Origin of the sequence: Aliiroseovarius sp. S2029 (assembly GCF_023195575.1) — a bacterium.
Classification (GTDB): Bacteria; Pseudomonadota; Alphaproteobacteria; order Rhodobacterales; family Rhodobacteraceae; genus Aliiroseovarius; species Aliiroseovarius zhejiangensis.
In genome coordinates, this window is the sequence record NZ_JALPQE010000001.1 from 110621 (window position 1) to 166965 (window position 56345).

Below are 56345 nucleotides of genomic sequence, written 5' to 3' on the forward strand. Positions count from 1 at the left end.
GACCGCAGGAACTTGTGATCCCCCGCCGGTTCCACCAGTTTGACGCGTTTTGCGAGTTCTTCAAACAAAACCCGCACCTCCAGCCGCGCCAAATGCATGCCTAGACACACATGCGGCCCACCCTGCCCGAAGGACATGTGCCGGTTTGGGCTGCGATGCAGGTTCACGCGATTGGGGTCGTCGAACACTTTTTCATCGCGGTTGGCCGAGATCCACCAATAAAGCACTTTATCACCTTCACGGATGGTCTTGCCGTGAATGTCGTGGTCGCAGGTCGCGGTGCGCCGGAAATAAAGCGCAGGCGTGGCCCAACGGATGATCTCGTCCGGCGCGGTGGTCCAGACATCACCACCCTCCTGCATCTGGCCCAGAAGCTCGGGCTGATGGCACATGGCCTGAATGCCCGCGGCAATCGAATAACGGGTTGTGTCGTTGCCTGCCGCCACGAGCAGACAGAAGAAGTTGCGAAACTCCTGTTCCGGCATGACGTTGCCATCCTTGTCCTGTTGCAGGATCATGTGCAGAACGCCATCAGTGTCGCCCTTGCGGTTCTTCTCCGCCATCAGCCGCTTTGCATAGTCAAAAAGCTCGGCCCCGGCAGGCGAGTTGAACGGCATCATCCGGTATTCGTCCGTCTCCATCTTGTCCAGAACGTGATCGGTGAAGTCCGGGTCGGTGTTGGCGATCAGTGCATCGCCCTTTTCGACAAGCCAAGGCAGGTCTTCGTCCGGCGTGCCAAGAATGCGCCCCAGCATCATCATCGGCAATTGCCGTGCAATTTCCTTGGTGGCGTCAAAGCTGCCCTTGTCCAGCGCCGCATCCAGAATGGGGTGGCACAATTCGCGGATCTGTTGCTCGAACCCGGCCACCACGGGGCGCGAAAACGCCTTGCCCACTTTCACCCGCGTTTTCATATGTTCGGGCGGGTCGGTTTCCTGAAAGGTGCGCCGCGCCAGATACTCCTCATAAGTCTGATCCTCCATCCGAATACCACGCGCCGAGGACATGACCTGATAGTTTCGGTTCAGCTCGGTCATATCGGCATGGCGCACGATGCTCCAGAACCCTTCCCCCCCGTCCCAATCTGTCCAACTGACGGGATCTTCACGTCGCAGCCGGGCGAACGTGTTGTGCGGCGCACCGTTCACGAAGGTGTCGTGACTGGACAGATCGGCAAATCCGTCGTCACTCGGGGTCCAGACCGTCATGCGCGCCTCCCTGGCTGCTGCGCGATTGTATGTTGCGCGTCTGAAAATATTTTATATAACGTGTTAAATATGTAAAGCGGAGAAATCATGCACATCGCGATCTTGATGACCAACACCGATGAAAGCGCATTTTCCCAGCAACATCCAAAGGATGGAGAGAAGTGGAAAGCGTTGCTTGCGCCGAAACGCCCCGGTTGGGCCTTCACCGTCTATTCGGTGAAAGATGGCAAGTTCCCAAAAAGCGAGTCGAATTATGACGGGTGGATCGTCACCGGTAGCCCGGCATCCGTGCATGATGACGCGCCGTGGATCGCGCGCTTGCTGGATCTGATCACCCGTATCGAAGCATCAGGAAAACCGCTGTTCGGCGCCTGCTTTGGTCATCAGGCCATCGCACTGGCCTTGGGGGGAGAGGTCGGCCAAAACCCGGATGGCTGGATCTTGGGATCGGTCGAAGTCGAAGCAACCGCCCGCCCGCCCTGGATGGAAGCACGCCGTTTCTGGCAATATGGCGCGCATATCGAACAGGTGACCACATTGCCCGGTGGTGCCGAAATCGTTTTGCGTCACGACGGCTGCCCGGTGGGTGGTTTCGTGATCGGAGATCACGTCTTCACCACGCAGAACCACCCGGAGATGACCCATGATTTCATCGCAGCCCTGATCGAGGAACTGGCGTCCGAAAAACCGGCCAATGTGATCGAAAAGGCCCGCGCCTCGTTGCCTCTGTCGGCCGACAATGGCTTGTTCTCGGATTGCATCATCCGGTTCTTTGAACACGAACGCGCTGCCTGACCCGCATCAACCCAGCTTTGCCAGCAGGTCCATGACCGTCACGCGGTCAAATTGGACATGACGGACCATCAGAGCCTCGGCCTCGTCAGCTTTGTGCGACAAGATCAACGCGGCAATCTGCCGGTGTTCCTCGGCACTTTGGGCGATGGCACCGGGATAGGCATAGCGCGCCCGATAGTAAGCCAGCAACTTGCGCGCGTTCATCTTGATCATGTCCAGAAGGAACGGGTTGCCTGACGCCTCGCCAACCTGTTTGTGAAACTCAAGGTTCAGCGCGTAATAGCCATCCGGGTTGCCATCCCCCTTGTCGCGCGCATGGGTGTCGCAGGCGTCAACAATCTGCATCAGTTGCGCGCCCGCTGGCGCAGAGATACGCCGCGCCGCAAGCCCCGCCGCCTGCCCTTCCAGCCGCGCGTGAACCTCGAGAATGGCCAGAAACTCCTCAAGCGTTGGCTTGAACAGGACAGCCCCCTTGCGCGGCTGGCGCAGGATCAGACCCATCGCGTCAAGCCGCAACAACGCTTCGCGCAGGGGCGTGCGCGACACTTCGTATTTCGCGATCAGCGCGTTTTCATCAATCGGATCACCGGGGCTTAATTCTCCCCGGTCAATCCCCGACAGGATCGCGTTCAAGACAGTTTCCGTTTGTCCGGCCATGGGGCGAGTTAAGCAAAATCGGCGGTGAAATCCACCCCCCGCATGGCAGAGACCGCAGATCGTCCACACGGGCTGCCCCTTGCGTTTCCCCTGCGCCCTGCCCGCAATCTGGACGTAAAACAAGATTGCGCTGGACCTATTTTTCGCGGCCAGAAATGTCATCCTTCTTTTTGATCAAAGATACTGAGTCCCCCGCCCTTGCGCGGCCGGACCACAACCCCCCGGAGGATAAAATGGACGGCGCCCTGAAGGAAAATGACATTTCGCATGTTGTCGAAGCAGACAAGGCCCATGTCTGGCATCACCTGACCCAGCACAAGCCGTTTGAAACGGTTGATCCCCGGATCATCGTTGAAGGAAAGGGGATGCGCGTCTGGGACCAGAACGGCAAGGAGTACATTGACGCCGTGTCGGGCGGCGTCTGGACGGTGAATGTCGGCTATGGCCGGGAAAGCATCGCGGATGTCGTGCGTGACCAACTGGTAACGCTGAACTATTTCGCAGGCTCGGCCGGATCCATTCCGGGGGCCATGTTCTCGGAAAAGCTGATCTCGAAAATGCCGGGCATGACCCGCGTCTATATTACGAATTCAGGCTCCGAGGCGAATGAAAAGGCGTTCAAGATGGTGCGCCAGATCGCGCATAAACGCTATGGCGGCAAGAAAACCAAGATCCTGTATCGCGACCGCGACTATCACGGCTCGACCCTTGCCGCGATGTCAGCCGGTGGGCAGGATGAACGCAACATGCAATATGGCCCGTTTGCCCCTGATTTCGTGCGCGTCCCCCACTGCATGGAGTATCGCAAGGATGAAATCGGGCTGGGTCATCTGTCTGGCGCTGAGCTGGGTCGCGCTGCCGCCGATCTGATCGAAGACGTGATCCTGCGCGAAGGCCCGGAGACGGTCGGTGCCCTGTGCCTTGAACCGATCACGGCCGGTGGCGGCGTGATCGAGCCGCCCGAAGGATATTGGGACCGCGTGCGCGAGGTATGCGACAAATACGACATCCTGCTGCATATCGACGAGGTCGTATGCGGACTTGGACGCACAGGCACCTGGTTCGGCTATCAGCACTATGGCATCCAGCCTGATTTCGTCACCATGGCGAAGGGTGTTGCCTCGGGCTATGCGGCGATTGCCTGCTGCGTCACCACCGAGAAGGTGTTCGAGATGTTCAAAGACAACTCGGACGATGTTCTGAACCATTTCCGCGACATCTCGACCTTCGGAGGCTGCACCGCCGGCCCGGCGGCCGCGCTGGAAAACATGCGGATCATCGAGGACGAGGGGCTGCTGGAAAACACCACCAAGATGGGCGAACGGATGCTTGGCAACCTGAAGGCTTTGATGGACAAGCACGCGGTGATTGGCGATGTGCGCGGCAAGGGCCTGTTTCTAGGCGCCGAGCTGGTGAAGGATCGCGAGACGAAAGAGCCGGTATCGGAAAAGGACATCGCCGCCGTCGTGGCCGACTGTGGCGCGCAGGGTGTGATCATCGGGGCCAGCAACCGCTCGATCCCCGGGCGCAACAACGTGCTTTGCTTCAGCCCGGCGCTGATCGTGACTGCCGATGACGTGGATCGGATCACCGATGCCGTCGACAACGCCTTGGCCAAGGTTTTCGGCTAGGACGTACCCACTCACGGAAGAAAGGCGGGCCTTTTCATTGGCCCGCTTTTTTGCATTCTGGGCGTGACTGTCGTCACCCATTGCAGGAAGGACAATTCCATGTGGCCCGCCCCCATCACCCTGACCGGAAATCACGTCGTGCTTGCACCTCTGACGCCGGATCATGCCCCAGCCCTGCGGGACGCCAGCGCAGAAGGGGCGCTTCACAAGCTGTGGTACACCTCGGTTCCCCGCCCCGAGGAAATGGAAGCCGAAATCGAGCGCCGGCTTGGATTGCAAAAAGCAGGATCCATGTTGCCGTTCTGCGTGATGACGCCGGACGAAACTCCGGTCGGCATGACCACCTATATGAATATCGACGCGGCAAACCGACGGGTCGAGATCGGATCGACTTGGTATCGCCCATCCGTGCAACGCGGGCCGCTGAACACCGAAGCCAAGCGACTGTTGTTGGCACATGCTTTCGATACACTTGACTGTATCGCGGTTGAATTTCGCACCCACTTTATGAACCAGCAAAGCCGACGCGCGATCGAACGATTGGGCGCCAAGCTGGATGGCGTCCTGCGCAGTCATCAAATCGGACCCGGTGACGCGATCCGCGACACGGCGGTTTATTCGATCATTGCATCCGAATGGCCTGCCGTGCGCGCGAACCTGACCTGGAAGCTGGAACAGCCTCGCTGCTGATGGCGGTTTGCCGCCGGGCCTGACCGCAGGTTCGGCGGCGATACTAGACTTTTCGGCAAAATGTTCTATATTTGTTCTCATGTGATGGTTGTGAAACAGATCAGGAACAGGAGGATCGAACATGCACGCTGCCCGCACTTTGCCGCCGACTCCGAAACAGGTCGACTATGCCCGCCATATCGCTGCCCGGTTGGGGGCAGACATCCCGGCCGACAAGATCAGTGACCGTGCCGCCCTGTCCGCGTGGATCGGGGAACATCAGGCACGCCTGAACGCGACCACACCGCGCGTCACCGACGGGCGCGCGACTTCGCGTCAGGTGGCCTTTGCCGAACGCATTGCACGACTGAAACGCCGTGCGATCCCGGATGAATGCTTCCGCGATGCCGGTCTGATGTCGGCCTGGATATCGTCCAATCGCTGAACTGGCATTATGTCCAGATTGCCATGGAACTAGGTCCACGCTAGGGTCGCCTGCATGGCTGCCCCCGTTGAAACCTTTTTTCTGGATCAAGACGCCCAAGGCACGCTTCAGGCGCAGATCCAGCAGATGATCGCCGAGGCGATCCTGTCCGGGCGGCTGCCGCGTGGCGAAAAGCTGCCATCGACCCGGCGCCTGTCGGCGCATCTGGGGGTCAGCCGGATCACGGTCACGCTTGCTTATACCGAGTTGCAGGCAAACGACTATCTGACGTCGAAGGGGCGCAGCGGCTTCTATGTCTCTGAAAACGCGCCGGAACCTCCTTCGTTCAAACTGCGTGCGCGAGGCGAGGACAAGGTGGATTGGGTGCGCGCCATCGGCACCAGCTTTACCGGGGGCAGCACGCCCGCAAAGCCGCTGGACTGGCGGCGGATGAAATACCCGTTCATCTATGGGCAGGCCGATCCGACGCTGTTTGACCACAACTCATGGCGGCTTTGTGCGCTTCGGGCTTTGGGGCAAAAAGACCACCCGGCGATGATGCGCGATTATTATGACCAGGATGATCCGCAACTGACCGAATTCATTGCACGCCACATCCTGCCCCGGCGTGGTATTCTGGCCCGACCAGAAGAGATTCTGATCACGCTGGGCGCCCAGAACGCGCTGTGGCTGACGGCGCAGGTCCTGCTGACCCAGCGGCGCACGGCGGCGATCGAAGATCCTTGCTATTATTCCTTGCGCGATATCCTGACGCAAAGCCGCTGTCATCTTGTGAGAATTCCGGTGGATCGGGGCGGGTTGGCCCCCGATGCGCTGCCCGATGGCACGGATGTCATCTATACTACGCCCAGCCATCAAAGCCCGACAACGGCCACGATGCCGCTGGACCGGCGCAAGGCGTTGCTGAAACGCGCCCGCGAGCTGGAAGCGGTGGTCGTCGAAGACGACTATGATTTCGAGATGTCGTTCCTGAACCCACCCTCACCCGCCTTGAAATCGCTGGATCGCGAAGGGCGTGTGATCTATGTCGGCAGCTTCTCGAAATCGCTGTTTCCCGGCCTGCGCCTTGGCTATCTGGTCGGGTCGGAACCCTTTATCCGCGAGGCACGCGCGCTGCGGTCTTTGGTGCTGCGTCACCCGCCCGGATTGATCCAACGCACCGTGGCCTACTTTCTGTCTCTGGGGCATTACGACGCCCTGATCCGCCGGATTGGGGCGGCCTATCACGACCGGCGCGACGTGATGAACACCGCGATCGAGGATGCCGGCCTGACCATCGCAGGGCGCGGCGTCTTTGGCGGCTCGGCCTTCTGGATGCGCGCACCCGAGGGCATCGACACACGCCTGCTGGCGGATCGTTTGATGGCACATGAAGTCGTGATCGAACCCGGCGCTCCTTTCTTTGCAAGCAGCACGCCGCCGCGCAACTTCTTTCGCATCGCCTACAGCTCGATCCCAGCATCCCGCATTCCCAAGGGGATATCCCTGATCGCGCGTGAAATCGCGGAAATGCAACAGACTGGCGCCAAATAGCCCAGTCAACTGGCCCTATAGCAAGCCCCCCGTGCTGCCTAAGAATATTGGCAACACCACGCCTGCCCGGCACCGCGGATCACCGGAACAGGCGTTGTTTTCAAGGGAGAGTTCCAGATGAAGATGACCACCGAAGAAGCCTTTGTGAAAACGCTTCAACTGCACGGAATCGAACACGCGTTCGGCATCATTGGCTCGGCCTTCATGCCGATTTCCGACAACTTCCCCGCCGCGGGCATCACTTTCTGGGACTGCGCCCATGAAGGGTCGGGCGGGATGATGGCCGATGGATACACCCGCGCCACTGGCAAGATGTCGATGATGATCGCGCAGAACGGCCCCGGCATCGCGAACTTCGTGACTGCCGTGAAAACCGCCTATTGGAACCACTCGCCCCTTCTGCTGGTGACGCCGCAAGCAGCCAACAAGACCATTGGCCAGGGCGGGTTTCAGGAGATCGAGCAAATGAACATGTTTGCCGATTGCGTGGCCTATCAGGAAGAGGTCCGCGACCCGTCGCGCATCGCGGAAGTGCTGAATCGGGTGATCCTGAACGCCAAGCGGGCCTGCGCGCCGGCCCAGATCAACATTCCGCGCGATTACTGGACGCAGGTGATCGACATCGAATTGCCCGAAATCGTGACCTTCGAGCGCCCGGCAGGCGGCGAGCAGGCATTGTCCCAGGCCGCCGATCTTCTGTCCCATGCGAAATTTCCGGTGATCCTGAACGGGGCAGGTGTCGTGCTGGGCGGGGCAATCGAAGAATCAATGGAACTGGCCGAGCGGCTCGATGCGCCTGTCTGCGTGGGGTATCAGCACAACGACGCCTTCCCGGGCAGCCACCCTCTGTTCGCGGGACCTTTGGGCTATAACGGCAGCAAGGCCGCGATGGAGCTGATCCAGAAAGCCGATGTGGTGCTGGCGCTTGGCACGCGTCTCAACCCGTTCTCGACCCTGCCAGGTTATGGGCTGGATTACTGGCCGAAAGACGCCAGGATCATTCAGGTGGATATCAATCCCGACCGGATCGGCCTCACCAAGAAGATCAGCGTGGGGATCGTAGGCGATGCCAAGAAAGTGGCAACGACGCTTCTGCACAAACTGTCGGCAGATGCAGGCGATGCAAGCCGCGAAGAACGCAAGTCGACCATTGCCCAGACCAAATCCGCCTGGGCACAGCAATTGTCGTCGATGGATCACGAAGACGATGACCCCGGGACCACCTGGAACGAACGCGCGCGCGATGCAAAACCCGACTGGATGAGCCCGCGCATGGCGTGGCGCGCCATTCAGGCCGCCCTTCCGAAAGAGGCGATCATCTCGTCCGACATCGGCAACAACTGCGCCATCGGCAACGCTTATCCGACGTTCGAGGCGGGCCGGAAGTACCTGGCGCCCGGCCTGTTTGGCGCGTGCGGTTATGGCCTGCCTGCAGTCGTGGGCGCCAAGATCGGCTGCCCGGACATACCAGTGGTGGGGTTCTCGGGCGATGGGGCCTTCGGCATCGCCGTCACCGAACTGACCGCGATCGGGCGCGAAGAATGGCCTGCCATCACGCAAATCGTGTTCCGCAACTATCAATGGGGCGCCGAGAAGCGCAACTCGACCCTGTGGTATGACGACAATTTCGTCGGGACCGAGCTGGACACCCAGGTCAGCTATGCGGGCATTGCCAAGGCGTGTGGCCTGCAAGGCGTCGTGGCGCGGACCATGGACGAACTGACCGCCGCCCTGGACCAAGCGATCAAGGATCAGAAAGAGGGCAAGACCACCATCATCGAGGCGATGATCAACCAGGAACTTGGTGAACCGTTCCGCCGCGATGCGATGAAAAAGCCGGTGGTTGTCGCCGGGATCAGCAAGGCTGACATGCGCCCGCAAAAGGTTTGACGTTCCGGCCGGGCGTCATGGTGAGGCCCGGTAATCCCATACGAAAGGCTCACTCTGATGAAGCCGCTGGAAACGCTTCTGCGCAACGCCGCAAGATCCAATCACAGGATCATGCTGTCCGAAGGCAGCGCGCTGCGGGTGGTGCAGGCTGCGCATGACGCGGCCTCGCAAGGCATTGCACAGGTCGGGCTTGTGGGAAACCTGTCAGAGATCAACGCCACCTTCGACACGCTTGGCTTGAAATGCATCGACGGGATCACACTTCACGAGCCTGCAACCTCGCCACATCTGAAGGAACTTGCGGCACTCTATTACGAGCTTCGCAAGCATAAGGGCATCACACAAAGCCAGGCTGACGTTGCGGCGCTGAACCCCCATGTGTTCTCAGCGTTGATGGTAAAGGCGGCGCACGCGGACGGCACTGTCGGCGGTGCCACCGCCACCACCGCCGAGATCGTGCGCACCGCCCTTCAGGTCATCGGCCCGAAACCTGACACAAAACTGGTGTCGAGCTTTTTCCTGATGCTGTTTTGCGAGGTGCACCACGCCCGCAAGGGCGCGATGATCTTTGCCGACAGCGGGCTGGTGGTGGATCCGACGGCAGAGGAAATGGCGCAGATCGCGTTGTCTTCGGCGGACTCGTTCATCACCCTCACAGGCGAGGTGCCGCGCGTGGCGATGCTTTCCTTCTCGACCCGCGGCAGTTCGGAGCACCACTCGGTGTCCAAGGTCGTGACCGCGACACAAATTGCGAAACAGCGTGCTCCCGATCTGTTGATTGATGGTGAGTTGCAGTTCGACGCCGCCTTCGTGCCGGATGTGGCCGCCCGAAAGGCCGAGGGCAGCCCGTTGGAGGGTGTTGCCAACGTGTTCATTTTCCCCAACCTGGAAAGCGGCAACATCGCCTACAAGATCGCCCAGCGCGTGGGCGGGGCCACGGCCATCGGTCCCGTGCTTCAGGGGTTGTCCAAGCCTGCCAACGATCTGTCACGCGGCTGTACGGCCGAAGATATTCTGCACATGATCGCCGTGACGGCCGCGCAAGCCAGCGCCAACGCCTAGCTGGCCCGCGACATCCGATCTGCCGCGATCGCCAGCACCGTGCTGGCCACGATGTCATCGACTGTCGCGCCGCGCGACAGATCGCAAACCGGGCGCTTGAACCCTTGCAGGATCGGCCCGTAGGCGCGTGCGCCGGCCAGTTCGACCATCAGCTTATAGGCGATATTGCCGGCATCCAGGTTTGGAAATACCAACACATTGGCATCCCCCTGCCCTGCACTGCCTTTCTGCGCGGCAATGGCGCGGTTCAGGGCGGCGTCCCCCTGCACGGGACCGGGAAATCCCGAAAGCTCTGCGGCGCTGGCAACCTTGTCGACGGACGGGCCGCTGCCGGATTGCCCAGTTGAATAAGACAGCAGCGCCACCCGTCCCGCACCCAAAAGCCGCGTCGCTGACAGGTGCGAGCTTCTTGCAATATCAGTCAGTTGCGCGGCGTCTGGCTCCACAGTCACGGCGCAATCGGCAAAAATCATCTCGCGCCCATCCGGTAAGACCATCAGGAAAAAGCTCGATGGCGTTGTGGTGCCCTCCTCCAGCCCGATCACCATCGACGCCGCCTCGATCACACGGCGCGAGGGTGCGAGGGCACCTGCGACCAGGATGTCTGCCTCGCCGGTGGCCACCATGGCCGCCGCCTGCATCAAGGGTCGCTGCAGCATCCGGGCGGCAATGCGGTCGCGCATTGGGCGTGCTGTCATCAGCGCCTTCACATGATGCGCCTTCGGCTGGGAAAGCTGCACCGGCACAGCCAGTCCTTCGCGCTGCAACCTGTCCGCCGCAGCCGCGATGCGCGCATCATCACCTTCAGGTATTATGACCTTTGCCTGCGCGGTCCGGGCGATCTGAATGGCGCGATCAAGGGCGGGCATGTCGGGTCCTTCTGGCACGGTCAGGCTTCTCGGACAGTGCTGTACCCTGTCAGCACCAGATAGATCAACGCCGCCGCCACGATGATCGACGGACCGGCGGGCGTGTCATATTGCAACGATCCCCACAATCCGGCCAGGCTGGCACCCCACCCGATCAGAACCGCCGTCACTGCCATGGCGACCGGGCTGGATGACACGAGCCGGGCCGCAGCCGCCGGAATGATCAGCAAGGCCGAGATCAGAAGCGCCCCGACCACCTTCAAAGACACTGCGACCACGATGGCAAGCGACAGGGTCAGCACGATCCCCTCGCGCGTCGGATTGATGCCCGAGGCCGCCGCCAGATCCGGGCTGAGTGTCGACAGAAGCAGACGTGACCAGCGCCAGGCAATCAGCCCGGCAATCGCCAGCGCACCGCCCCAGACCAGCACCAGATCGCCCCGCGTCACCGCCAGAATATCGCCAAACAGGAAAGCGGACAGGTCCACCCGCACACCAGGCGCGAAGGAAATGGCCACCAGCCCCGCCGACAGGGCCGAATAGGACAGAACCCCCAGCCCGGTATCGGGCGACTGACCGCGAGCTGACATCCAGCTGATCGCCAGCGCCATGGCAAGAGCAATCACCAACGTGCCCAGCCAGATGGGCAGTGCCATCAAAAGCGCCAGCGCGACACCCAGGATCGCCGCATGTGCCGTTGCGTCCCCGAAATAGGCCATCCGCCGCCAAACCACGAATGCCCCCAGCGGCCCGGTGGCGATCGACACGCCGATCCCGGCCAGAGCCGCGCGCAACAGGAAATCATCCAGCATGCGCGATATCCTTTTTGGCAACATGTTCATGGTCGCAGTCGTGATGCGCGTGATCATGTTCGTGTTGATACAGCGCCAGCGCACCCTGTGTGCCTTGCCCAAACAGCGCCCGGTACTCCGGCGCGTCCCGCACCACATGCGGGGTGCCTTCGCAACAGACATGACCATTCAGGCAAATCACCCGGTCCGAGGCGCTCATCACCACATGCAGGTCATGGGACACCATCAGGACGGCAACCCCCATTTCGCGGCGCACGGTTTCGATCAAGCGGTAAAACGCGGCCTCGCCGTTCTGATCCAGCCCTTGCGTCGGCTCGTCCAGCACCAGCAGGTCGGGCCTGGCCAGCAACGCGCGCGCCAGCAACACGCGCTGGAACTGACCGCCCGACAACTCGGCGACCTGTTGACGGGCGACGTCGGGCACCCCAACGCGCCGTAAAACCTCGGCCTGTTCAGCGGGGCTGTGACGAGTAGGCAGGTTCAGAAAACAGGACACCGGCATTGGCAGGCTGCGATCCAGTGCCAGTTTCTGCGGCACATAGCCGACCACAAGCCCCGGCTTTCTGCTGATCTGCCCCGACACACGCAACATCCCCAGCAAGGCGCGCAGCAAGGTGGATTTGCCCGACCCGTTGGGGCCGACAATCGTAACGATCTCGCCAGGGTCGATCGAGATATTGACGCCGCGCAGAACCTGCCGTCGCCCATGCGACACCGAAAGATCCCGGGCGGTGATCAAGCTCATGCCGCCGCCTCGCCCGCGCAGGTGGGGCACAGACCCAGCGCCTCGATATTGCTGCGTTCGACGGTGAACCCAACGCCATTTGCAATGCGATCAACTTCTTCCCGAACAGATTGTCCGGGCGTTTCCGCAACCGCCTTGCACGCCTTGCAAATCAAGAACACCGGCGCGTGATCGCTACCGGGGGATGAACAGGCGGCAAAGGCGTTCAATCTGCGGATACGATGGACAAAGCCTTGATCCACAAGGAATTCCAATGCGCGATAAGCGACCGGAGGTTGGCTTCCGAACCCCTCGGCGGACAAACGTTCCAAAACGTCATAGGCCCCTATCGCCCGGTGTTCTTCCAACAAGATTTCCAGCACGCGTTTTCGGACAGGCGTCAGACGCGCGCCGCTTTCGCGGCATATATTCTGGGCACGCGACAGAACATCATGGGTGCAGGCTTCGTGGTCATGGGACTGAAAGGCGCAGGAGGGATCGTGATCACTCATTCGGGTTTGACATCTCGGTTATGTAATATTATCACTTTCAAAATGGTATAACATTACACTCACCATCTCAAGGCCGAACATGTACCGCTTTACCCTTCCCGCGCTTTTTCTGTCTGCCACACCGCTTGCCGCTGATCCGCCGCGCGTCGTGACGGATATTGCCCCCGTTCATTCACTGGTCGCGACCGTGATCGGCGATCTGGCCCGGCCGGAGCTTTTGCTGCCCCAAGGCGCGGACCCCCACGCCTTTCAAATGCGCCCCTCGCAGATGCGCGCGCTGTCACAGGCCGATCTGGTGTTCTGGGTCGGGGCCGAGTTGACCCCCTGGCTGGAACGCGCCCTGCCCGGCGACGGCACATCCCGCACGGTCGCGCTTCTGGATCTGCCCGGCACCCACCTGCGCGAAGCCAGCCACAGCCATGATGCGCATGACGACCACAGTGATCACGATGATCACGAGAAGAATGAACACCATGACGGGCACGCGCATGACCCGCATGCATGGCTGTCACCGGAAAACGGGGCGGTCTGGTTGAACGAAATCGCCCAAGCACTCGCCCACCATGACCCCGAGAACGCTGAACAGTATCGCGCGAATGCCACTGACGCACTGGCGCGCTTGCAACAGACAGATACAGAAATCGCGACGCTGTTGGACCCTGTTCGGAACCACGGCTTTGTCGTCTTTCACGATGCCTATGGGTATTTCACCGACCATTACGGCCTGTCATCGCTGGGGGCGGTGCGCGAAAGTGACAGCGCCCCGCCCTCGGCTGCGCGACTGGCCGAGATCGAGGAACTGTTGAACAGCGGCCGGGTGGCGTGTGTGTTCGCAGAAGCGGCCGAGGGTCAAGACATGATGCGCGATCTTGTCGATGGCACAAACATTGGCTTCGGAGTGCTGGACCCGAACGGCTCAAACCTGCTCCCCGGGCCAAACCTCTACACGGATCTGTTGCAGGGCCAAGCCGGTGCGATTGCGGAATGTCTGGGTGACTCCGCAAGCTGATCACGAAAAAGGGCGCCAACCGGCGCCCTTTCATATTGGATCTGACCAGTTCAGAAAAACGCCTGCAATCCGGTCTGCGCGCGTCCAAGGATCAGGGCGTGAACGTCATGGGTGCCTTCATAGGTGTTGACGGTTTCAAGGTTCACCATGTGGCGGATCACGTGGAATTCCTGGCTGATCCCGTTGCCGCCATGCATATCACGGGCGTGGCGCGCGATCTCCAGCGCCTTGCCGCAATTGTTGCGCTTGATCAGGCTGACCATTTCCGGTGCGGCCCTCGCCTCATCCATCAAACGCCCGACACGCAGTGCAGCTTGCAGGCCCAGGGTGATCTCGGTCTGCATGTTGGCCAGCTTCAATTGAAACAATTGCATCTGCGCCAGCGGCTTGCCGAATTGCTTGCGGTCCAGCCCGTACTGGCGCGCGGCATGCCAACAGGCTTCCGCCGCCCCCATCGCGCCCCATGCAATACCATAGCGCGCGCGGTTCAGACAGCCGAACGGCCCTTTCAGCCCCTCAACATTCGGCAACAGCGCATCTTCGGACACCTCGACATTGTCCATCACGATCTCGCCGGTGATCGACGCGCGCAGGGATTGCTTGCCCTCGATCTTCGGTGCCGAGAGACCCTTGGCGCCCTTGTCCAGCACGAAGCCCTTGATCTTGCCGCCATGGGCATCGGACTTGGCCCAAACCACGAACACATCCGCAATCGGCGCGTTTGAAATCCACATCTTCGACCCGTTCAGCACATAGCCGCCATCGACCTTTTTCGCCGTGGTCTTCATGCTGCCGGGGTCCGATCCGGCGTCAGGCTCGGTCAGGCCGAAACAGCCGATCCATTCGCCCGCGGCCAGTTTCGGCAAGTATTTCTTGCGCTGCTCGTCCGTGCCGTAGGCATAGATCGGATACATCACCAGCGACGATTGCACCGACATCATCGAGCGATAGCCGCTGTCCACCCGCTCGACCTCGCGCGCGACCAGGCCATAGGTCACATAGCCCGCGCCAAGCCCGCCATATTCCTCGGGGATCGTGGTGCCCAACAGCCCCATCTCGCCCATCTCGGCAAAAATCGCCGGGTCGGTTTCTTCGTTCTCAAATGCATCCGTGACACGCGGCAACAGTTTCTCCTGCGCATAGGCAAAGGCACTGTCGCGGATCATGCGTTCGTCTTCTTCCAACTGCGCGTCCAGCAGGAACGGGTCTTCCCAGTTGAAGCTGGACAGTTCCGGGCGGGATTGCGGGGCAAGATCGGCCATGTCTCAGGCTCCTTTCGCGTTGATGGCAGCCTCGATCGAGGCTTCAAGGATATCAAGGGCTTCGTCCAGTTGATCCATCGGAACGGTCAACGGGGGCAGAAGCCGCACGGCATTGGCGCGGGTGCCACAGGGCAGGATGATCAGCCCGCGCGCCTCGGCCTCGGCCACGATGGCTTGGGTCAGGGCCGTGTCGGGGGCGTTGCTGTCGCGATCCGTGACCAGTTCAAAGGCGACCATCGCCCCCAACCCGCGCACGTCGCCAATCGCCTCCATCCCTTGCCGGGACGCGATGTCGGTCAGGCGGTCCATGATCTTGTCACCAATCTCGGTGGCGCGGGCGCACAGGTTTTCTTCGTCGATCACGTCCAGCACGGCGTTGGACGCCGCAACCGCCAAAGGGTTGCCCGCATAGGTGCCGCCGATGCCGCCCACCGGGGCTGCATCCACGACCTCTTTGCGGCCGGTTACGGCGGACAGGGGGAAACCACCCGCCAACCCCTTGGCCATGGTAACAAGATCGGCGGCCACATCTGCATGTTCAAAGGCAAACATCTTGCCGGTCCGCGCGATGCCTGCCTGCACCTCGTCTGCGATCAGGACGATGCCATGTTCATCGCAGATCTTGCGCAAAGTGCGCAGGAATTCGGGCGGGGCAATATTGAACCCCCCTTCCCCTTGCACGGGTTCAATGATCATCGCGGCGACCCGTTCGGGGTCGATCGAGCTTTTGAACATGTTGTCGAGCACCGAAAGCGACACCTCAATCGAGGTGCCATGAAATGCATTCGGGAACGGAACATGCACGACCTCGGGCGGCATCGCGCCAAAGGCTTTCTTGTATGGGGTCACCTTGCCACACAGCGCCATCCCCATCAGGGTGCGTCCGTGAAAGGCGCCGGTGAAGGCGATGACCCCCGACCGGCCGGTAAAGGCGCGCGCCATCTTCACGGCGTTTTCAACCGCCTCTGCCCCGGTCGTCACCAGCATGGTCTTCTTGGTGAAATCACCCGGCGTGGCGGCGTTCAGACGCTCGGCCAGTTTCACATAACCTTCATAGGGGGCGACGTGAAAACAGGTATGGGTGAATGCTTCGGCCTGCTGGGCCACGGCGGCCATGATCTTGGGGTGACGGTGGCCGGTGTTGTTCACCGCAATTCCCACTGCAAAGTCGATGTAGCGTTTGCCATCCACATCCCACAGCTCGGCATTTTCGGCGCGCGCGGCATAGATGCCACGGGTGGCGACCCCACACGCAACAGCTTCATTGCGCCGCGCCTTCAATTGTTCGGTGTTCGACATGCAACCCCCCATAGCGAAATTTGATTCCGCTCCATATTGCGCAAAATCCTGCGCAATGCTATCAAAATTTTGCGCAATATATGCGAAAGCGAAAACCGGCGCAGCCTGTCGCAAGGCATCAGGGAAGAGGAACGCAGATGCAGGACGAGTTCGATGTCGGCACCCGGCTGAAAACGCTCAGGCAGCAATTTGGCTTGTCTCAAAGGCAGTTGGCCGAGGCAGCACAAGTGCCACATGGACAGATATCCATGATCGAACGCAACCATTCCTCTCCCTCCGTCGCCAGCTTGCGCAAGATATTGGGCGGGTTGAACATGTCCATGTCCGAATTTTTTGAGCCCGAAGCCCCCGCGACTCACCAGGTGTTCTTCACCCCGTCCGAGCTGCGCGACCTGACATCCGCACTGTATCAGGACAACGAGGCGGCGCGGAAAATGATCACCATCCGGCAGGTGGGCGACGCCAAGGCGCACGGGCTTCAGGTCTTGCAGGAACTCTATGAGCCCGGCGCGGATACGGGCGAGACCATGATCGAACACGACGCCAACGAAGGCGGTATCGTGATCGAGGGCGAGTTGGAGGTCACCGTGGGCGACGCCACGCGCGTTCTTAAAGCGGGCGATGCCTATCTGTTCAATTCGCGCGAACCACACCGTTTCCGCAACATCTCGGACCGTCCCGCCCGCGTCGTGTCCGCCTGCACCCCGCCTTACCTATAGGAGCCGCCATGCACCCGCTTGAAGGTCTGAAAGTCGTTGAACTCGCCCGCATTCTGGCCGGGCCGTGGATCGGGCAATCGCTGGCCGATCTGGGGGCTGACGTGGTGAAGGTCGAAAGCCCCGATGGTGACGACACGCGCACATGGGGGCCGCCTTTCATTGAACGGGATGACGACAAGACCGCCGCCTATTATTACTGCGCGAACCGGGGCAAGGACTGCGTCACCGCCGATTTCCGCACCCCGGAAGGCCAACAGATCGTGCGTGATCTGGTCAAGGATGCCGATATATTGATCGAGAATTTCAAGGTCGGCGGATTGGCAAAGTATGGGTTGGACTATGCAAGTCTCGCCAAGCTCAACCCACGCCTGATCTATTGCTCGGTCACCGGGTTCGGGCAGGACGGACCGTGGGCCAAGCGCGCAGGCTATGACTTCCTGCTGCAAGGGTTGTCGGGGTTGATGTCCGTCACCGGCGACCCGGCGGGCCAGCCGCAGAAGGTGGGCGTTGCGATCACCGACATCGTGACCGGGCTTTACGGCACGATCGGCATTCTGGCGGCAGTCGAACAGCGCCATCGCACCGGGCGCGGGCAGCATGTGGATATGAGCCTTCTGGATTGCGCCACTGCCATGATGGCCAACCAGGCGATGAATTTCCTTACCACCGGCACAAGCCCGACCCGGATGGGCAACGAACACCCGAACATCGCGCCCTATCAGGCCTGCCCGGTGAAGGATGGCCATATCATTCTGGCCGTGGGGAATGATCGCCAATTCCAACGGTTCTGTACGGTGATCGGGCACAATGATCTGGCCGCTGATGCCCGCTTTGCCACCAATCAGGATCGCGTTGCCAACCGCGCCGCGCTGACACCCGAAATCGAGGCGTCGCTGGCACATTGGACCATGGCCGACATTCTGGCCGCGCTGGAGGATGCCACCGTGCCCGCAGGCCCGATCAACACAATGGAGCAGACCTTCGCCAACCCGCAAATCCAGCATCGCGGGATCCAGATTGCGCCCGAAAATGTGCCGGGAGTGCGGGGGCCGTGGGTCTTTTCGGATGCCACGCTGAAGCTGGAAAAAACCGCACCGCGCCTGCCGAAATAACAAAGGGCAGACGCCGTGCGCCTGCCCTTCATGTCTGTCGCAAGATGCGTGATCTATTGGAACACGGCGGACGGGTTATCCAGGCTGTCCGACCCTTCGATCGACACCCCTTCGGCCCCCACAAGCGCCACGGCGCGTTCGATGTTGCGGGTCTGCGCCACCAGATGCTCGATTGCGTTTTCGACAAGCGCGCCACCCGGATGACCAGCGCCCAGCATCTGGTCATAGGACGTCCCGGCCTCGGCCGCGGTGCGAATATCGCCCAGCGCGATCATCGTGCGGTCCATGTCGCCCAGCAGATTGTTGGCCAATGTCTCGTCTTTTTCCTTCACCAGATCATAGAGCGACGGCCCTTCGATCACCGACCCATCGACGCGCACATAGCGTCCGGTATAAACATTGCGAATGCCCAGCCCGTCGAAATAATGCGAATTGTGTGTGTTGTCCGAGAAGCAATCATGCTCTTCCTCTGGGTCGTTCAGCAAAAGACCCAGCTTCATCCGTTCACCTGCCTGTTCGCCATAAGACAGGCTGCCCAGTCCGGTGAACGCCATGACAATGCCCCGGTTCGGATCGGCCGTGACATCCGTGCGCCCCTGCCCGCCTTCGGACCAATTGGCCACCGCGTCCTGAAGGTCTGCGATCAGCAGCTCGGTCGCCGCTTTCAGATAGGCCGCGCGACGGTCACAGTTGCCGCCTGTGCAGTTGGCAGGGTCGAAATCAGTGACGGGGCGCTGGCCCGCACCATGTTCGGTGCCAAACAGGTCTTGGCCCCACAGCAGAAACTCAATCGCGTGATAGCCCGTTGCCACATTGGCCTCGATCCCTTCAACCTCATGCAGGTTCTGCAAAAGCGCGGGGGTTATTTCTGACGCGTCGATGCTGACCCCGGCGACAGTCAGGTTCGGGTTGGCAATAACGTTCGCGGTTGAAAACGGGTTCTCGTCATTGGTGCCCAGATCGGCCGAGACATAGTCGATCAACCCCTCGTCCAATGGCCAGGCATTCACCTTGCCTTCCCAAGCATCAACAGACGGGTTGCCAAAGCGAAAAGCCTCGGTCTGTTGATAGGGGACGCGCGCCGCCAACCAGGCGTCTTTCGCCGCAATCAGCGTGGCATCCGTGGGATCGGCGATCAGGGCATCAACCGCTGCATCCAGTGCCTGCGCCAAGGCAAGACTGTCTTCATAGCCGGCCTGCGCAATATCGGCATAGTTTTTCAGAATGTCGTCGGGCGTGGCGGCCTGGGCCAGGCCCGTGCTGCATATGAACGCGGCGGTGGTGGAGAGAAGCGTCGATCGGAACATATGAACCCTCGTTGTTTGTGGATTGCCCTCGCTATAGATGAGTATTTTTGTCGGGTAAAGTGTTCTTGACAATTTTTGTCAGTTATTGCTGCGCGTCCCGAAACCGCGTGCGCGGGCATCGGTTATCTCAACTTTTACTAGATTTAGCCCAACCGGTGCCGCGATTGCAGCGCATCAGACATTCCTGAGGGCAACCCAACCGCAGCGTGACCACCCTTTTCCCGGGCTTTCACGGCCGGTTCGCCAAAATAGTTAACGCAAGAGTTAACCATAGGTTAAGTTATGTAGACATCCAGCCGGGAACCGGCGGGCGCAAAAAATGACCCCGCACTTGAACGGGTTACCACATAAAAACAAGGACATGGGGATGGCCAAACAGAAGATTGCCGTGATCGGCGGCGGGGTGGGTGCCATAACAGCGGTCTATGCCATCACCCAAACGCCTGATTGGGACAAGCTATTCGACATCACCATATACCAAATGGGATGGCGCAATGGCGGCAAGGGCGCCAGCGGGCGTAACGCCCGGTTCGGACAGCGGATCGAAGAACACGGGCTGCATGTCTGGGCCGGTTTTTATGACAATGCGTTTCGTAACATGCGCCGTTGTTACGAACAGTTGGTGGAACTGGGGCTGCGCAAGGAAAGCGATCCTCTGGGCAGCATGGACAAGGCCTTCAAACCCCTGTCGCACCTTTTTCTGGCCGAACGCGTGCCCACTACCTCTCTGGACGACAATCCGTGGCGCCCCTGGGTCATCGACCTGCCAGGCAACACGAAACAGCCCGGGTCGGAAACCAAGGTGCCCGGCCCGTTCCAGATGATGATGCGTATCCTCGAAATTATCATCGAGTTCATGAAAAAGGGTGAACTGGAGGACGGCCCGCATCGCCAGTTGGGCATCGCGCTTCCGACCGGGCTGCTGGCCGATCACGAGGCCATACACCGCCAAATCAGCGCCATGCCCACCGACCCGACCCGACACGCGGCGCGCGACACCAATGCTCTGCTGGATTTCATTGCCAAGGCTCAGGCAGCCGTTCACGCGATGGAGACAGCTGAGAACATTCAGGACGACGCCAAACGACGCGGCCTGTTTCTGGTGGATATCGGGCTGGCCTATATGCGGGGGGTCGTCGGGTCCGACACGTTCACCAATGGCTATGACGTGCTGGATCAATGGGAGTTCACCGACTGGCTGCGCCTGAACAATGCCAGCGATCTGGCGCTGGACTGGGTCGCCATTCGCGGCTGCTACGACTTCGTCTTCGGCTTCCCGCAGGGCAACACCGACCGGCAGGGCGACACCGGCGCGGGCACCGCAGTGCGGGCCATGTCACGCCTGATCTTCACCTATTCCACCGCGATCTTTCACAAGATGCAGGCCGGGATGGGGGATACGATCTTTGCCCCCTATTATCAGGTGCTCAGCGCCCTGGGCGTGAAGTTCGAGTTCTTCTGCGCCGCGCGCGATCTGCACCTGAACGACACCGGCACGCGCATCGACGGCCTGTCGATGGTCCGTCAGGCGAAGGTAAAAACGAGGCGCTATGACCCCCTGGTCGATGTTGGCGGTTTGCCGTGCTGGCCGTCCGAGCCACTGTGGTCACAACTTGAGGACGGCGAAGTGCTGAAGAAACAGGGCGCCGATTTCGAATGCGAGAAATCGCCACCCACCGGCACGCCGTTCACATTGGAACGCGGCAGGGATTTCGACATCGTGCTGCTGGGCGCATCGCTTGGGTCGCTGCCCTATATGACGCGCGAATTGACGCGGGCCTCGGACCGCTGGCGTATGATGCTGGACCGGGTGAAAACCGTCGGAACCCACGCCGCCCAGCTGTGGCTGACCAAATCCGCCAAGGATATGGGCTGGGACAGCCGGGTCGCGGCGCATAATGACCCCAAGGCCATTCCGCCTGCCCCCCTACGCACCATTATCACCGGCTTTGCCGAGCCGCTGGACACCTGGGCAGATATGTCCCACCTGATCCCGCACGAAGACTGGCCCACCCCCGGCCCGGCCTCGATCTCGTATTTCTGCGCGCCTGCCCCGGACGGCGAAACGCTGGAGGAGTTCAACGCCACTGTCGCGTCATGGATGGACAAGGATCTGCCCGATCTGTGGCCCAACGCAAAGACACGCGGCAAATTCGACAAGGGGCTGTTTTACGAAAGCCCCGCGGCCGCAGTCTATTCCCGCGTGAATATGTACGGATCGGAACGTTATGTCCTGTCTGTTGCCAACAGCGTCTATCACCGGCTTGCCCCCTCTGAGAGCGGGTTTTCCAACCTGTATCTGGCCGGGGACTGGACCCGCTGCGGGCTGAACGCGGGCTGCGTCGAAGGGGCGACCATGTCGGGCATTGCCTGCGCCTCTGCCATCACAGGGGTCGACCTGCTGAATGTCGGGGCCGAGGATATTCCGCGGGAGAACACCCTGCCTGAAAAGGCGATGTTCCAGACGAACTCGATCTCGGGGACAGCGTGGCCACTGACCCCCTTCTTTGCTAGGGGCGAAATGACCGGCGTGTTCTTCTTTTACGAAAGACCTCGTGACGAGGTGCAGGCCATGCTGCCCGACGACATTCACCTGGGGCATAGTCCGATGGTGCGCCCCGGCTATCATCCCGTGGGGATGTCGTTTTGCCGTTATCACAATGTGCGCGGCTCATTCATTCCGAACGTCCTTGCCATGCGCCCCTATGGCGAGGCAACCTTTGCCATCCCCTTCACCCACACGGATGACGGGCGCGCCGCGCCGCTGCTGTATCCGCGCCGGCTGTATGTCAACAACAGCTCGGCAATTCTTGCGGGCAAGGTTTTCTATGCGATGCCCAAGACGAAGGCTGACATCTCGGTCGGCAACACGCGTTTCACCGCATCAAACGCGGATGGGCTGGCGATTGAGTTTTGCGCCCAGCAGCATCGTGATCCGGTCGCCCTGTCAGGGCACCCGGCACACGGGGCGATTTCGGATCTGCTGGACATGACATTTGTCACGCGAAACAGGCAGGGACGCCTGTTCTATAACGCCTTTGACCTGCAACTTGACCGCTCTTGTGTGGCGCCGGTAACGGGCGAGGTTTCGGTCACCGACCCCAGCCCGGACGGTTTTCCCGACACGCAAATGGCGGTCGGCCCCCTGTTGGATCACCGCGGCCCGGGACTTCCTGGGGCTTTCCGAATCTGGTGTTCCTGGTCCATGACAAACCCTCTGGACAGCCGCCGCGTCAGACACGCAGCCGAGGCCCGATCCTGGGTGCGGCGTAACGATTGAGGATATGATGCAAGTAGTGAACTGCCTGGCGTGTTCCGAGCCTCTGGCGCAGGGGGCAAGTTTCTGCGGCAACTGCGGGGCCGAAGCCGTGTTGGATGCCCAGAACCCAGAATTGCGTGTCCTGACGATCCAGTTCATCGACCTGGTCGGGTCCACAGCCCTTGCCAGTGCCAGCGCGCTTGAAGTCTATGACGACACGATCGCCGCCTTCCACACGATGGTCAACGAAGTGGTCACTACATATCGCGGCACCGTCCTGCAACGCTATGGCGACGGGGTGTTGTCGTGCTTCGGGCTGGGCCATGATGGCGAGGATTCGGCGCTGTCCGCCATCGCCGCGGGCTTGTCGATTGCAAGAAGCGCTCCGGCGAAACTGTACGGCCAAAACGTTCGCGTCGGGATCGACAGCGGCCAGGTCATGTGCCGGGTCGGTCAATCCGGCACGCTGTTTCCGCAACTGGCCGGTCTGCATGTGAACCGCGCCGCCCGCTTGCAGGAACAAGCCCCCACCGGCGGCGTCGTCATATCTGGCGAAACCCGATCCTTCCTGTCGCGACTGGCGGAACTGGACATCACCCGCTGCGACAAGATTGCGCTGAAGGGCATAGACGCGCCCGTTGACGTGATCGGCGTTGCGGGTTTTACCTTTCTGGAACAGGCCGACACCGGTCGACCGCTGCTGGAACGGGATCGCGAATTGTCGATCCTGACGGGACAGTCTGCCACGACCTTTGCCCTGATCGGACCGGCCGGTATCGGAAAATCCGCAGTGCTGAGCGAACTGACCCGCCGCATTGCCCCGACGCCCGTCCTTTCCCTGCACGCGCGGGCCAACCTGAGCCAGACCGCGCTGCTTCCCGTGGCCGAGGCGGTGCGTGGCGAGCTTTCCCTGACCGATGCATCCTCTCTGCCATCGTTGCGGGCAGGATTGTCGGGCATCGGTATTGCCCTGTCCGATCAGGATCTGAACCTGATGGCGAATGTTCTGGGGCTGCACGAGGCAACGCCCGTTTCCTTGCCACCGGAACAGCAAAAAGCCCGCCGGATCGGCTTGATGACATCTGCTCTGCGCAAGATCGTGTCACACAAGGCCGCAGCACTCGCCTTCGATGATTTCCACTGGGCCGATGAGGAAAGCGCAACGGTTCTGCGCAATCTGATCGAAGACCCGGATTTCACCACCCGGTTGATCATCACCAGCCGCCGATCGGACCAGATCACCGCGTTGATCAGTGAAATCGGCATCCGTGCGGTCGACCTTCAGCCTCTGTCAGATAAGGCGGCCAGGGATGCGCTTGCGCCCTATTCCGACCTGACAGAGCCCACACGCCGCGCCATACTCTCCCGTGCCGAAGGCAACCCACTGTTTCTGCTGGCGCTGGCCGAGCGTGCACGCCAGCTTGGCAAACAAGCGGGCGACGTTCCCCTGCCCCGCAGCATCGAGGCCACATTCCAGGCCATCATCAATGCGCTGGGACCCTTGAAAGAAGTCGTTCAATGCCTGTCCGTGCTGGGTCGCGTTGTCGACCCCGATCACGCGCGCCTGCTCCTGCCCGACCGTGACAGCCTCGACGATGAGCTGCGCGTATTGACCATCAACGGCATTCTGCACGCGCGGCGCGACGGGCTGACATTTGATCACGCCCTGTTGCGCGACGCCGCATACGAGATGCTGCCGGGCAAGCGGCGGCGTGCGTTGCACCTGCTATTTGCCGACCAGTTGCGCCAGCACGACCCGGCGCTCGTGGCCAGGCTGCCAGAGCTTCTGGCCGACCATGTCCTCGCCGCCAAGGCGCATGATCAGATCCCCTCTGCCTGTATCGCGGCCGGCATCCGCATGCTGATGGCCGCAAACTTCGACCCGGCGATCACGTATCTGGAAAGCGCGCAGAAGGATATGGAAAATCAGGTGAAGGGTCAGACCGTCACCCGCGAGGAGTATCTGCCCGTGCTGTCCCTGCTTGCCAGCGCTCAGGTGCAGCGTCTGGGGTTCTCGCATCCAACGGTGTTGGACAGCTACAAGAAACTGGAAAGTGCCGTCGGCTATGCCAAAGGCACCGATCGGCAAAGGATGATCACGCTTTATGGTCTGTTCGCCCATCGCATCATCAGCGGAGACGTCGCCGCCAGCCGCGAATTGGTCGATCAGATGAAAACCCTGGCGGCAAACGGGGCGGACGAGCTTTCAGTGCTGTGGTTGGTCAATAATACCGCGCAACGCCTGTATTCCGGCGATTTTGCCGCCGCCGAGGCCAGCAGCGATGCACTAAAGCGCCTCTATCGCGTCGAAGATCACGGCATGCTGTTTGTCGAACTGGGGGCGGACCCGCTTGCATCGGTTCTGTCGGCGGACGCCCATATTCTGGTTCGCAAGGGCGACAAGACGGGTGCCATCGCCGCGATCGAGGCCGCAAAGACGCATCTGAACACCATCGGCGCCACCGCACAATTGCCGTGGATCCACATTTTCGGAGCACAGGCGTTCTTTGAAGGCGGCCACATGTCTCTGGCCCTGCGCGAGGTTCAGACCGGCATTGATATCGCCGATGAACAAAGCGCCGGGTTCTGGTCGCTGATCGGGCGTTTGTGGCAATCCTTGCTGTGGATCTATGACGGCAATCTGGATACGGCCCCCGAAGCGTTCGAGGGATACATCAGCCATGCCAGCGCCATTGGTGCCCAGTTGAATCTGCCCTTCTATAATGCCGTATTGGCCAGAGTGAGGGCCGCACGCGGCGATCTGGTCGGCGCGCAGGCCTTGATCCGCGACGCCGCAGCGTTGATCGAGAAACGGGGCGAGCGTGAATGGCAATCGCGGTTTGAAGCGATTAGCGCTGAAATCGAACGCGCGATCGCGCAAGGCGAGGCAGTCGGCGCCTTCGGGTCGGACAACCCGAAGCTGACGTAGCGCCTTCACCACTCACGGCCACCAGAAATGATGTAGCCCAACCCATCCGTCATCTGACGGGCGGAAGCACCCCAGTATTGTCCGGCTTTCACCGGGACGAAATATCGCTCCAACGCCGCAACGCGGCCACCCAAAGCGAGAGCTTGCTAAGTTATCGTGCTAAAAAAGCCTTTTGTATTAGGGCCTTCAGCGCCTCCAATTCCTTGTATAAGCGTGAAATGCATCAATGCTTGTGATGCAGATCACACCTGCAGGCAGGTTTGCAGCAAAGATGTGATTATTTCGTGAAGATCGCGGAAGTTTCTCTGTCATCCGCCTTCGTTTATCGCGATATCGCGCAGCGCATTCAGGTTCGCAATCAGAACAGCGCCGTTGTCGAACCGCGCGATTCCCTCTGCCTCCCAGCTTTTCAGTTGCCGGTTCACATTCTCGCGGGTCAGCCCGGCGTAAGCCCCCAGCCAGCTTTGGCTGACTTTTACCCGATCTGATCCTGCCTCGCCGTTCTGATCATTCAAAAGCCGCAGGATGCAGCTTGCCAGACGCGATTGCCCGCTGGCCAGGGCCTTCAGCTCGAACATTTCGGATGCGTTTCGGGCTTTCTGGCACAGGGCCACGATGACCAGAATGGCGCTGTCGCCGTCGTCTTTCAGCGTTTGCAACACATCGCGCCGGGCCACCTCCAGACCGACCAGCGGTTCCAGAGCGACCACGTCCGCACTGCGCGGACCGCCGTCGAGACAGGCAATGTCGCCAATGACATCACCGGGGCCAACCAGCCCCAGAATGGATTTCTGGCCTGTTGCGGTGGTGATGCTGACCTCGGCCCGTCCGGATTTGACGATCAGCAGCGATGCCCCCGGTTCACCATGTCGAAAAATCGACACTCCTTTCGCAAAGTCGCGCCGCTGCCCTTTGCCCGCCAGAACTTCCAGTGCCTGCGTACCTAATGCCTCGATAACCATAGGCGTCCCCGTTGTGTTCCGGGCCGTCCGGCACCTTACGGCGGACCGCCACGTGCTGATGCTTAAATCAGTTGATCGCCAAGGGAAATATGTTAGCGCCCGCGGTCAGGGCGGTGCGCGGAACCGGGGCTTAGACTGACGCCTCCAGCAAGTGCCGGGAATAGGGATGTTCGGCGTTCTTATGCCGGAGCGCATCGACATCCAGCACCTCGACAATCTCGCCATCCTTCATCACCGCCAGCCGGTCGCACATATGGCCGACCACGGACAGGTCGTGGGATACCATCACATAGGTCAGCCTGTGTTCGGTGCGCAGATCCGCCAGCAGGTTCAGGATTTCCGCCTGCACCGACACATCCAGCGCCGAAGTGGGTTCGTCCAGCAAAAGCAGATCGGGTTCCGGCGCAAGCGCACGGGCAATTGCCACACGCTGGCGTTGACCACCAGACAACTGGTGCGGATAGCGAAAGCGGAACTTTTGTCCCAGCCCCACATCGTCAAGCAGCCGCACGACGCGCGCATCAATATCCCTGAACCCGTGCAGTTGCAGGGTTTCGCCCAGCACCTGATCGACTGAATGGCGCGGATGGAGCGAGGCATAGGGGTCCTGAAACACCATCTGAACGGTCTTGAAGAACGTCTTGGGGCGCTTGTGCCCTATCGCCTGCCCTTCGACCTTGATCGTGCCGGACCAGTCGGGGGCCAGTCCGGTAATGGCGCGCAAGATCGTCGATTTTCCCGACCCGCTTTCCCCCACAAGCCCGAAACTTTCGCCTTGCGCCACGTCAAAGTTGGCATGCTTAACCGCATCCACCCGGTCGCGCCCGCTGCCGAACCAGACGTTCAGATCTTGCACTTCCAGCATCTTCATACGCGTCCACTCACACTTGGGGCCTCAGACCAGGCGGGGTCACGTTTCAGCACCTCCAGCCGGTCTCGCGGGTCGTCCAGCCGGGGAAGCGAGTTTAGCAATCCACGCGTATAGGGGTGCTTTGCTTCGTGCAGTTTATCTGCGTCGCAGACCTCGACAATGCGTCCCGCATACATGATCAGCACCCGATCACAGAAATCGGCAACAAGGTTCAGGTCATGGCTGATGAAAATCAGCCCCATGCCACGCTCCTTCACCAGCCTGTCCATGATGTCCAGAACCTGCCGCTGCACCGACACGTCCAGAGCCGACGTGGGTTCATCCGCGATCAAAATCTCGGGATTCGGGATCAGCATCATGGCGATCATGATCCGCTGCCCCATGCCGCCCGACATTTCATGTGGATAGGCGCGCATCACACGGTCGGGGCCACGGATCGACACAGCCTCAAGCATCTCAAGCGACTTTTTGTAAGCCTCAGCTTTCGTGGCTTTGCTGTGCAGTCGATACGCTTCGATGATCTGATCGCCGATGGTCATCACGGGGTTCAGCGAGAATTTGGGATCCTGCATCACCATGCTGATCCTCTGCCCGCGCACGTCGCGCATTTCCTTCTCGGTCTTGTCCAACAGGTTCACGCCGTCCAGCTTGATGTGGTCCGCTTCAACAATTCCCGGCGGGCGGATCAGGCGCAGGATGGCGCGGCCGGTCATCGACTTGCCCGACCCGCTTTCGCCCACGATCCCCAAACGCTCGCGCCCCAACGTGAAGGACACACCGCGCACGGCATCGAAAACGCCGTGGCGGGACGGAAACTTGACCCAAAGGTTTTCGACGTCAAGAAGGGTGCTCATCATTCACCTGCTTTCGGGTCCAGGACATCGCGCAAACCATCGCCCAGAAGGTTGAAGGCCAGCGACACCGTAAAAATCGCAAGGCCGGGCATGGTGGCGACCCACCAGTGATCCAGAATGAACCGACGCCCTTCGGAAATCATCGCACCCCATTCCGGGCTGGGCGGTTGTGCGCCAAGACCAAGGAAGCCAAGTCCCGCAGCGGCCAGAATGATCCCTGCCATGTCCAGCGTCACCCGCACGATCAAAGACGAAATACACAGCGGCCAGATATGTTTGGTGATGATCCGAAGCGGCCCCGCCCCTTGCAGCTTGATCGCACTGATATAGTCCGAGGACCGGATGGTCAGCGTCTCGGCCCGCGCGATCCTTGCGTAAGGTGGCCATGCGGTCAGCGAGATCGCCAGCACCGCGTTCTCGATCCCGGCCCCCAGCGCAGCCACGAAAGCCAGCGCCAGAACCAACCGGGGGAAGGCCAAGAAAATGTCTGTGATCCGCATCAAAACGGTATCGGTCCAGCCGCCCACATAGCCCGAGATCGTGCCAACCAACAGACCCGCCACTGGCGCAATCAACGCCACCAACGCCACGATGTATAACGTGATCCGTGCCCCATAGATCAGACGCGACAGGATATCCCGTCCCAAGCTGTCCGTGCCGAAGATATGTCCCTCGGTCCCAAGGGGCGCCAGTCGATTGCCAAGATCCTGCACATAGGGGTCATGCGGGGCCAACAAGGGGGCAGCGGCGGCGATGACGACCAGTGCCACCAGTATGCCCAGCCCGATCATCGCCATCGTGTTGCTGCGAAAAGACAGCCAGCCTTGATAGAAGGCAGAAATCTTGGCGTGGCGGCGCGAGGTTGGTGTGTCCGTCAGCAACCATTGTTTCAGTGTTTGTTCGGTCATTCAGACAACCCGCCTATTTCGCGCGTGGATCAAAGACCTTGTAAAGCAGGTCCGAGAAGATATTGAGCAGGATGAAGATCAGCCCCACCACGACAGTGCCGCCCAGAACGGCGTTCATGTCCGCAGACAGCAGCGCGGTCGTGATATAGCTGCCGATACCGGGCCACGAGAAGATGATCTCGGTCAGCACCGACCCTTCCAGAAGGCCCGCGTAACTCAGCGCGATCACGGTGATCAGCTGCACGCGGATGTTCTTGAAGGCGTGTTTCCAGATCACATCCCATTCCGACATGCCCTTGACACGGGCTGTGGTCACATATTCGGCGCTCAGTTGCTCCAACATGAACGACCGGGTCATGCGGCTGATATAGGCCAGCGAATAGTAGCCCAGAAGCGAGGCCGGCAGGATGATGTGGGAAAACGCATCCCTGAACACGTCCCAATTGCCGTCGATGATCGAATCCACAAGGATCAGCCCCGTCACACTGGGCACCACGTCGACATAGAAGATGCCCACACGCCCCGGCCCGCCGACCCAGCCCAGAATGCCGTAGAAAATCAAAAGCCCCATCAGGCCCAACCAAAAGATCGGCATGGAATACCCGATCAGCGCAACGACCCGCGCAACCTGATCAATCCAAGACCCCTTGCGCACAGCGGCTAACACGCCCAGCGGCACACCCAGGACGACACCGAAGATGATGCCAAGCGTGGCCAGTTCCAGTGTGGCGGGGAAAACCCGCGCGATATCTTCGGACACCGGGCGCGCATTCAGAAGCGAGGTGCCGAAATCCAGATGCAGCACATCCCAGATGTAATAAAAGAATTGAACAATCAGCGGCTTGTCCAGCCCAAGCTGTTCATACACGGCGTCATAGGTGGATTGCGCCGCCCGTTCGCCAACGATGGCCAGCACCGGGTCGATCGGCATGACCCGCCCGATGATGAAGGTCACGAACAACAAGCCCAACAGCGTCACGGCGATGGATCCAAGCGTGCGGATCGTCGTGCGCGCAACCGGCCACAACGTGGCGGAAAGAGGCGCCCTTGGCGGGCGCCTCTCGTGATTGTCTTCGCTCAGGGCCATTTACTTGGTGACCTGCCAGTAGGCGGCAGAGGTCACGGCTTGGCCAGTCGACCAGTTCATCACGTTCTCGCGCAATGCCGATTGCTCGATCTGCTGGAACATGATCGCAAAGGGCGAGATGTCGCGGAAGTCGGCCTGGATGTCCTGATACATCTGGACGCGTTTGTCGCGATCGCCCTCGGTCACGGCGGCTTCGACCTTTTCGGTCAACCCGCCCGTGTCCCAGCTGTTGCGCCAGGCCAGAAGGCCGGTGGCGTTCGCCTCGTCGCTGTTATCGGGGTTATAGGCGAAGGTACCAGCATTGGTATGTGGGTCGGGATAGTCCGGCCCCCATGCCCCCAGATACATATCCAACTCGCGCGCACGATAGCGGGCAAGGATCTGCTTCGCCGTACCGACGGTGATGTTCAGCGTAATGCCAGCCTGCGCAAACGTGTTTTGCAGGGATTGGGCAATCTCCATGCGTTCCTGCGCCTCGCGCACGCCGGTTTCGATCTCGATGCTTTCCACCCCGGCAGAGGCCAGCAGCTCTTTCGCCTTTTCGATGTTCAGCGAGAACGGGTTTTCCTCGGACGCACCCAGATAGGTGGCGGGCAGGAAGTTCTGGTGGATCGTATATTGCCCTTTCAGGAAGCTGTTCTTCATACCCTCATAGTCGATCAGGTATTTGATCGCCTGACGGACCTCGGGCTTAGACAGCTCGGGGTGTTTCTGGTTCAAGGACAGATACATCAGACGGCCTTTCAACTCGTCTTCGACCTTGATGCCATCCACTTCCATCACACCGGCAATGTCTTCCGGGTTCAGGTTGCGGGCGATGTCAATGTCGCCACGTTCCAGCAGCAGACGTTGCGACGCACTTTCCAACACGTGACGCACGATCACCCGCTCCATCGCGGGCGCACCGCCGTAGTAGTCGGCATAAGCCTCAAGCGTCACGCTTTCATTGGGTTTCCAGCCTGCCATCGTGTATGGCCCTGACCCGGCCGAGTTGGTTTTCAGCCAGGTGTTACCCATATCGCCGTCAACCTCGTTGGCCATGACGGTTTCCTTGTCGACAACTCCGCCGATGGTGGCGGTCAGACAGTTCAACACGAACGAGGTCGCATATTTCTTGTCTGTCGTAATGATCAGCTTGTTGCCTTCGGCACGGATGGTTTCTTCCGCGTTTTCCGGGGTGAAGCCGAATTGTGTCAGGATAAACGCGGGCGTCTTGTTCAGGATCACGGCGCGTTGCAACGAAAACGCCGCGTCCTCGGCACGCACTGGATTGCCGGAATGGAAGGTCACGCCTTCGCGCATGGTGAAGGTGATGGTCTTGCCGTCCTCGCTGACCTCCCAGCTTTCGGCAAGGCCGGGCTTGTAGCCAGCGGCCAGGTCCAGCGGATCGAGGTAGACCAGACGACTGTAGACGTTGCGGCTGATGTCCGAGCCTGCAAATTCAAAACTCTCCGCCGGGTCCAGCGTCGTGACATCGTCAATGCGGTTGGCAATTACCAGCATGTTGGCGGGCGTTTCGGCATAGGCGGCGAAGGATGACACCCCCAGGGCCACACCAATTGCGGCGCTTGTCAGCAGTCTGTTGATGGTATTCATTTTTGAACCTCTCCTGTTCGGTTGTCGTTTGGGCTGTGCGCTGGTCGGGTTATTGCCCCCATGTCTTTTCCAGCACGCGCAGCCAGTTTTCATGGCAAAGTTTGGCAATCAACGCCTCGCCATATCCGTGTTGCGCCATGGCCTGCCTGAGTTTCGGCAAGCCGGCACAAGTTGTCACATCTTCGGGCACAACAGCCCCGTCATAGTCAGACCCCAGCCCGACCCGATCTTCGCCCAGATGCTCAATCAGATGATCCAGATGGCGCAGCATCTGCGACAGCGGCACATCCGCCAGCATTCGCCCGTCATCACGTAAAAACGCCACCGCAAAGTTCAGCCCCACCATCCCGTCGCTTTCGCGGATCGCGGCCAGTTGTTTGTCGGTCAGGTTGCGACTGTGCGGACAAATGGCGTGGGCGTTCGAATGGGTCGCCACAAGGGGTTTCGTGGAATGGCGCGCAACGTCCCAGAACCCGGCCTCGTTCAGGTGGGACAAGTCTATCATGATTCCAAGCTCGTTGCACCGCCGGATCAGTCGCAGCCCGTGATCGGTCAAACCCTCGCCGGTATCCGGGCTGGACGGATAGCGGAAAGGCACGCCGTGACCAAAGATGGTCGACCGGCTCCAGACCGGACCGAGCGATCGCAGGCCCGCCTGATACAGCACTTCAAGCGTGTTCAGTTCCGCGTCAATCGCTTCGGCCCCTTCGATGTGAAGGATGGCGGCGATGTGGCCTGCGTCCAGTGTCTTGCGAATTTGTGCAGCCGTGCGACACACCGTCAGCGCCCCACGCTCCTGCAGGTCAAACAGGATGGCAATCTGCGCCATGGCGACAGGCAATGCGTCTTCCCAGTCGATGGGATCGGGCAGCGGCAGGTCGTAACTGGGCTTTGCCATTTCTTCCATCTTGAAATCGGTGTCCACCGGCGACGGAATATAGATCGCGAAAAAGCCGCCACCAAATCCTCCGGCCCGCGCGCGTATCACGTCGATTGCACCGTCCCGCCCTGTGAGGAACGTATGCGCCGCCGATTTTCCGCCCGCCCGATAGAGCTTCAGCAGAACATCGTTATGCCCATCAAACACCAAAGGATTGGTTTGGCCGGTCACGTGTGATTTCCCCCAAGGTCAGCACCGCGCCAGCTTATGTCAGAGTTTCTCATAGACGAGAGAAATTTGCATGATATTTTCTCATAAGGTGATTACACTTATGAAGAGCGACCCTTATGCCAACGAAATCCTGGCACAGTTTGCCCGAATACCAGGCCCTGCGCGCCCTGATGGAAAGCGGCACGACGTCAATGGCGGCAGTCCGGCTGGGCTTGTCGCAATCTGCGATCAGCCGCTCCATTGCCAGCCTCGAGGCGCGGACGGGGCGCATCCTGTTTGAGCGTGAAGGCGGGCGGCTGCGGCCGACCAGTGAGGCGGTGCAGATGAACCGGCGACTCGACCCGCTGTTTGAAGCTCTGGACCGAATCGACGGCCCGCCCGAAATGGCGCAGGAAACCTTGCGCCTGATCGCGCCCCCCACCTATGCCCATCGTTTCCTGGTGCATCACATCGCCACCTTTCTGAAAACCAACCCGCATTTCTACGTCAGCCTTGATGTGGCCCCGTCAGAGGACGTCATTCGCGGCATTCTTGACCGGCGGTTCGATCTTGGGGTCAGTGGGGTCGAGTTGTCGCGCAACGGTGTCAAACTGACCCCCTATCGCTCGGCCACGGCGGTCTGCGCCATGCCGCCGGATCACCCGTTGGCGGATCAGAAGGTCATTCACCCCACCGACCTGCACGAGCAGGCGCTGGTCGCCCTGACACATCGCCACGCAAGGCGTGGGCAACTGGACAAGGTACTGCAAGCCAACCGCAGCACCCCGCGCATCGTGGCCGAGGCCTCGACCTCGTTCGCAGCTGTCGACCTGGCGAAAGAGGGGCTGGGCCTGACCATCGTGAACCCGTTTCCCATCGTGCAATACCGGGCCGATGATGTGATCTTTCGACCCTTTGCGTCGCAGATCGAGTATCGCAGCTATTTCGTTACCTCGGATGACAGGCCCATTTCGGCCGTCACCCGATCATTCATGCGCCATCTCAGGCTGCATACGGCGAAAGACCCATTCTCGCACAAGGCCTGACGGCAGCGGGTCCGGTGGCATCCGTGCAACTTGGACGGACTATCGAATTGTAAGCCCCCCGGCTTGCTTCTAAAGTATGGGCGGGCACAACGTGGTGACAGGGTTGCATCCGGTCGGAGGCAACCATTTGATCCGATAAATTGGCAGGGTTCCGTTGCTGAACGAGGTAAAATCACTTGCAAGCCTGACCCTTGGCACGGCCCGTGACCTGGCGCCCATCGTCGGCGTTGTGGCGGTGTTCCAGTTCCTGATCCTCAGACAACCCCTTGATGATGTAGGCGAAAAGCTGATCGGGCTGCTGTTCGTCATGGCTGGGTTGGCGATCTTTATCCGCGGGTTGGAACTGGCGCTGTTTCCGATCGGAGAATCTCTGGCCGATGCGTTTGCCAACAAGGGCAGCTTGTTCTGGCTGTTGCTGTTTGCGTTTTCGCTGGGCTTCGGCACCACTGTTGCGGAACCCGCCCTGATCGCCGTCAGCCGCGAGGCCGCTCGGGTGATGTCCGACATCGGGGCCGTCGGCGCCAGCACGGCGGAACAGATACGCTATGCCGATGCGCTGCGCTATACGGTTGCCGCTGCGGTCGGGTCATCGCTGGTCATCGGGGTGATGCGCATCCTGCTGGGCTGGCCCATCCACTATCTGATCATTGGGGGCTATGTGCTGGTGGTGATCATGACCGCCTTCGCCCCGGCCGAGATCATCGGCATCGCCTATGACAGTGGCGGGGTCACAACCTCGACCGTGACCGTGCCGCTGACCACCGCGCTGGGGGTTGGTCTGGCCAGCGTCATCAAGGGCCGCAATCCGATGATCGACGGGTTTGGGCTGGTGGCCTTTGCCAGCCTGTTGCCGATCGTGTTCGTGCTTGGCTTCGGCATTGTGGGGGCGAAACTATGATCCATGAATTGGTTGTCACCTTCACTGCGACCATATTGGATGTCCTGCCGATCCTGGCAGTTCTGATCTTCTTTCAGGCGGCCGTGCTGCGCAAACCGGTGCCACATCTGCGCAGTATTCTGGTGGGCGGGATCTATGTCGTCCTGGGGTTAGGGCTGTTCCTGTTCGGCTTGAAAGAGGCGCTGTTTCCGCTGGGCGAGGCAATGGCCCGCCAGTTGACCGACCCCGCCTTTCTGGGCGACCCGACCGACTGGACCGCGCATGGTTGGACCTATCTGTTCGCCTTTGCCATCGGGTTTTCCACCACGATCGCCGAACCATCCCTGATTGCCGTGGCCATCAAGGCACGTGAAGTGTCGGGCGGCACGGTCAAGGAATGGGGACTGCGCATTGCCGTGGCCCTCGGGGTAGCACTAAGTCTTGTGTTCGGCACCTACCGGATCGTCACGGGAACGCCGCTCTATATGTATATGATCGTGGGATATGCGGTTGTGATCTTGCAAACGATCTTTGCGCCAAAGAACATCGTGCCCTTGGCCTATGACAGTGGCGGGGTGACCACCTCTACCGTAACTGTGCCGCTGGTGGCGGCCCTTGGGCTTGGCCTGGCCTCGACCGTGCCGGGCCGCAGCCCGGCACTGGACGGGTTCGGACTGATTGCGCTGGCCAGTCTGTTTCCCATGATTACCGTGATGGGATATGCGCAGTTGGTGCAGTGGAATGACAATAGACGGGCGCGGCTGGATGTGCCAAATGCCAAAACGGAGGACATCGAATGAAGTTCAAGCTCATCATCTCTCTGGTGCAGGATGCTTATACCGATGTGATTGTCGATGCCGCCCGCAGCGCGGGCGCCACGGGCGCCACGGTCATCACAAGTGTCCGGGGCGAAGGGTTGGAGAAAAAGAAGACCTTTCTGGGCCTTACCGTTGCCGGACAACGGGACATGGCGCTGTTTCTGGTCGAAGAACACCTGGCGGCCAACATCCTTGAAACCATCTGCAAAGCGGGTGAGTTTCTGAAGGAACCGGGGCGCGGCGTGGTCTTTCAGATCGACATCGAAGACGCCATCGGCCTGGAATCGCAGGTCAAAGCCCTGAAAGCGTCGCTTGAGAAGGACGAGCTATGAGCCAGCCTGAAGAAACCCGTGTCCGCGATGCCGTGCGGCAGGATCCCCATGTCGTAAACGGTCTCGCATCGGTTGCCGAAGCAATGCGGCTGTTTGAAACATCGGGGCACGACACGTTGGTGATCGACAAACGGTCACCGGATGACGAATACGGCGTTCTGACGATCAGCATGATCGCGCGGCAGGTATTTGCCCAAAATCGCGCGGCCCGGCGGGTCAGCGTCTATGAGGTGATGGAGAAACCGGCCATCAACCTGTCGGGCAACATGCAGGCCCGCTATGCGATCCGTCTGCTGACGCGGCTGAACCTGGATGTGGCACTGGTGGTCGAGAATGACCAGTTGATCGGCACGGTGGGCCTGCGCGAATTGACCCTGGCCGAGTTCGCATCGAATGTGCCACCCGCAGAAAACGTGCAAAACAGCGAAAAGGAATGACGAACGCACTCCGGTTCACGCGAAGTCAACATCTCACCCACATAAGACAATGCCGCGAGGCCGGAAGGATAATTCGTTCGTCCTTCCATATAATTGCGCGTCACCTTTAATCAAGATTAATGCCCCCGCTTCGCAAGTCGCACTAGTGTCACGTGTCAACTTCATAACAGGCCCCTGAATGACCCAGATCTTTGACGACTGCTGGATTCGCAAGATGCTGACAGACCTGCCCTATGCGGCTTGCCTGACTGATCCAAACCTGCCGGACAATCCTCTGATATTCGTCAATGAGCTGTTCTGCGAACTGACCGGTTACAAACAAGACGAACTGATCGGTCAGAACTGCCGGCTGTTGCAGGTCGATGATACGGATGCCAACGAACTCGCGAAAATCCGTAGCGCTGTCGAAAAGGGAAGCGCAGTTGCGTCGGACCTGCTGAATCAACGGGCCGATGGAAGCCTGTTCTGGAACCGTTTGTCGATCAAGCCAATCCGCGACGATCAGGGCGTCCTGCAGCGGTTCATCGCCATTCAGATGGAGGTTGAGGACAACCCTTACGAGGCGTTGCTTGAAAAACAGCGCCAATCCGCCGCCGCGCTGTCAGAGCTTCACCATCGTCTGAAGAACCACCTGTCCCTGATCATGTCCTCAGTGCGGCTTCAGATCCGTGAAAACGGCGAAAACGATGGGTTGCTGAGCGTCCTGAGCCGGATCCAGAGCCTGCAAACCCTGTATGCCAGCATGCAACAAGGCATAGAGGCACCCCCGGGTTTGGATCAGGTGGCTCTGTTCGATTATCTGACCACGATTTGCGAAGCGATAACCGGGCTGAACGCCGGAGTGGACCTGATCTGTGATGTGCCCGACGAGCCATTCGAGATAAGCCACAGTCGCGCGGCGCAACTTGGCATGATCGTGGCGGAACTTGTGACGAACGCCATGCAGCACGCTTTTGATGGCGAAGGTGGCGAGGTGACGCTTTATGGACGTCTGCGCGATGAGGAAATCCTGATCACCGTTTCCGACAACGGCCGTGGGCAATGCGCTTGCAACCCCATTGAACTTGGAACAGGGTTGGGCGGCAAGATCCTGAGACAAATGGCAAAATCCCTTTCCGCGACAATCGACGTCACACCGTCCAGCTCGGGTGTTTCGGTCTCGGTCACGCTGCCGATCGAAAAATGAGACTCTTCGAAAAAAGCAAGTATGGTGTGTGTACGACAGTAAACGAAAGCCGATGCCATGATCGAAAGCTGCCTGTATCGCAAACTATCGCATTATGTGGATATAGACGACGATTCCTGGGACATTCTCGCGCGACTGGAAGATGCGGAAGAAAGCTACAGCGCCAGCGCGGTGGTCCGCGAAATCGGCACCAGCGCCGACGAGCTTTTCGTTGTCAAAAGCGGCTGGTTTTTTTCCTTCGTCCTTCTGCCTGACGGCAGGCGTCAGATCGTGTCAATCCGGCACCCGGGCGACGTCGTAGGGTTTGCCGACATCGCCTATGAAAATGCGTGTGACACATTGGTTGCCGCAAGCGATGGCGTGCTTTGCCCTTTTCCCAGAAAGCACCTGCAACGCGTGTTCACCGACGCCCCGCGCGTCGCGGCCCTTCTGTTCACCCTTGCGGTGCGCGATCAGGTCTTGCTGACCGATCTTCTGAAAGCGACCGGCCGTATGAGCGCCCGCGAGAAACTTGCCTATTTCCTGCTGGAACTTGACGCTCGACTAAGGATCACCAACCCGGACAAGACCAGCTTTCGCCTGCCGTTGAATCAGACCGAAATCGGCGACACGATCGGCCTGACGAATGTCTATGTCAGCAAAAGTCTGGTGGCGCTTGAGCAGCAGGGGCTTGTGTCGCGCAAGGACGGAGACATAACGATCCTGGCCCCGGACGTGATGAAAGCCATGTGCGACTTCCAGGACCGGCATTCGCAGATGGATGTCGGGTGGTTTCCCGGTGCGGAAGACGACCCCCATGTCGGGTCAAAACCCTAGTCCGCGATAAACGCTGTGGCACCGATTGCGTGACCCGCCGCAATCAGCCGGGAACCTTTTGCGCCCTTCCGCGTTTTTGACCTGAGACCACGAGCACATCAGGTGCCCGTGCCAACAGTTGGAAAAGCGGAACGGCCGCAGAAAGGAAAAATGGACATGCAATCGAAGCACCGGGAATTCTGGGATAGGCTGAACAAGGTTCCCACCGGACTTCTGGGGATCAAGGGGCGTCACTTCCCGATGACCCACTATCCCTACGAGGATGAGAACGCCGTATATTTCCTGACCGCGCAGGGCACCCATGCCCATAACAGCGCGCTGAAGAACGAGGATGTCCATTATCTCGTCAGCTCTGACCAACAAGGGCTCTATGCCGATGTGAACGGTAAACTGAGCATTGAAGCTGACCAGAACAAGATTGATGAAATCTGGAACGCGGTTGCCGCATCCTGGTTCGAAGACGGAAGGACCGACAACTCCTTGCGCCTGCTGAAACTGACGCCCGAAGCTGCCGAGATGTGGCTTGCAACCGACAGCAAAGCCTCGTTCCTGATCGAGATCGTGAAATCCAATCTGGCTGGGACCCCGCCCGACATCGGGTCGCACAACGTCCTCAGCTTTTGACCGACTGTCCCGACAGGCTTGACTGCCTGCCTCAACTGCCCATCTGGTTTCAGCCAGATGGGCTTTTTTTAGCTCAGAACAGCAACTGGCTTACAGCAAGCAACAAGGCCGCCGTTGACGCCAAGGCCGTCAACCCGAGCAATGCAAACAGCCCGTCCCGACTGATCAACGAGATGGAGAGCAATGCGACCACAGAGGCCAGCAGTGATGACGACATCGGCACAAGTTCAAGAAACGGCATGGCCGCGCCACACAACAGGCAGATCGAATATAGCAGGTAAGAAAACGGTGGCCGCGTCAGAAAAGACAGCCTGCGCGTCGTAACCTCCTGCACCCAGGACAATGGCTTCTCGACCTGAGACAGGGCCGTGTTCAGTTTACGGCGTGGCATCTGCCGTCGAAGAATGAAATCGGGCAGCCACAATCTGTCGCGGCCCAACAGCAACTGCGCGGACACCATCGCGATCAGTAACCCGCAGATCGACGACAGTCCGGGCACGCCGCTAAGTGGCGTGACGATGACAAGGCTGACAAACAGAAGGATCGGGGTGAAAGATGCCACGCCCATTTGTTCGATCAGGGCCCCGACCGTCGCCTCACCCTGACCGCGCATGTCGTGGATCGTATCGACGATGTCCGCGATCTGATTTTCAGGGTCAGGGTCCGTATGCTGATCATCGGTCATTGCACGCCGGTCCCCTTAGTCCTTCATAGGTGTCAGTCGCGTGGCGAAGCTCGCGCCAAGCGCGGCCATGATCGCGCAAATGACAAGCGCGTATTCCGCACCGGCAAGCTGGGCCACGCCACCCAGCCCCAAACCAGCAAAAAGGACGATGCCGATGACCGTATTGCTCAGCGCCGTGTATCGCAAGCGCGTCTTGTCCCGCGTCATGTCGGTCAGGAATATGCTGCGTCCTGATCGCACCCCCTGATAAGCAATCTGCGCCACGAACATCAGGCCGACGGCCCACCAAAGACCCAGCGTGCCACCACCCAGAACCATGGCCGCTGTCAGACCATAGGCCCCCGCTGCAACCAGCCCGGAGATGCACAGGGTCAAGCGACTGGACACATCGGACACCTTGCCCCACAGAAACGACGACGACGACGCGGCAAGCGCCGAGGCCACGACCAGCGGGCCCAACTGCGTCAGGCTGCGTTCCGACGCCCCAACCGTCAGCATGACGATGAAGGGCGGCGCAAAGGCCGTCGCGGTCAGGAAGCCTCGCGTGAGGATAAAAAGCTGAAAAGCGCGATCGTTGACAAGCGGGGCGAAGAACGCCCGCCAGCTCTGCGCCTCTTCGCGAGTTTCGGGGATGTCATCTTCCTGCAGGCGCAAAAAGACCAGCGCCGCCGCACCGTAAAGCATTCCGGCCAGGAAGACATAGGCGGCGACGGCGGTGATGGACACATCGCCAAACACACCAAGGGACATGGACGCCCCGTAGGCCAAACCAAACGCCGCTGCGATGCTGCCTGCAGCGCCCGTCACCGCGCCACGCCGTCCCTGCGGGACCGAATGGGCCAACGCATCCTTGTATGTCGTTGATGCGATTGAACGACCGATGGCCAGCACCGCCAAGGCTGCCACGATCAGCCAACCGGCCAGCGCATCTGAAAGAAAACAAGCGATCAGGGCGATGGTCACCGCCATGGCGCTCTGCACCGCAGCGCCTATGGCCCAGAACCTTTTCCGGCCAGGCTGGGTTTGCACCCATCGCGCGACCCAAAGCTGGGGCAGCAAGGCCCCCGCCTCGCGCACGGGGACAAGTGCACCGATTAAATAGGCGGGCGCACCGATGGCCCCCATCAGCCAGCTGAGCACCAGTTTGGGATCAATCAGGGCGTCGGCGGTCTTCGACGCGCTGAGCGACAGAAGATGGATCAGCCCGTTGCGATTTCGGTTCTGTTCGGGTTTGTCACCGGCCTCTGCCATATCTTTGGTCACGTCTGTCACGGTCCAGTCCACCCTATGGGTCGGGATGACATTTTGCAGCCCCCGATCACGCGCGCAACATGGCCCGGCGTTCCCGACGGGCCATGTGAAAGGCTTGGCGTATCAGACCGATCTAGCTGGCCGCGCGGCGAAACAGCGTGATCACAAACAGAATCAGGAAGATGAAGAACAGGATCTTGGCGATACCTGCCGCCGTCCCGGCAACCCCACCAAAACCAAGGAACCCTGCAATCAGGGCGACGACGAGAAACGTAATAGACCAACCAAGCATGAGAGCTCTCCTATATTGTTTTCACTTGAAGGGAAAACGTGCTGAAGCCTGTTTGGTTCCCGAACAATCGGATTTTGCCGATCTGAAGGGTCTCCGCACACTAGCCCTCCGGTCCGAAATCCGGTGTCGCCACAATCTTGATATCGGCATTTATCAACGCGTCCCGCCCACGCATGGTCAGGTCGGTCGTGAAGTTGAATTGGTCCCTGAGTTCAAAGGGATAGGCCTTGAGCCTCACGCGTGTGCCGTAAATCTCGTTCTGCATGATGACCTGCACCGGACGCGCCCAGTCAAGATAGGGGCTGGTGTGGGCCACATCGGTCAGAATGTCGATGATGCCGTCTGTTTGCCGGTCGGGTGCCACCATGAACTCGGCCACGCACATCAGGGTCTTCGACCCGTCATTGGCGCTGGCGATGTTCTCCGACCAGATGCGGGAATGTGGAATGGTGACGACGTCGTCATCGGCGGTGCGCAGCTTGACCGACCGTGTGTGAATGTCGATCACCTCGCCGTAATCATCCCCGACCCGGATCCAGTCGCCAGAACGGTAGGGTCGTTCGAAAATGGCCACGATCCCGGCCACGGCACTTGTCGCCCAATCCTTGATGGCAAACCCCAACGCCACGCCGACCGTGCCGAGCACCAGGATGAAATTCTTCAGCGTGACATTGAAGACCAGCGGAATGATCAGCACCACGGCAACCGCAAACAGTGTCACACGCGCCAGCGGGATCAGGTTCAGGACCAGAAGGCGAAACCGGGCGGGCAGCTTTTCGGCAACGCGCGGCACGACATAGCGCAGCACCTGATACACAAGCAAGCAGAGCAAGATGATCGCGCCGACCTGCGCGATGGTCCAGCCCGACACGTCATTGAACAATTTGGTCAGGTCATAGTCTTCGGTATCCATCCCACCCTCACCTTATATCTGGTCAAGCGGCAGACCCGCTTCGGACAGGATGCGCCGCACATGCGGATAAGCACTTTCGCGGACCGTGATCTTGCCGTCCTCGATCTCGATCAAACCAACCCGTTCCAGCGCCGAGCCGATGCCCACCGGCAACGTCATCGGAAGCACCGACCCCAGTTCTTTCGCGGTCAGCGGCCCGTGGATCAGCAGCGCGTGAAGCACGAACCGGCCGATCCGTTCGATCCGCGATGGCAGTTGCGGCACCGCCGGATCCTGTAACCAAGTCGCCGCATCCTCGTGGTCGTCGCCCGTGTCGTCGTGGTCTGAGTCTTTGGTGGCGTCGGTCGCATCGCCATTGGCCTCCACCTCCTGATTAACGGCGGCGTCCAGCAGCCGGATCGCGGCCCACGGACACCCATAGGCCCGCGCGGCCAGGGTCTTGAGATAACGATCCTTGGGCGCACCCTCGTCATCCTCGGCCAGAATATCCTTGCCGCTGTCGGCAGATTTCAGCACCCTGTCCCCCAGATGGGCGCGAAGCAGTTCGGCAAGCGCCTTGTCCCCGAACGGTGCAAAACAGCGCGCGTCCGATACAACTGCCTGAATCGCAGAGGTTTGTGCCAGATAGGTCCAGGTCCAGCTTGACATGCCCAGAAGCACGTTGCGTGACGCGCCATCCAGTTCCGCCAGATAGGAACGCATCGCCGCCCGCCCCTCCAGCGACCGCCGCACGAGGGACGAAATGTCGGGGACCATCAGCGCAGCCCCCCCGGTGGGCACAGCGGCGGCATCCACAAGGTCCAGCCCGCGATCCTTAGCCCAATCCGCCAGGAAGTGTCGCGGCACACTGGGCATCATCACGAAGGCACAGACGGTATGCGGCCCCTCTTCCCGCCTGGCCCATTCCAGATAGACCTTGTCCAGACATTCAAACTGATGCGCGCGCAAGCTGGACCAGAGCGCATCCGGGATCACCGATCCTGTAAGACGTTCCAGATCATCGGGCAGCAGATCAGCCTTTCGATCATCCAGCACCCGCAGCTTTTCACGCAGCCGCCGATACCCTTCCTTCAACGAGCTTGTCGCGGGGGCGCGCGGCCAGTCATAAGACCCGACCGAGGCAAGATCAGTGGGAAATTGGGAAAACGTCATTGGGCACCCTGTCAGAACGGATCACTGGACTACGTGGCACCAATGTGCGCCAAGTGCCGGAAAAATCAAAGACGTTCCCGCCCTACCCATTACCGCTGCCCGTAAAGCGGCACGGTCGAGATCGACATCTTCGCCGATCCGCTTTCAACCTCGCGGGCATGCGCGATATAGATCAGCACCTGATTTGACTCGTCAAAGATGCGTTTCACGCGCAGGCTTTTCAGGATGATCGACATGCGCTGGCTGAACACGTCCTCGCCTTCGTCGCTGCGATCAATGTCACCGATGGTGATCGGGCCGGTTTGGCGGCAGGAAATGGCGCTGTTTGACGGGTCTTCGAACCAGTTTCCGTTGGACAGACGATCCACCAGACCGCGCTCGAAATAGGCGATATGGCAGGTGACGCCCTCCACATCCGGGTCACGGATCGCCTCGATGATGATGTCGTTGCCCAGCCAGTCGACATCGACGTTCCCGACCTGTTCAGCCATCGCGCTTGCGACATAACACGGGCCGATCAGGCAGAGGTAGAAGAGTATTTTCCTGCAATATGTCATAGACTTGATCTCTTTTGTCATTGCTTGCCACAGCGGGCACCCGCGACCAGACTAACCGATATTGCTCTCGTCCACATACCGTTGTCACAGCCCCGCTGCAAAAAAGCATCGCCCTTTGGAACCTTTCGGGCCATCCTGCGTTCAATGTTGAAGGGAAATGTGGAAAATATCATGGGGAAGTCTTTCATTCGGCGCCTGGCTCTGGTCGTGACGCTGGCCGCGTGGCTGCCTGCCTTGTCCGCGCTGGCGCAGACCAGCAGTGACGGGATTGCGAATGAGCCGGAGGCCGAAGTCGTTGATACCGATCAGACGATCTCGGTCACGGAAAGTGTGCGTGATGATCAGATTGCCACACGGATTCAGGGCATCCTGAAAGCCACCGGATGGTATGAAGACGTGCAGGTCGATGTGCAGGATGGGATCGTTTTTCTGGACGGCACCGCGACCTCGTCCAAGCGCCAGGACTGGGCGCGCGACCTTGCGGCCAAGACCGACGGCGTGGTCGCAGTCGTGAACCGGCTGACCCTGGTGCAAGAGGCTGACTTTTCGATCGACCCCGCGGTTTCCGAATTGCGCAGCCTGTGGGACAAGACAGTCTCGGCGGCACCGCTGATCCTGCTGGCGTTTCTGATCCTGCCGTTGGCGCTGTTTCTGTCGTCCGGTGTCGCACGGGTGGCGCGATGGGCGTTGAAGGATCGGTTGGGATCACCTTTCCTGCGCGATGTGACCGCCCGTTTCATCGCCCTGCCGGTCTTTCTTGTCGGCCTATACATCGTTTTGCAAATCGCCGGTCTGACCCAGCTGGCAATCTCGGTTCTGGGTGGGGCCGGAGTGATCGGGATCGTGATCGGCTTTGCCTTCCGCGACATTGCCGAAAACTTTCTGGCCAGCCTGTTGTTGAGCGTCCGCCAACCGTTCCGGCGGGGTGACTTTGTTGACGTTGCCGGGCATCAGGGCGTGGTGCACAGCATGAACACCCGCAGCACCGTTCTGGTGTCACCCGAAGGCAACCATATCCAGATCCCCAATGCCGCGGTCTTCAAGGCCACCATCGAAAACTACACGGCCAGCCCGAACCGCCGCGGATCGTTTGACGTGGGCATCGGGTATGATGCCTCGATCACGGATGTGCAGGCGATCATCATGGGTGAACTGGCCGAACATGACGCCATTCTGTCCGACCCCGAACCGATGGTGCTGGCAGATACGCTGGGCGCGTCGACGGTGATCATCAAGATCTATTACTGGTTTGACGGGGCGGCGATTTCTCCGTTGAAGCTGAAATCGGTGCTGATCCGCCGCGTGATGGCGGCGCTGACGGATGCAGGCATCAGCATGCCAGACGAAGCCCGCGAAATCATCTTTCCCGAGGGTGTCCCGCTGGTCGAGGCGCCAGCGCCTTCGGACACTACCGCACCGACACGTACGCCTGCCCCGGCTAGGAAAGACACACCGAAAACAAAGATCGCCCCCGCGATGGACGAGGATCTGTCAAACGAGGTCGACAATCTGGAGCCGCAGATGCAAGTGCAGGTCGAAGGCGACAAGGACAGCAACCTTTTGGACAGTTGACAGATGACAGAAGAAGAAATTCAGGAAGAACAGGCGATTGAGGACGCCAGCAAACTGACCGCCAAAACGGTGTACGAGGTGATCCGGCGCGCAGGCGACGAAGAGCTGGAGCGCAGCAACGGCTCGCTGTTCTGGTCGGGGGTGTCTGCCGGGATCGTGATCAGCTTTTCCGTGCTGGGCGAAGCCGTCCTGCGGACCTATCTGCCTGACACGTCCTATAGCTATCTGATCGAGAATCTCGGCTATTGTCTGGGCTTTGTGATGGTGATTATCGGGCGGATGCAGTTGTTCACCGAAAATACCATCACGACGGTCCTGCCTTTCCTGCACAGTCCAAGCTGGTCGGTGTTCAACCGGATCCTCGTTCTGTGGTCGATCGTTCTGTTTGCCAATGTGCTGGGCGCTTTTGCCATTGCGACTTTCTATGCCCACAGCGGCGCCATCTCGGCCGAACTTCTGCCAGCCATCGAAGAGCTGTCGCGCCACGCCACTGGAATGCCACCTGCCGAAAGCTTTGCCCGCGCCATTCCGGCTGGCATACTGGTGGCGGCCATCGTCTGGATGCTGCCCGAGGCCGGGGCGTCATCCGTGTCGATCATCGTCCTGTTCACATGGCTGATTGCCGCGGGCGATTTCACCCATATCGTCGCGGGATCGGTGGAAATGGCCTATCTGATGGTGACCGGAGATCTGGGACTTCAGCAGGCCGCTTTCGGCTTTTTCCTTCCGGTTCTTGCAGGCAATGTGGTGGGCGGCACGGTCATCTTCGCCATGCTCGCCTGGGGGCAGGTGCGCCGTGACATCGACTGACCTGTCGGGGCACGCAACAGATCTTCCATCGGGCTGGCAAACGCCTGCGTCGATCACGTATCCCGGCGATAGAGAAAGGTAGAACCATGAATGACATGACCCTCAGCCTGGGCGGCGCAATCATCCTGGCCCTTGATATATATGCGATATACAACATCCTCAGTTCAAAGGCCTCATCGCTGTCCAAGGTGATTTGGACGATCGTGATCCTTCTGCTGCCGATATTCGGCTTCATTATGTGGTTGTTGCTTGGCCCCCGCGGTGTGAAATAGCGCACCGGGCCTGACGTGTTGTTGTATGGTGACCTGCGTCACCGCTTCCAAAGGGGACAAAACGATGGTGCTGAACAAGGATTACGACCCCGAACGCGATTTCGTCATCGGGAACGAGGACGCCGCCCGCCGAGTGGTCTGGTTTGTCGACTTCACTGACAAGCCGACCCGACGCCTGCGCGACATCGTTCTGCGCCTGTCTGAACGCCTGTCGCCCGATCAGGTTGCCGTGGCGGTTCGCTTCACCTATCCCGAAGGCGACAAGCGCGCCGATATCGCCGCACGCGCCGCCATCGCGGCGGGGCAGCAGGAACGGTTCTTCGACATGGTCACGGCGCTGTTTGACGCCCCTCCGAAGTTTACCCGGGCCTCGGTGATCAAACTGGCCAGGGGGTTGGGCCTTGATCTGACGCAGTTTGAAGCCGATCTTGATGCGCCCGAGGTCGCCCAGCGCATCAAACATGACCGCGAGTCGCTGTCGAAAGAGGTTCCCCCCTCGGCCCCCTATCTGTTCATCGACGGCACCCTCTATCAGGGTGTCTGGGACGAGGTCGCCCTTCTGGAAGCGATCGAGCGACCGTTGGGCGTGCGGCTGGAAGTGGCGGCGTTTCGGTTCATCGACTGGGCGGCCTCTGCGGGGTTGATGCTGATCCTGGCCACGCTTGCCGCGCTTCTGTTCGTCAATATCGGCTTCTATGACTCGTTCGATGCGTTGCGAAACACGTCGATCGGCCTGTTTGCCGGAAGCTGGCGGCTGGATCTGAGCCTGCTGGCCTGGATCAACGACGCGTTGATGGCTCTGTTCTTTCTGCTGGTCGGGATCGAGATCAAGCACGAGTTTGTCGAGGGCGAGCTGTCAAACCGTTCGGCCGCCGCAATGCCGATCATTGCAGCCCTGGGCGGCATGCTGGTGCCGGCCGGTATCTATGCCGCACTGAACTGGGGCACGCCCGAGGTGCATGGCTGGGGGGTGCCGATGGCCACGGACATCGCCTTTACCCTTGGTATCCTTGCCCTTCTGGGCAACCGGGTGCCGACATCGCTGAAGATCTTTGTCTCGGCGCTGGCGATTGTGGACGACCTTGGCGCCATTTTGGTGATCGCTGCCTTTTACGGACATGGATTTCACCTTGCAGCCTTCATCACCGCCTGCGTCATCTTTGCCGCGATGATGGCAATGAATGTGGGCAAAATATACTGGCGCGCGCCCTATCTGATCCTGGGGGTCGTGCTGTGGTATTTCATCCACGAAAGCGGCCTGCACGCGACGCTGGCGGGGGTTTTGACCGCTGTTGCCCTGCCCAGCCGCGCCAAAGCCAACCGGGCGGCGGTCGCGGCGCAAACCGCCAAGCTGTTCGAGCGGGACAAGCAGATCGGGTCCGAACATATCGTCGCCGCCCCGACCTTCATGCAATTGCAGACCATCATGGACCGTCTGGGCGCACCGGGGGTGCATGTGCGCCATGCGCTGGAAAACTGGATCAATTTCCTGGTGCTGCCGCTGTTTGCCTTTTTCAACACCGGGCTTCTGATCACGGCGAGCAGCGTGAATTTCACCGCGCCCGAAAGCCTTGGGGCGATTCTTGGACTGGTGGTTGGCAAACCACTTGGCATCTTTCTTTTCGTCTATGTCGCCGCAAAGATCGGTCTGGGACGGCTGTCGTCCGAGATCAGCATGACGCAGGTTCTGGGGGCGGGCTGCCTGGCCGGGGTGGGCTTCACCATGTCGATTTTCATCGCAAACTCGGCCTTTGCGGGCAATCAGTTGGAATCGGTCAAGCTCGCCGTTCTGCTGGCCTCGTTGATGGCGGCAGTGTTGGGCAGCGTGATCCTGATCTACGCGCATCGCGCAGAACAGGCCGCCCACGCCCCCGAAACCGCCGAGGCCGAAGCCCCCTCGCCCAGCTAGGCAACTGTCGCGCGGCTGTCAGACCAGGGTTTCGGTCGAGGCAAAGAACATCGCCTGCGAGATCGCGGACAAAACCTGTTCCGGGCGGAAGGGCTTGGTGATCAGAAAGGCCGGTTCCGGGCGTTCGCCGGTCAACAGGCGTTCCGGGAAAGCGGTGATGAAAATGACCGGCACGTCACCATGTGCCGCCAAAAGATCGTTCACAGCATCAATACCCGAGCTGTCATCGGCCAATTGAATATCGGCCAGGATCAGGTCGGGGCGACCATCGGTGCCGACACTGACAGCTTCGTCGCGGGTCTGGGCCACGCCAAAGACCCGATGGCCTGCGTCGGACACGATGCCTTCCAGGTCCATAGCGATGATCGGTTCGTCTTCGATGATCATCACAGCACCGCGTGCGGCCTCTGCCAGTTCGGCCTGGCCGATGCGGATCAGGGCCTCGGCCTCGTCGGGATCAACGCCAATGATCCGGGCGACATCGACCGCCGGAAAATCCTCCAACGCGTTCAGCAAAACCGCCTCGCGCGCATTCTCGGTCAGCCTTTGCAGAAGTTTCTGCGCCTTCGCCGCCACCCCGCGATCCGCGTCCGACACCGGCGCGCCCGAGCTTTGCCAGATCGTGTGAAACATACGATACAGTGCAACCCGTGCCCCAACCTGATCAGGAATGGTGTCCGGGTTGTCGATCATCGCTTCCAGCACCGCAGCAGCATAGGCGTCGCCCGTGGACTGGCTTCCGGTCAACGCACGGGCATAGCGGCGCAGATAGGGAATATGTGTCGCAATATGATCCATTTTGCTGTCCTTTTGCTTCAGATCCGGTTTTTTTTGGCTGTTGAGGAACCAGACCGTGATTTGATAGTTGTCCTCATGGTAAGCCGGTGTAAACCGAAATAACAGAGTAAAATCAATGCCCGCCGAAGACGCCGACAAAAAACGATCGCAGGATCTGATCGACGAAAATCTGAAGAAAGCGTTCAGCGACACGCTGGACGAAGGTGTGCCGGATCGGTTCAAGGATTTGCTGGCGCAACTCAAGGAAAAGACCCCTGACGACCCGTCGGAGGAGCCGCAAAAATGACGTCTTCCGATCCTCGTGATGCCGTGCTGGAACATATTCCCGCACTCCGCGCCTTTGCCCGCAGCTTGACCAAAGATGCCGTGCGGGCTGACGATCTGGTGCAGGAATGTCTGGTCAAGGCCATCGGGAATTTCGACAAGTTCAAAGAGGGCAGCAACCTGCGTGCCTGGATGTTCACCATCCTGCGCAACACCTTCTATTCCGAGCGCCGCAAAGCCGTGCGCGAGGCCGAAGACCCGGAAGGCGAGATCGTCGGCGCCCTGTCCGTCAAACCCGAACACGACGGTCGGTTGCAAATGACGGAATTTCAGGATGCGTTTCGGCAGCTCAAGGATGAACACCGCGAGGCGCTGACCCTGATCGGGGCGCTTGGGATGTCCTATGAGGAAGCCGCAGAGGCCTGCGAGGTGGCCATCGGCACGATGAAATCGCGCACAAACCGCGCCCGCAAGGAACTGGCCCGGCTGATGCATCTTGACGACGACACGCCGACCGAACTGACCGACAGCCAAACCCTTTCCATCGTTAATCAATCAGGACATATGTGACACGTCTTCGCCACCTCTTCCTCAACTCACTGCAAAGCCGCTTTATTGCGGTTTATCTGATTGTGATGGCGCCGATTGCGGCACTTGCCAGCTACTACCAGTTCACCATTCTGTCCGACCGCCACGAGGCGCGCGAAATTGCGGCGCTGGATGCGGTAGAAAGCGCCTTTGCGCCTGTCACCTCGACCCTTGTGCAAAGCGATCTGCTGCTCAATCTGCTGGGCGAACTGGCCGGGCGCGGCATGTCCCAGGAAGGGGAATGCAGCAGTATGATAGATGCGGTGTTGAAGGCGGATTTCTCCGTCGTTGCCGCCGGGATCTATACCGAAGACGGAGAGCCGCTGTGCACGCAAGCGATGCAGCAATTCGGGGTCGGGTCCGATCTGACCATGACCCCGCCAGCCAATTCTCCGCAGGTCAATCTGACCGAAAGCGAGCTGTTCGTCACCAAAACGGTGCCCGGTCATATTGTTGCCGTTCAGGCCAATATACCCTCTGTCGACCTGCCCGAAATCACGACCGACTTCAGGTTTGCCAGCCGAATTTCGCCCCTGACCTCCGACGGCAATCGTGCCGACGATCTTGTGCTTGTCCATCGCCTGGCGCCTCATGCACGGGGCATCGTACATGACGAACACGACCAGGATCTGGCCATTTTGCCGGTGACTGCGTTCGATCTGCGCCTGATCGCCACACTGCGTCCCGGTGTTGCCGCCCCCCCCGTCTGGCGAACCGTGGTCAATGCCGCCTTCGTTCCCCTGGTGCTGCTTGCGCTCAGCCTGTTGCTGGCCGATCTGCTGATCCGTAAGTTGGCGGTGAATGACATCACCCGGCTGACCCGCGACATGAAGGCGTTTCGGCAGGATCGTGATCTTCCGAGGCAGGGTGTCGGCCCTTGGGCCACGGACGAGACCGCCGCCATGCAGGCAGAATTCTCGACCCTGTCGGACCAGCTTTTGCGCGAGGAAGCCGAGGCGCAAAACCGTTTGCACAACGCCAACATCATGCAACGCGAGATCTTTCACCGCGTCGGAAACAACCTTCAGATCATCCAGTCAATCCTGCGACTATATGCGAAAGAGGCCCAGACTCAGGAAGCCCGGCAACTGATCGACCAGGTGGCGGCCCGCATCCGCGTGATCAATCTGGTCCATAACGCCGTGCATCGGTCGGTCGATGCCCCGGTCTTGTCAGCGGGCCAGACTGTCAGCAAGCTGATCCAGGGCTTGCAGCACGAGGGGCTGATTGCCAGTGACATCGACATTGATCAACGGTTCCAGGATGTCGGGCTTCGCGTCAGTCAGATTTACGCTCTGTGCTATCTTCTGGTCGAGAAACTGACCCGGTTGTCGCGATCCGGGGCCAGCCGGATACAGATTGACCTGGTCGAGGACGACGCCACGATCGTTTTGTCGGTCTCGGCAAATGTGGGCCAGTTGGCCGCAGCCGACCCGGTCAGAGCAAGATTGCGCGAGGTCTATACGCGCGATCTGAGGGCAACCGCCCGTTGGCACACGGAAACGGACACTGTGACCTTCACGGCGGTCATTCCCGGCCAGGTCACCTGAACCCGGTGATCCGGTGGAAAGGCAGGTTTTATTCCCCGCCTGACGGAACCAACCCCTGTCTTGAGCGTTGACCTGTCAGAAACCGCAAGATGTAAGGAGAGACCGATGAATTGGGACGAAATTCAAGGCAAGTGGAAGCAGCTCAAAGGCCGGTTGAAGGAACAATGGGGCGAGCTGACTGACGACGAGATCGACCAGATCGACGGAGACCGTGAACAGCTTGAAGGCAAGCTTCGGGAAAAATACGGCAAAACGAAGGAAGAAGCCCGCGACGCGGTCAACGATTGGCTTTCCAGCTGACGGCTCTTCCCCTTTCGCACATGAAAAACTGACGTAAAACTGATACATGGGGCGCGGTTCCAGCCGCGCCTTTTTGCTGGCACGCCCGGAAAAACCACTCTGAAAGGACGCCCTGATGATCGACTTCGAAACATTCGTATTTCGCAGCCTTGTCGCGTTGGGGCTGGGGCTGGTCGTTGGCCTGGACCGCGAGTTCAAGCACAAACCCCTGGGCATGCGCGCCTACATGCTGGTCTGCCTGGGGGCGGCGGCCGTGTGCATGGTATCACTGAACATCGCAGCCGAGGCCGAAGCAAAGGACGTCACCTTCGATTTGTCGCGTGTGGTCAGCGGGATCGTCGGTGGTATTGGGTTTCTGGGCGCGGGGGCGATCATGTCCAACCGGACGAATGGCAAACTGCGCGGCGTGGGCAGCGGATCTTTGATCTGGGTCGTGGGCATCATCGGCCTTACCGTGGGTTTTGGCTATGTGATCGAAGCGGTCAGCGTCACCCTGATGTCCTTTCTGGTCCTGACCATCGTAGGGTATTTGCGCAGCCGGTTCGATCTTCAGGAGAACGACGAAGACTGATTGCGGAACACTTCGGACAGTTGTGCGTTGAGTTCATACAAATTGGCTCAAAGCACGATGCAATTATTGCCGCGTGCCAAGCAACACAGAGGAAAGGATCCATGGCCAAAATCAAACCGTCCTATGACCCGATTGACGACTTGAAAGGGTCGTCGCAACACCATGACCTGAAAAACCAGCCCGGTGAAAAGGCCGACGAGGATCATCAGAAGTCGGATGCAGATCCTTCTGATGAACTGAAACACGCCGTGGCCGGCACCAATTCGGATACGGGGATTGCCGACGCGCTGCGTGAGGCAGTTGATGACGATGAGGACGACAGCGGCGAAGGCACAGCCTAGCATTCAACGCCCGATCAACGCCCACCCCGCCGATACAGAAATTCAAGGCCCGCATCGCAGGATGCGGGCCTTCGTGTTGCCTGGGGCTGACTGCCCTGCTGGTCAGGTTGCGCGATCTTCCTGCGCCTTTGTATCGGACGCCTCTTCACCACCCAGAAACACGCCCAGCGCACGGGTGGAGGGCGTCTGGTCAAGGATCACCTTTATGGTAATCAGCACCGGCACGGCAATCACCATGCCGACCACCGACCAGATCCAGGCAAAGAACGCCACCGCGACAAAGACGACCGTGGGGTTCAGCCTCAGCCGGTTCGATATCACGTAAGGCGTGATAAGCTGCCCCTCGATCGAAGTCAGGGTCATATAGGTTGCAAAGATCAGCACCGCCGACCACGCATCCTCATAGACATTGAACCCGACAATCGAGGCCAGCAAAGCCCCGAACACGGCACCGATATAGGGCACGAAGTTCAGTGAGAAGGCGATCACCGCGAACATGATCGGGTTGGGCAGGCCCCAGGCTGCCATCGCGGCCCCGATGACGATGCCAAGACAGAAATTGATCAAGGTGATGCCCCCAAGATATTGGCCCAGTTTCTGTTCAACCTGCTGCACCATCGCAACCGCCGCGCGCTTGTCCGAGAACCGGGGAAGGCTTTCCACCAGCTTGCGCACGAAGGTCGACCCCGATGAGATCAGAAAAAACATCAGCACGATGGTCAGCACGATCTGTCCAACCACAATCGGGGCGGCGGCCACAAGTGAACTGACAAAGCCGGGATTTTCGACGACCTTTACCGCCATCGCCGGTTCTTTTTCGGTGTTGGCGACAGCGTCTTCGGCGGCTTTGGCCGCTTCGCCCAGTTTGTCCAGGGTCTCGGCCGCCGGGTTTGGCATTCGGCGCAGATCATTGATCATGTCCGGCAGGTCTTCGGCCAGTTGCGTGATCGGAAAGCTGAAATTCCAGACCGCAAACATCAGCCCGGCCCCTGCCACGGCACAGATCGCGAAGGCGGTGATGACGCTGGGAATGCCAAGCTTCGACATGCGGCGTTCAATGGGGCGCATGATCAGGAAGCCCAGTATGGCGGCGACGATGGGGATCAGGAAATCGCTGGCCCAATCCAAAAAGAACAGAGCAAGGCATAGAAAAATGCCGATCTGCGCCCAGTTGGGTTTTTCTTTCACCTCACGTCCCCTCGCTGTCGGCGCGTGTTGGGCCAAGTGTGTCGGCCACAACAGCGCCACGTTCCCCCATCGGCCTGTCCGGTCCGACTGTGGTGTCTTTGCGGGTCTGGTGTTCCATCTCGGCATTCAGCTTGCCACCGGCCAGAACCACCACCGCCGAAATCCACAGCCACATCAGCAGAATGATCACCCCGGCAATCGTCCCGAAACTCTCGTTATAGCTGGCAAAATTCGAGACATAGATCGTAAACCCGAAAGACGCGGCGATCCAGAACAGGCAGGCCAGAACAGCCCCCGGTGAAATCCAGCGCCAGCGTGCGTCGCGGCGGCTGGGCCCGAAACGGTACAGCACCGAGAGCCCTGCGATGGTCAGCACGATCAGCAAACCCCATGTGCCGATCCGGGTCGCAAGGTCTGCGATCGGATCAAGCGACAGAAACTCGAGGGCAAGGGGCAAAGCAACGATCACGACAATGGCAATCAGGATGCCCAGCATCAGTAGGATCGTAAGGGACAGAAAAGTTGCATTGCGCAGGAAAAAGCCGCGCTTTTCCTCTTCTGAATAGACGATGTTCAACCCGTCGCACAGCGTCGCCACCCCGCGCGAACTGGACCACAGGGCAAGCCCCATGCTGATGATCAGTGTCAGTTCCAGCCCGTTGGCCTGTGCCACCGATGTGGCTTGCGTTCGTATGATCGACAGCGCATCCGCCGGAACGACACCCTGAAACCGATCCATCTGGGCCACGATCACGCTTGGGTCCAGCACCAGCCCGCCGATGGCCAGAACCGCGGTGATGGCGGGAAACAGGGCCAGGATCCCGAAAAAGGCGACCCCGGCCGCGATCAGGCTGATGCGGTCGCGCCCGAAGCTGCGCAGGAACCGCGCAGCGATGTCCAGCCACCCGGAATGGGGGATGTCGGTTGGGGTGCGTGCTTCGCGGCCGCGGGCCATTGAGCCTGTCCTTCCGTTCTTAGCTGTCAGGGACACCCTGCACCGCTGTGTTGCGAACCATGCGCGCGCGGGCCAGTTCTTCTTCAAACACCCGGTCAGCTTCGGCGAAGGCGTCGTGGTCATCGTTATCGTCTTCGTTCGACGCAGCCGAATGGCGCATGTAAAGCGCCCCGGCAATCGCTGCGCCCAAGGCAAGCGCGACGCCCCCGACCACCAGCGGATTTTCCTTTGCGAAATCGGCGCCGGCCTGCCCGGCATCACGCACTTTGCGGCCTGATTTCTGAGCGACCTCAAGCGCCCGTTCGCGGGCGGCAATGACCCGGGCGCGGGCCTCGGCTGACAGCTCTTCGGTGCCCTCGGCAATGCGCCGGCGCATATCCTCGGCCTGATGGCGCAATTCTGCGACCTGGTCCTGGGCGGTGTCCAGCACGTCGCGTGCGCGGTCCTGCACCCGTTCCGCCACGCCCGGCGCGGGCCGTGTTGAATGGGCGGCGACCATAACAGGCGTGTCACGGTCCGGGTCACCCTCGGCAGGTTTCGGGCCGTTATAAGCCCCCATCGACCGGCGCATCACCGGGTCGGGTTCGGACGCTGCCGCCCCTGCCCCTGACAAAAGCCAACTGACACCGGCCCCCACGGCCGCAACAGCCAACGGGTGCGCCTGTGCGTTCTGGCCGAAGCGGTTCATCAGCTTCTGCACGATATCCCCGCTCGCATCCCGAAGATGCTGCTTGGCTTCAGCGGTCAGGGCTTCGACAGACACATGATCGTTCAGCGCCGACAGTTTCTGTTCCAACTGGGCGCGTTCGGCGTCGATATCGTCCTGAATTCCTTCGATGTCATTTCTCATGTGTAGCCTCCTTCAAGGCGGTTGCGTCGCGTCGGATGCGGGCTGCAGTGCGGGATGGGGCGCGGCTGGCCATTTTCAGATCACTTTGCGCCTTCAGCACCATGATCAGGGCGATCACTCCGAAAAAGCTGGCCACGATCAGCGGCGCCCACACAACGGACACTCCCGCCGCCGTCAGGGCGGCAACCAAGGTGCCCGCGATCAGGTTCAGTGCGATCATCGCCAGGATGGCGGCCCCGACCAATAGACCGATGGCGGCCCCGGCGCGGTTGATATTTTCACCAAGCTCGGCCTTGGCCAGCGCGATTTCCTTCTGGATC

General features: G+C 60.1%; 57 protein-coding genes (2 of these 57 running past the window's edge). 30 read left to right on the top strand and 27 right to left on the bottom strand.

Annotated features, from left to right (window positions below; all coding sequences use genetic code 11):
- Positions 1-1208: the 5' portion of a cytochrome P450 gene (locus tag MUY21_RS00610; protein ID WP_248408486.1), read on the bottom strand. The gene continues 52 nt to the left of window position 1, outside the view; 1208 of the gene's 1260 nt are visible here — the first part of the coding sequence; it begins with the start codon at positions 1206-1208; its stop codon lies beyond the left edge, outside the window.
- A gap of 87 nt (positions 1209-1295) precedes the next feature.
- On the opposite strand from MUY21_RS00610, the gene MUY21_RS00615 reads away from it, so the two are divergent.
- Positions 1296-2003 carry a type 1 glutamine amidotransferase gene (locus MUY21_RS00615; protein WP_248408487.1) on the top strand — a complete coding sequence of 236 codons (708 nt, stop codon included), beginning with the start codon at positions 1296-1298 and terminating at the stop codon, positions 2001-2003.
- A gap of 6 nt (positions 2004-2009) precedes the next feature.
- Here MUY21_RS00615 and MUY21_RS00620 read toward each other — a convergent pair whose 3' ends face one another.
- Complete coding sequence (locus MUY21_RS00620; protein WP_248408488.1) at positions 2010-2660, bottom strand: GntR family transcriptional regulator; 651 nt, start codon at positions 2658-2660, stop codon at positions 2010-2012.
- A gap of 233 nt (positions 2661-2893) precedes the next feature.
- Between MUY21_RS00620 and MUY21_RS00625 the strand changes: the two genes are divergently transcribed.
- The 6 genes from MUY21_RS00625 (at position 2894) to pta (ending at position 9890) form a co-directional block, all read left to right on the top strand.
- Positions 2894-4291: an aminotransferase class III-fold pyridoxal phosphate-dependent enzyme gene (locus MUY21_RS00625; RefSeq protein ID WP_248408489.1), complete on the top strand. Its 1398-nt coding sequence runs from the start codon at positions 2894-2896 to the stop codon at positions 4289-4291.
- A gap of 99 nt (positions 4292-4390) precedes the next feature.
- The gene (locus MUY21_RS00630; protein WP_248408490.1) at positions 4391-4981 is read left to right on the top strand and encodes a GNAT family protein; all 591 of its coding nucleotides are present in this window, start codon (positions 4391-4393) and stop codon (positions 4979-4981) included.
- A 121-nt stretch (positions 4982-5102) separates the two neighbouring features.
- The gene (locus MUY21_RS00635) at positions 5103-5405 is read left to right on the top strand and encodes a hypothetical protein (RefSeq protein ID WP_191284828.1); all 303 of its coding nucleotides are present in this window, start codon (positions 5103-5105) and stop codon (positions 5403-5405) included.
- 54 nt (positions 5406-5459) lie between these two features.
- Positions 5460-6938, top strand: a complete 1479-nt coding sequence (locus tag MUY21_RS00640; RefSeq protein ID WP_191284829.1) for a PLP-dependent aminotransferase family protein — start codon at positions 5460-5462, stop codon at positions 6936-6938.
- Between the two features lie 117 nt (positions 6939-7055).
- A complete protein-coding gene (xsc, locus tag MUY21_RS00645; protein ID WP_248408491.1) occupies positions 7056-8828 on the top strand; it encodes a sulfoacetaldehyde acetyltransferase in 1773 nt (590 codons plus the stop codon).
- Between the two features lie 57 nt (positions 8829-8885).
- On the top strand, positions 8886-9890 hold the full coding sequence (gene pta, locus MUY21_RS00650; RefSeq protein WP_248408492.1) for a phosphate acetyltransferase: 1005 nt from the start codon (positions 8886-8888) through the stop codon (positions 9888-9890).
- Here the strand turns inward: pta and MUY21_RS00655 are convergent.
- Genes MUY21_RS00655 through MUY21_RS00670 form a run of 4 tightly spaced genes read right to left on the bottom strand, consistent with a single transcriptional unit; the run spans position 9887 to position 12807 of the window.
- Positions 9887-10759 carry a phosphate acyltransferase gene (locus MUY21_RS00655; protein WP_248408493.1) on the bottom strand — a complete coding sequence of 291 codons (873 nt, stop codon included), beginning with the start codon at positions 10757-10759 and terminating at the stop codon, positions 9887-9889. The genes pta and MUY21_RS00655 overlap by 4 nt on opposite strands.
- 20 nt (positions 10760-10779) lie before the next feature.
- On the bottom strand, positions 10780-11571 hold the full coding sequence (locus MUY21_RS00660; protein WP_248408494.1) for a metal ABC transporter permease: 792 nt from the start codon (positions 11569-11571) through the stop codon (positions 10780-10782).
- Complete coding sequence (locus tag MUY21_RS00665) at positions 11561-12316, bottom strand: metal ABC transporter ATP-binding protein (RefSeq protein ID WP_248408495.1); 756 nt, start codon at positions 12314-12316, stop codon at positions 11561-11563. The genes MUY21_RS00660 and MUY21_RS00665 overlap by 11 nt, the downstream gene beginning before the upstream one ends.
- Positions 12313-12807 carry a Fur family transcriptional regulator gene (locus tag MUY21_RS00670; protein ID WP_248408496.1) on the bottom strand — a complete coding sequence of 165 codons (495 nt, stop codon included), beginning with the start codon at positions 12805-12807 and terminating at the stop codon, positions 12313-12315. The genes MUY21_RS00665 and MUY21_RS00670 overlap by 4 nt, the downstream gene beginning before the upstream one ends.
- A 79-nt stretch (positions 12808-12886) precedes the next feature.
- On the opposite strand from MUY21_RS00670, the gene MUY21_RS00675 reads away from it, so the two are divergent.
- Positions 12887-13816: a zinc ABC transporter substrate-binding protein gene (locus tag MUY21_RS00675; RefSeq protein ID WP_248408497.1), complete on the top strand. Its 930-nt coding sequence runs from the start codon at positions 12887-12889 to the stop codon at positions 13814-13816.
- A gap of 50 nt (positions 13817-13866) precedes the next feature.
- Here MUY21_RS00675 and MUY21_RS00680 read toward each other — a convergent pair whose 3' ends face one another.
- Positions 13867-15078 carry an acyl-CoA dehydrogenase gene (locus MUY21_RS00680; protein WP_248408498.1) on the bottom strand — a complete coding sequence of 404 codons (1212 nt, stop codon included), beginning with the start codon at positions 15076-15078 and terminating at the stop codon, positions 13867-13869.
- A 3-nt stretch (positions 15079-15081) separates the two neighbouring features.
- Positions 15082-16377: a 4-aminobutyrate--2-oxoglutarate transaminase gene (gabT, locus tag MUY21_RS00685; protein ID WP_248408499.1), complete on the bottom strand. Its 1296-nt coding sequence runs from the start codon at positions 16375-16377 to the stop codon at positions 15082-15084.
- A gap of 137 nt (positions 16378-16514) precedes the next feature.
- Here gabT and MUY21_RS00690 point away from each other — a divergent pair, with 137 nt between their 5' ends.
- Complete coding sequence (locus MUY21_RS00690) at positions 16515-17096, top strand: cupin domain-containing protein (RefSeq protein ID WP_248408500.1); 582 nt, start codon at positions 16515-16517, stop codon at positions 17094-17096.
- Between the two features lie 8 nt (positions 17097-17104).
- Positions 17105-18208: a CaiB/BaiF CoA-transferase family protein gene (locus MUY21_RS00695; protein ID WP_248408501.1), complete on the top strand. Its 1104-nt coding sequence runs from the start codon at positions 17105-17107 to the stop codon at positions 18206-18208.
- A gap of 53 nt (positions 18209-18261) precedes the next feature.
- Here MUY21_RS00695 and MUY21_RS00700 read toward each other — a convergent pair whose 3' ends face one another.
- Positions 18262-19515, bottom strand: coding sequence for an imelysin family protein (locus MUY21_RS00700; protein ID WP_248408502.1), 1254 nt, complete (start codon positions 19513-19515; stop codon positions 18262-18264).
- 367 nt (positions 19516-19882) lie between these two features.
- Between MUY21_RS00700 and MUY21_RS00705 the strand changes: the two genes are divergently transcribed.
- Together MUY21_RS00705 and MUY21_RS00710 are read left to right on the top strand one after the other, a co-directional pair.
- Positions 19883-22795 (top strand): acetoacetate decarboxylase family protein, encoded by a 2913-nt coding sequence (locus MUY21_RS00705; RefSeq protein ID WP_248408503.1) that lies wholly within the window; start codon positions 19883-19885, stop codon positions 22793-22795.
- A 7-nt stretch (positions 22796-22802) separates the two neighbouring features.
- Positions 22803-25703, top strand: a complete 2901-nt coding sequence (locus MUY21_RS00710; protein WP_248408504.1) for an adenylate/guanylate cyclase domain-containing protein — start codon at positions 22803-22805, stop codon at positions 25701-25703.
- Between the two features lie 308 nt (positions 25704-26011).
- On the opposite strand, the gene MUY21_RS00715 is transcribed toward MUY21_RS00710, so the two are convergent.
- From MUY21_RS00715 to MUY21_RS00745, 7 genes are all read right to left on the bottom strand, one after another.
- Positions 26012-26665, bottom strand: coding sequence for a Crp/Fnr family transcriptional regulator (locus tag MUY21_RS00715; RefSeq protein ID WP_248408505.1), 654 nt, complete (start codon positions 26663-26665; stop codon positions 26012-26014).
- A gap of 130 nt (positions 26666-26795) precedes the next feature.
- Entirely contained in the window at positions 26796-27536 is a 741-nt protein-coding gene (locus tag MUY21_RS00720; protein WP_248408506.1) for an ABC transporter ATP-binding protein, read from the bottom strand.
- The gene (locus MUY21_RS00725; protein WP_248408507.1) at positions 27533-28390 is read right to left on the bottom strand and encodes an ABC transporter ATP-binding protein; all 858 of its coding nucleotides are present in this window, start codon (positions 28388-28390) and stop codon (positions 27533-27535) included. Before MUY21_RS00725 ends, MUY21_RS00720 begins: the two co-directional genes overlap by 4 nt.
- Positions 28390-29298 carry an ABC transporter permease gene (locus tag MUY21_RS00730; protein ID WP_248408508.1) on the bottom strand — a complete coding sequence of 303 codons (909 nt, stop codon included), beginning with the start codon at positions 29296-29298 and terminating at the stop codon, positions 28390-28392. Before MUY21_RS00730 ends, MUY21_RS00725 begins: the two co-directional genes overlap by 1 nt.
- 13 nt (positions 29299-29311) lie before the next feature.
- The gene (locus MUY21_RS00735; protein WP_248408509.1) at positions 29312-30385 is read right to left on the bottom strand and encodes an ABC transporter permease; all 1074 of its coding nucleotides are present in this window, start codon (positions 30383-30385) and stop codon (positions 29312-29314) included.
- Positions 30386-31981, bottom strand: coding sequence for an ABC transporter substrate-binding protein (locus MUY21_RS00740; RefSeq protein ID WP_248408510.1), 1596 nt, complete (start codon positions 31979-31981; stop codon positions 30386-30388).
- 49 nt (positions 31982-32030) lie between these two features.
- Positions 32031-33092, bottom strand: coding sequence for a dipeptidase (locus MUY21_RS00745; RefSeq protein ID WP_248408511.1), 1062 nt, complete (start codon positions 33090-33092; stop codon positions 32031-32033).
- A 116-nt stretch (positions 33093-33208) separates the two neighbouring features.
- On the opposite strand from MUY21_RS00745, the gene MUY21_RS00750 reads away from it, so the two are divergent.
- The 8 genes from MUY21_RS00750 (at position 33209) to MUY21_RS00785 (ending at position 39207) form a co-directional block, all read left to right on the top strand.
- Positions 33209-34117, top strand: a complete 909-nt coding sequence (locus tag MUY21_RS00750) for a LysR family transcriptional regulator (protein WP_248408512.1) — start codon at positions 33209-33211, stop codon at positions 34115-34117.
- Positions 34118-34271: 154 nt separating this feature from the next.
- Positions 34272-35015, top strand: a complete 744-nt coding sequence (locus MUY21_RS00755; protein WP_248408513.1) for a DUF1538 domain-containing protein — start codon at positions 34272-34274, stop codon at positions 35013-35015.
- Positions 35012-35794, top strand: coding sequence for a DUF1538 domain-containing protein (locus MUY21_RS00760; protein ID WP_248408514.1), 783 nt, complete (start codon positions 35012-35014; stop codon positions 35792-35794). Before MUY21_RS00755 ends, MUY21_RS00760 begins: the two co-directional genes overlap by 4 nt.
- On the top strand, positions 35791-36144 hold the full coding sequence (locus MUY21_RS00765) for a P-II family nitrogen regulator (RefSeq protein ID WP_191284854.1): 354 nt from the start codon (positions 35791-35793) through the stop codon (positions 36142-36144). Before MUY21_RS00760 ends, MUY21_RS00765 begins: the two co-directional genes overlap by 4 nt.
- Entirely contained in the window at positions 36141-36581 is a 441-nt protein-coding gene (locus MUY21_RS00770; RefSeq protein ID WP_248408515.1) for a CBS domain-containing protein, read from the top strand. The genes MUY21_RS00765 and MUY21_RS00770 overlap by 4 nt, the downstream gene beginning before the upstream one ends.
- Positions 36582-36759: 178 nt before the next feature.
- Positions 36760-37767: a PAS domain-containing protein gene (locus MUY21_RS00775; protein WP_248408516.1), complete on the top strand. Its 1008-nt coding sequence runs from the start codon at positions 36760-36762 to the stop codon at positions 37765-37767.
- Positions 37768-37824: 57 nt separating this feature from the next.
- Entirely contained in the window at positions 37825-38583 is a 759-nt protein-coding gene (locus MUY21_RS00780) for a Crp/Fnr family transcriptional regulator (RefSeq protein WP_248408517.1), read from the top strand.
- A 156-nt stretch (positions 38584-38739) separates the two neighbouring features.
- Positions 38740-39207 (top strand): pyridoxamine 5'-phosphate oxidase family protein, encoded by a 468-nt coding sequence (locus tag MUY21_RS00785; protein ID WP_248408518.1) that lies wholly within the window; start codon positions 38740-38742, stop codon positions 39205-39207.
- Between the two features lie 73 nt (positions 39208-39280).
- On the opposite strand, the gene MUY21_RS00790 is transcribed toward MUY21_RS00785, so the two are convergent.
- The 6 genes from MUY21_RS00790 to MUY21_RS00815 all read right to left on the bottom strand — a co-directional run bounded on the left by MUY21_RS00790 (position 39281) and on the right by MUY21_RS00815 (position 43991).
- Entirely contained in the window at positions 39281-39892 is a 612-nt protein-coding gene (locus MUY21_RS00790) for an exopolysaccharide biosynthesis protein (protein ID WP_248408519.1), read from the bottom strand.
- A 15-nt stretch (positions 39893-39907) separates the two neighbouring features.
- On the bottom strand, positions 39908-41164 hold the full coding sequence (locus tag MUY21_RS00795; RefSeq protein ID WP_248408520.1) for an MFS transporter: 1257 nt from the start codon (positions 41162-41164) through the stop codon (positions 39908-39910).
- A gap of 112 nt (positions 41165-41276) precedes the next feature.
- Positions 41277-41435 (bottom strand): DUF1328 domain-containing protein, encoded by a 159-nt coding sequence (locus tag MUY21_RS00800; RefSeq protein ID WP_248408521.1) that lies wholly within the window; start codon positions 41433-41435, stop codon positions 41277-41279.
- Between the two features lie 100 nt (positions 41436-41535).
- Positions 41536-42348: a mechanosensitive ion channel domain-containing protein gene (locus MUY21_RS00805; protein WP_248408522.1), complete on the bottom strand. Its 813-nt coding sequence runs from the start codon at positions 42346-42348 to the stop codon at positions 41536-41538.
- 12 nt (positions 42349-42360) lie between these two features.
- Entirely contained in the window at positions 42361-43500 is a 1140-nt protein-coding gene (locus tag MUY21_RS00810; RefSeq protein ID WP_248408523.1) for a hypothetical protein, read from the bottom strand.
- Between the two features lie 89 nt (positions 43501-43589).
- Complete coding sequence (locus tag MUY21_RS00815) at positions 43590-43991, bottom strand: CreA family protein (protein WP_248408524.1); 402 nt, start codon at positions 43989-43991, stop codon at positions 43590-43592.
- Positions 43992-44228: 237 nt separating this feature from the next.
- Here MUY21_RS00815 and MUY21_RS00820 point away from each other — a divergent pair, with 237 nt between their 5' ends.
- The 4 genes from MUY21_RS00820 (at position 44229) to nhaA (ending at position 48620) form a co-directional block, all read left to right on the top strand.
- Positions 44229-45629 (top strand): mechanosensitive ion channel family protein, encoded by a 1401-nt coding sequence (locus MUY21_RS00820; protein WP_248408525.1) that lies wholly within the window; start codon positions 44229-44231, stop codon positions 45627-45629.
- Positions 45630-45632: 3 nt separating this feature from the next.
- The gene (locus MUY21_RS00825; protein WP_248408526.1) at positions 45633-46439 is read left to right on the top strand and encodes a formate/nitrite transporter family protein; all 807 of its coding nucleotides are present in this window, start codon (positions 45633-45635) and stop codon (positions 46437-46439) included.
- Between the two features lie 95 nt (positions 46440-46534).
- Positions 46535-46711 (top strand): PLDc N-terminal domain-containing protein, encoded by a 177-nt coding sequence (locus MUY21_RS00830; protein ID WP_191285299.1) that lies wholly within the window; start codon positions 46535-46537, stop codon positions 46709-46711.
- A 64-nt stretch (positions 46712-46775) separates the two neighbouring features.
- Positions 46776-48620 carry a Na+/H+ antiporter NhaA gene (nhaA, locus tag MUY21_RS00835; protein WP_248408527.1) on the top strand — a complete coding sequence of 615 codons (1845 nt, stop codon included), beginning with the start codon at positions 46776-46778 and terminating at the stop codon, positions 48618-48620.
- An 18-nt stretch (positions 48621-48638) separates the two neighbouring features.
- Here the strand turns inward: nhaA and MUY21_RS00840 are convergent, their stop codons facing one another.
- Positions 48639-49418, bottom strand: a complete 780-nt coding sequence (locus MUY21_RS00840; protein WP_248408528.1) for a response regulator — start codon at positions 49416-49418, stop codon at positions 48639-48641.
- A gap of 115 nt (positions 49419-49533) precedes the next feature.
- Between MUY21_RS00840 and MUY21_RS00845 the strand changes: the two genes are divergently transcribed.
- The 6 genes from MUY21_RS00845 (at position 49534) to MUY21_RS00870 (ending at position 53032) form a co-directional block, all read left to right on the top strand.
- Entirely contained in the window at positions 49534-49704 is a 171-nt protein-coding gene (locus MUY21_RS00845; RefSeq protein ID WP_248408529.1) for a NepR family anti-sigma factor, read from the top strand.
- On the top strand, positions 49701-50252 hold the full coding sequence (locus MUY21_RS00850; protein WP_248408530.1) for an RNA polymerase sigma factor: 552 nt from the start codon (positions 49701-49703) through the stop codon (positions 50250-50252). The genes MUY21_RS00845 and MUY21_RS00850 overlap by 4 nt, the downstream gene beginning before the upstream one ends.
- Positions 50249-51820 carry a histidine kinase dimerization/phosphoacceptor domain -containing protein gene (locus MUY21_RS16135; RefSeq protein ID WP_248408531.1) on the top strand — a complete coding sequence of 524 codons (1572 nt, stop codon included), beginning with the start codon at positions 50249-50251 and terminating at the stop codon, positions 51818-51820. The genes MUY21_RS00850 and MUY21_RS16135 overlap by 4 nt, the downstream gene beginning before the upstream one ends.
- Before the next feature lie 105 nt (positions 51821-51925).
- The gene (locus MUY21_RS00860; RefSeq protein WP_248408532.1) at positions 51926-52120 is read left to right on the top strand and encodes a CsbD family protein; all 195 of its coding nucleotides are present in this window, start codon (positions 51926-51928) and stop codon (positions 52118-52120) included.
- A gap of 115 nt (positions 52121-52235) precedes the next feature.
- Positions 52236-52691 carry an MgtC/SapB family protein gene (locus MUY21_RS00865; protein ID WP_248408533.1) on the top strand — a complete coding sequence of 152 codons (456 nt, stop codon included), beginning with the start codon at positions 52236-52238 and terminating at the stop codon, positions 52689-52691.
- 101 nt (positions 52692-52792) lie between these two features.
- Positions 52793-53032 (top strand): hypothetical protein, encoded by a 240-nt coding sequence (locus MUY21_RS00870; RefSeq protein ID WP_191284874.1) that lies wholly within the window; start codon positions 52793-52795, stop codon positions 53030-53032.
- Between the two features lie 102 nt (positions 53033-53134).
- On the opposite strand, the gene MUY21_RS00875 is transcribed toward MUY21_RS00870, so the two are convergent.
- The 4 genes in view from MUY21_RS00875 to MUY21_RS00890 are tightly spaced (at most 19 nt apart) and all read right to left on the bottom strand, a layout consistent with a single transcriptional unit that may run on beyond the window.
- The gene (locus MUY21_RS00875; RefSeq protein ID WP_248408534.1) at positions 53135-54220 is read right to left on the bottom strand and encodes an AI-2E family transporter; all 1086 of its coding nucleotides are present in this window, start codon (positions 54218-54220) and stop codon (positions 53135-53137) included.
- 1 nt (position 54221) lies between these two features.
- Positions 54222-55175: a YihY/virulence factor BrkB family protein gene (locus MUY21_RS00880; protein WP_248408535.1), complete on the bottom strand. Its 954-nt coding sequence runs from the start codon at positions 55173-55175 to the stop codon at positions 54222-54224.
- Positions 55176-55194: 19 nt separating this feature from the next.
- Positions 55195-56025 (bottom strand): DUF3618 domain-containing protein, encoded by an 831-nt coding sequence (locus tag MUY21_RS00885; RefSeq protein WP_248408536.1) that lies wholly within the window; start codon positions 56023-56025, stop codon positions 55195-55197.
- Positions 56015-56345 carry the 3' portion of a phage holin family protein gene (locus tag MUY21_RS00890; protein ID WP_191284878.1) on the bottom strand. It continues 62 nt past the right edge of the window, so only the last 331 of its 393 coding nucleotides appear in the window; the start codon falls outside the window, past its right edge — the gene reads right to left on this strand; the stop codon is at positions 56015-56017. The genes MUY21_RS00885 and MUY21_RS00890 overlap by 11 nt, the downstream gene beginning before the upstream one ends.

Bases quoted from the DNA above. Each gene is read 5' to 3' on its own strand.
- MUY21_RS00725 (WP_248408507.1), bottom strand. From the start codon at position 28,390: ATGAGCACCCTTCTTGACGTCGAAAACCTTTGGGTCAAGTTTCCGTCC.
- MUY21_RS00850 (WP_248408530.1), top strand. From the start codon at position 49,701: ATGACGTCTTCCGATCCTCGTGATGCCGTGCTGGAACATATTCCCGCA.
- MUY21_RS00805 (WP_248408522.1), bottom strand. From the start codon at position 42,348: ATGGATACCGAAGACTATGACCTGACCAAATTGTTCAATGACGTGTCG.
- MUY21_RS00705 (WP_248408503.1), top strand. From the start codon at position 19,883: ATGGCCAAACAGAAGATTGCCGTGATCGGCGGCGGGGTGGGTGCCATA.
- MUY21_RS00625 (WP_248408489.1), top strand. From the start codon at position 2,894: ATGGACGGCGCCCTGAAGGAAAATGACATTTCGCATGTTGTCGAAGCA.
- MUY21_RS00720 (WP_248408506.1), bottom strand. From the start codon at position 27,536: ATGAAGATGCTGGAAGTGCAAGATCTGAACGTCTGGTTCGGCAGCGGG.
- MUY21_RS00675 (WP_248408497.1), top strand. From the start codon at position 12,887: ATGTACCGCTTTACCCTTCCCGCGCTTTTTCTGTCTGCCACACCGCTT.
- MUY21_RS00750 (WP_248408512.1), top strand. From the start codon at position 33,209: ATGCCAACGAAATCCTGGCACAGTTTGCCCGAATACCAGGCCCTGCGC.
- MUY21_RS00820 (WP_248408525.1), top strand. From the start codon at position 44,229: ATGGGGAAGTCTTTCATTCGGCGCCTGGCTCTGGTCGTGACGCTGGCC.
- MUY21_RS00780 (WP_248408517.1), top strand. From the start codon at position 37,825: ATGATCGAAAGCTGCCTGTATCGCAAACTATCGCATTATGTGGATATA.
- MUY21_RS00885 (WP_248408536.1), bottom strand. From the start codon at position 56,025: ATGAGAAATGACATCGAAGGAATTCAGGACGATATCGACGCCGAACGC.
- MUY21_RS00765 (WP_191284854.1), top strand. From the start codon at position 35,791: ATGAAGTTCAAGCTCATCATCTCTCTGGTGCAGGATGCTTATACCGAT.
- MUY21_RS00680 (WP_248408498.1), bottom strand. From the start codon at position 15,078: ATGGCCGATCTTGCCCCGCAATCCCGCCCGGAACTGTCCAGCTTCAAC.
- MUY21_RS00790 (WP_248408519.1), bottom strand. From the start codon at position 39,892: ATGACCGATGATCAGCATACGGACCCTGACCCTGAAAATCAGATCGCG.
- MUY21_RS00840 (WP_248408528.1), bottom strand. From the start codon at position 49,418: ATGGATCATATTGCGACACATATTCCCTATCTGCGCCGCTATGCCCGT.
- MUY21_RS00730 (WP_248408508.1), bottom strand. From the start codon at position 29,298: ATGACCGAACAAACACTGAAACAATGGTTGCTGACGGACACACCAACC.
- MUY21_RS00700 (WP_248408502.1), bottom strand. From the start codon at position 19,515: ATGTTCCGATCGACGCTTCTCTCCACCACCGCCGCGTTCATATGCAGC.
- pta (WP_248408492.1), top strand. From the start codon at position 8,886: ATGAAGCCGCTGGAAACGCTTCTGCGCAACGCCGCAAGATCCAATCAC.
- MUY21_RS00760 (WP_248408514.1), top strand. From the start codon at position 35,012: ATGATCCATGAATTGGTTGTCACCTTCACTGCGACCATATTGGATGTC.
- MUY21_RS00815 (WP_248408524.1), bottom strand. From the start codon at position 43,991: ATGGCTGAACAGGTCGGGAACGTCGATGTCGACTGGCTGGGCAACGAC.
- MUY21_RS00880 (WP_248408535.1), bottom strand. From the start codon at position 55,175: ATGGCCCGCGGCCGCGAAGCACGCACCCCAACCGACATCCCCCATTCC.
- gabT (WP_248408499.1), bottom strand. From the start codon at position 16,377: ATGTCGAACACCGAACAATTGAAGGCGCGGCGCAATGAAGCTGTTGCG.
- MUY21_RS00770 (WP_248408515.1), top strand. From the start codon at position 36,141: ATGAGCCAGCCTGAAGAAACCCGTGTCCGCGATGCCGTGCGGCAGGAT.
- MUY21_RS00655 (WP_248408493.1), bottom strand. From the start codon at position 10,759: ATGCCCGCCCTTGATCGCGCCATTCAGATCGCCCGGACCGCGCAGGCA.
- MUY21_RS00870 (WP_191284874.1), top strand. From the start codon at position 52,793: ATGGCCAAAATCAAACCGTCCTATGACCCGATTGACGACTTGAAAGGG.
- MUY21_RS00695 (WP_248408501.1), top strand. From the start codon at position 17,105: ATGCACCCGCTTGAAGGTCTGAAAGTCGTTGAACTCGCCCGCATTCTG.
- MUY21_RS00665 (WP_248408495.1), bottom strand. From the start codon at position 12,316: ATGAGCTTGATCACCGCCCGGGATCTTTCGGTGTCGCATGGGCGACGG.
- MUY21_RS00830 (WP_191285299.1), top strand. From the start codon at position 46,535: ATGACCCTCAGCCTGGGCGGCGCAATCATCCTGGCCCTTGATATATAT.
- MUY21_RS00690 (WP_248408500.1), top strand. From the start codon at position 16,515: ATGCAGGACGAGTTCGATGTCGGCACCCGGCTGAAAACGCTCAGGCAG.
- MUY21_RS00845 (WP_248408529.1), top strand. From the start codon at position 49,534: ATGCCCGCCGAAGACGCCGACAAAAAACGATCGCAGGATCTGATCGAC.
- MUY21_RS00735 (WP_248408509.1), bottom strand. From the start codon at position 30,385: ATGGCCCTGAGCGAAGACAATCACGAGAGGCGCCCGCCAAGGGCGCCT.
- MUY21_RS00620 (WP_248408488.1), bottom strand. From the start codon at position 2,660: ATGGCCGGACAAACGGAAACTGTCTTGAACGCGATCCTGTCGGGGATT.
- MUY21_RS00825 (WP_248408526.1), top strand. From the start codon at position 45,633: ATGACAGAAGAAGAAATTCAGGAAGAACAGGCGATTGAGGACGCCAGC.
- xsc (WP_248408491.1), top strand. From the start codon at position 7,056: ATGAAGATGACCACCGAAGAAGCCTTTGTGAAAACGCTTCAACTGCAC.
- MUY21_RS00715 (WP_248408505.1), bottom strand. From the start codon at position 26,665: ATGGTTATCGAGGCATTAGGTACGCAGGCACTGGAAGTTCTGGCGGGC.
- MUY21_RS00670 (WP_248408496.1), bottom strand. From the start codon at position 12,807: ATGAGTGATCACGATCCCTCCTGCGCCTTTCAGTCCCATGACCACGAA.
- MUY21_RS00810 (WP_248408523.1), bottom strand. From the start codon at position 43,500: ATGACGTTTTCCCAATTTCCCACTGATCTTGCCTCGGTCGGGTCTTAT.
- MUY21_RS00710 (WP_248408504.1), top strand. From the start codon at position 22,803: ATGCAAGTAGTGAACTGCCTGGCGTGTTCCGAGCCTCTGGCGCAGGGG.
- nhaA (WP_248408527.1), top strand. From the start codon at position 46,776: ATGGTGCTGAACAAGGATTACGACCCCGAACGCGATTTCGTCATCGGG.
- MUY21_RS00630 (WP_248408490.1), top strand. From the start codon at position 4,391: ATGTGGCCCGCCCCCATCACCCTGACCGGAAATCACGTCGTGCTTGCA.
- MUY21_RS00640 (WP_191284829.1), top strand. From the start codon at position 5,460: ATGGCTGCCCCCGTTGAAACCTTTTTTCTGGATCAAGACGCCCAAGGC.
- MUY21_RS00740 (WP_248408510.1), bottom strand. From the start codon at position 31,981: ATGAATACCATCAACAGACTGCTGACAAGCGCCGCAATTGGTGTGGCC.
- MUY21_RS00635 (WP_191284828.1), top strand. From the start codon at position 5,103: ATGCACGCTGCCCGCACTTTGCCGCCGACTCCGAAACAGGTCGACTAT.
- MUY21_RS00775 (WP_248408516.1), top strand. From the start codon at position 36,760: ATGACCCAGATCTTTGACGACTGCTGGATTCGCAAGATGCTGACAGAC.
- MUY21_RS00860 (WP_248408532.1), top strand. From the start codon at position 51,926: ATGAATTGGGACGAAATTCAAGGCAAGTGGAAGCAGCTCAAAGGCCGG.
- MUY21_RS00785 (WP_248408518.1), top strand. From the start codon at position 38,740: ATGCAATCGAAGCACCGGGAATTCTGGGATAGGCTGAACAAGGTTCCC.
- MUY21_RS00615 (WP_248408487.1), top strand. From the start codon at position 1,296: ATGCACATCGCGATCTTGATGACCAACACCGATGAAAGCGCATTTTCC.
- MUY21_RS00865 (WP_248408533.1), top strand. From the start codon at position 52,236: ATGATCGACTTCGAAACATTCGTATTTCGCAGCCTTGTCGCGTTGGGG.
- MUY21_RS00660 (WP_248408494.1), bottom strand. From the start codon at position 11,571: ATGCTGGATGATTTCCTGTTGCGCGCGGCTCTGGCCGGGATCGGCGTG.
- MUY21_RS00800 (WP_248408521.1), bottom strand. From the start codon at position 41,435: ATGCTTGGTTGGTCTATTACGTTTCTCGTCGTCGCCCTGATTGCAGGG.